Source organism: Desulfovibrio diazotrophicus (assembly GCF_902498985.2).
In the GTDB taxonomy this organism is placed as follows: domain Bacteria; phylum Desulfobacterota; class Desulfovibrionia; order Desulfovibrionales; family Desulfovibrionaceae; genus Desulfovibrio; species Desulfovibrio legallii.
Window position 1 is genome coordinate 1024724 of the sequence record NZ_OX346397.1, and the last position, 57671, is coordinate 1082394.

The window sequence follows — 57671 nt, forward strand, 5'->3', positions numbered from 1 at the left end:
ATCTGGCGCTGTACCGCGATCCGGTGGTGGCGCTGAATACCGCTTCTTGCGACTTCCGCATCCATGACCTGATGAACCATGAAAAGCCCGTGAATCTGTATCTTGTCATATCCCCTGCGGATATTGACCGGATGCGGCCCCTGCTGCGGCTCATGGTGGATATGATTGTGCGCCGTATCTGCGCCAAAATGGAGTTTGCGGACGGCTCCAGCAAGGCCGGGTACAAACACCGCCTTTTGCTTCTGCTGGACGAGTTCACGTCCTTGGGCAAGCTCCCCATCATGGAAAAAGCTTTGGCCTATATCGCTGGCTATGGCGGCAAAGTCTACATCATCGTTCAGGACATTACCCAACTCAATGCCGTGTACGGCAAGGATAACGCGCTCATGGCAAACTGCCATGTCCGCATTGCCTATGCGCCGAACACCATTGAAACGGCCAAAACCCTTTCCGACATGACGGGCAAAACCACTGTCGTGGAAGAAAAGGTTTCTCTTTCCGGCTCCAGAACCGGACACATGAAAAACGCCTCGGTCAATGTCACGGAAACAGCTCGGCCCCTGCTCACGCCTGACGAGTGCATGAGGCTCCCCGGGCCGGGAAAGAATTCTCAAGGCAAGGTGATAAAGCCCGGCGATATGCTGATTTTTACAGCCGGGCAATCTCCTATCTACGGTCGGCAAATTCTCTATTTCTTCGATCCGGTTTTCTCGGCCCGTGCAAAAATTCCGGTTCCCGGCCTGACTCCCCAATTTCAAAGCGGCATAACGGATTCCATTTACGAACCGCGCCCTGCGGCGTGGTACTCGGCAACGCCAGCTCCCGCCGCAACTCCAACTCCCGAAAAGAAAGAGGTTTCCAGTGAACAATACTTCGTTGCGTAAGGGGGCGCGTCTGGCGCTGCTCTCATTGATTTTTCTTACTTTGGCCCTTGCTCTGGTCTTTGGGGCGGGCCTCCGATTCAACCCTACACCGTCTTTGCCTAAAGGCGTCTACCGCGTCTTTCCCAAAGATTCATGGTCCGGCCCTCCGGCAAAAGGCGATCTGGTTAGCTTTTGTCTGGCTGGCGAGTTTGCGGAATTGGCTTTGGAAAGAGGCTATCTGGAACCTGGTTCTTGCCCCTCCGGGCTGCGTCCATTGCTCAAACGTGTGGCCGCTTTGCCGGGAGATCCTGTTGACCCGTATTCACGCCCGATTTGCGCCGTGGATAGCCACGGACGGCCCATGTTTCCGGCCCTGGCTCCTGGCGTCATTCCCCCCGGTATGGCCTTGGTATTAGCCGATCATCCCGGCAGTTTCGACAGCCGCTATTTCGGATTTGTTCCACTCGATTCCCTCCAGCGGGTTGAGGCGGTGTGGATATGGAACTAAGCGCCATTCCCCAACTCCCCCAAATCCAAGATACTTGTGGCTATCCGTTGCAAGAACATCTGATCGTGTTCCACCAGCACCATGCTCGGCTGATAGTCCAGAATCAACTTTTCGATCTGGATGCGGGAAATAACATCAATGTAATTCAAAGGTTCATCCCAGATATACAGGTGCGCTTCTTCACACAGACTCGCGGCGAGAAGGACTTTTTTCTTTTGCCCGGCGCTGAAATCGCCCATATCCGTATCAAACTGCTTGCGTTCAAAGCCGAAGCGGTGCAGCACGGCCCGGAGCAGGCATTCCTCAATGCCCCGCTCACGGGAAAAATCCTTCAGGCTTCCAGCCAGAAACGATGCATCCTGCGGCACATAGGAAATGCTCAGGGCTTTCGGCAGGTGAAAATAGCCCTGAACTTCCCCTGGCTGGAAGGGATGGCCCGAAAGGAGCTTCAGCAGGGAAGATTTTCCACTACCGTTTTTACCGCACAAGGCCAGTCGTTCACCGTTCATGACGCTGAAAGTAATATCGCACAGCACCATCGCGTCGTCATAGCCAATGGAAAGGCCGTTGCACTCGACCAGCCGCCTACTGTGAAACGCCTGTGGCCGCATGGAAAGCGGAGCATCGTTTTCAAGGTTACGCAACAACTGCGATTTCTCCTCCATTGCCTTGTTACGTCTGGCCTCCACGGACTTGGCCCGCTGCATCATTTTCGCCGCTTTATGGCCTATGAAGCCGCGATCCACAGGTCCGTCGCCAAACTTACCCTTTTCCGCAGTCCGCGACCATTCGGCACTACGCCGGGCGCTTTGTTCCAAACGCACGATATCCTTTTTCAACCTGTCGTTGTCTGCCAATTCCCGTTGCTCCCGGTGCTCACGATTCACCTGCCAGGAACTGAAGTTGCCGCGCTGCAATTCAATGTTAGCCCGGTTGATGGACAGCACATGATCAACGCAACTGTCGAGCAGGCTGCGATCATGGGAGACCAGAATAAAACCTCTCTTGGCCCGCAAATACCTGCCTACAACCTGCCTGGCCTGAACATCCAGATGGTTGGTGGGTTCATCAATGAGCAGAAAGTTGTTTCCCCGCAAAAACAAGGTTGCCAACAGCAGCTTTGTGCCTTCTCCGCCGCTCAATGTGTTGAACGGGCGCTCAAACGCCTCCTGGGAAAGTTCCAACAGCGAGGCCTCCCGTTCCAACCGCCATTCCTCCAGATCCGTGCAGATGCTCCGCGCGACGGCATATCCGTTCTGGTCCGTGTTTCGTATGCGAAAAGGAAAATAGTCCATGGCAACCGGCGTACTGATAACGCCGCTGAACGGATACTCGCCGAGCAGCAGCTTGAGAAAGGTGGTCTTGCCGCGTCCGTTGCGGCCAATAAGCCCCAGCTTCCAGTTGGTGTCGAGTTGCAAAGAAACATTGTCAAAGATGCTTTGCCCGCCGTCATGGGCAAAACTCAGATTGGCAATATTGATCAAAGCCATACAAGTAGCCTCCCGCTCATCCGGCTCCCCTTTCTGTTGGGAGCGCATAAAAAAGACTGCCGGAAATTCCCTTTCCGCAGTCTCTGCATGCACGCACCCGACACCACAAAGGATGACGAACGTCCGGCTCAGAACCAGGCAAAGCGAAATTCCCGCACACCTGAAAACGCGCAAGGCGTAGCAACCTTGTCGTCTTCACGGCGCAAAACACTAGTCAGGTTTTTAGCGGGAAATTTCCATGTACCCCTGTCCTGTTGAGGTTCCTGAAATGTATGACCTGCCATTTTTTTAAGGCGGAAGTCTTCGTACGTCAAGATGCGGCCTTTTACAAAAGCAACCCTCAACCTTCAAAGGAAATTACCATGCAAAACAAAGAATATTTACGCGCCGCAGCAACGGCCATAGCCCGACAAATTGAAGAAAATCCGGTTGTTCTTGGTGTGCCGCTCGATCCCGATGTTGCGGACTACCTTGGCGCGTTTGTGGAAGAGGCCATTACTCTGGCCGACATCGTGGAAGACGGCCTTTTAACCGTCAATAACTCCGGTGAGGTGGTTTATGTCGGATAGCACCAAAAAGGACAGGCAAAAGCCCCAAAATAAGAAGCGTCCGCCCTTTCATGAAGAGTTTGCCAACAAAATTATTGAGCGCCTTCAAGAAGGCACGGCCCCGTGGCAAATTCCCTGGACTCCGGGGAATACGCCTCTGGCTCCCCACAATCCCGCCTCCGGCACGGTGTACCGGGGCATGAACCGGGTGCATCTGGCGCTTTCCGGCTATGACGATCCGCGCTGGATGACTCTCAAACAGGCCAATGATCAGGGCTACAGCATTTTGCCCGGCAGCAAGGCCACGCCCGTGGTCTATTTCCAGTTCACGGATGAAAAAAACAAGCTGGATAAAGAAGGCAAGCCCGTCCTCGATGCGGACGGCAAGCCGGAAAAAGAAAAAGTGGAACTGGACAAGCCCATTGTCCGTTTCGCCCACGTCTTCAACGCGGAACAGGTTGACGGTATTCCGCCGCTTCAACTTACGGATAAAGCCTATGAGTGGGAACCCATAGAAAAGGCCGAAAACATCCTTGCCGCCTCCGGCGCGGACATACGGCACGATCAGAGTAATCGGGCTTTCTACCGCCGCATGGAAGACGCCATTCATCTGCCGCCCAAGGAAAATTTTGACGCGCCAGATAAATATTACGCCACGGCTTTGCATGAGTTGGGGCATTGGACGGGTGATGAAAACCGCCTCAACCGCGAGTTTGGCCCCTTTGGTTCGGAAAAGTATGCGCGGGAAGAACTCCGGGCGGAAATCGCCTCATGGATGCTCGGACAGGAAATCGGTATCGGCCACGATCCCGGCCAACATGCCGCCTATGTGCAATCGTGGATTCAAGTTCTGAAAGAAGACCCTTACGAGATTGTGCGGGCTTGCCGTGACGCGGAAAAAATCAAGGAATACGTCTTTGACCTGGAACGGAAAAAGGAACTCCGGCAGGAAGGCCCGGAACACGTTGTGCAGCCGGAAAAGGAAAATCAGCGCGGGAAAGTCCTTGAAAGAGAAGAGGGAATTGCCGCTATGGGCGTTCCCGCTACCCCGGCCAAGGAAAAAACTTTCCTCGCCGTTCCGTACAAAGAAAAGGAACGGGCAAAGAAGTTCGGCGCGAAGTGGGATAAAGATAACAAGTTCTGGTATGCGCCGGAAGGAACCGACCTCACACCGCTGGCCGCGTGGATGCCTGAAAAAGCCCCCGCGCCGGAACCGTCCATGCCGCCGCAAGAGGAATTTGCCAACGCCCTGGAACAAGCCGGGCTGGATTTACGGGGCAAAGCTCCGATCATGGACGGGCAGATACACCGTGTTCCGCTCATTGGCAGGAGCGGCAGCGACCTTGACGGCGCATATTGCGGCTTTCTCGATGAACGTCCTGCCGGTTGGATGCAGAATTTCAGTGCCGGCGAAAAAACGACCTGGGTTGCCACGGGCCATACCCTGACCAAAGAGCAGTTGGAAGCCCAACGCGCCGAGATTGCCCGGAAACGGGAAGAACGGCAGCGGCTAATTCTGGAGCAGCAACATAAAACAGCGCGGGATGCTCATACGGAATGGATCGCCCATGATTGGGCCTCTCCCGATAATCCCTATTTACTAGCCAAGGGTGTTCAACCTTTCGGGGTGCGCGAAGAGATAGACGGCACTCTGCTTGTTCCCGTCATGACAGTGGACAAGGAATTGCGCGGGCTGCAAACCATTTCCCCGGAGGGTGAAAAGCGCTTCATGTATGGGATGGAGAAAAACGGCAATTTCCATTTGATTGCCGACCCCGGCAAAGGCTCTTCCAAAGATTTAGCCCAAGGCGAAATCATCCTAACCGAAGGCTACGCCACGGGCGCAACGCTGCATATGGCAACGGAAAAGCCCGTAGCCGTGGCCTTTGACGCGGGCAATCTGGAGCCTGTAGCCAAAAAGCTGCGGGAGAAATTCCCCAACGCCGCGATCACCATCTGCGCGGACAATGACCACAAACACACCCGCCGCACACCGGAAGGCACTGAACTCTGGAACAAGGGCGTGGAGCTGGCTCAGAGAGCCGCCCAAGAGGTCGGTGGCAAAGTTGTGGCTCCGATCTTCACGGATGAAGAACGAGCCAAGGGGCTGACGGATTTCAACGATCTACACCAGTCCCGTGGACTGGCCGAGGTCAAAAGGCAGGTAGGTCTGGGGCTGGAACGGGAGAAGGCTCCAACGCATGGGAAAAGCCTGGGTCGCGAAAGGGAGTTGTCTTTGTAAATGCAGTGTGCTGCCGACCTCTAGTCGATATGCGTATTATCATGGCGGCATTGGACAGACTCTGCGTGATCATTTAGATGTGCATGTACGGGGATGTTTCCGGCCTCTGGACGCTCTGAAGCTGGCGGAACAACCTGCACCACACCACGACAGGAGAAATGAAAAGTGAAAGCCCTGCTGCTCATAGATATTCAAAACGACTACTTCCCAAACGGGAAGATGGAACTAGTCGGCAGTGAGTCCGCCGGACTTATGGCGGGTAAGCTGCTTGCCGCTTGTAGAGACAAAAAACTCCCGGTGTTTCATATTCAGCATATTTCCACCCGGCCCGGCGCGGTATTTTTTCTGCCGGACACGACAGGCGTGGAAATTCATCCCTGCGTGAAACCGCTTGCCAACGAAGCCGTGATCAAAAAAAATTATCCGAATTCCTTTCGGGAAACGACTCTGTTGCGGGACTTACAGGCCGCGTCGGTCACAGAACTCATCATGGCCGGTATGATGACCCATATGTGCGTTGACACCACTGTACGGGCAGCCTGCGATCTTGGATTTGCCTGCACGCTGTCCCATGACGCCTGCGCCACGCGAGATTTGTCTTTCAACAGCAAAACCGTATCCGCCCTGGATGTGCAGACAGCCTACATGTCAGCTCTGAACGGCTTCTTTGCCAACGTCTTGGATACAGCAAGCATTTGCGCGGGGTTGTAATTGGAAAATCGCCCAGTATGAATCCATGCGCTTTATGTAGTCCAAAAAATTGAATCTCTGCGGGACTCGCGCCCCAATCTCGCGCCGCATGACGGCCCTTTTAAGGAAACGTCATGTGCGCGAAACTGCTTATTCTCGAATCCCCCGGCAAAGTAAAAAAGGTACAGGAAATCCTCGGCCCCGGCTGGAAGGTCGCCGCCTCTGTCGGTCATGTGCGCGATCTGCCCGTCAAGGAAATGGGCGTGGCTGCACCGGATTTCAAACCGCAGTATATTCCCACGGATAGAGGTAAAGATGTTTTGTCCCGGCTGGCCGGGCTGGTGAAGAACACGGAAGAAGTCTTTCTTGCCACTGACCCTGACCGCGAAGGCGAAGCAATAGCGTGGCATCTGCAAGATTCCCTAAAACTCAAAAACGCCAAACGCGTCACCTATGCGGAAATCACGGAATCGGCCATACGCGCCGCGCTCTCCAATCCGCGTTCCATTAATATGGCCTTGGTGGCCGCACAAGAAGGACGGCGGGTGCTGGATCGCTTCTGCGGCTACATGGTTTCCGGCCCTCTTTCCAACGCTACCAGCGAAAAGCTCTCCGCTGGCCGGGTACAAAGCCCGGCTGTGCGTCTGGTGGTGGAACGGGAAAAGGAAATCAAAGATTTTTCCAGCACAACGCATTACGGCGCGGAACTGACCTTTGAAAATGTGGATAACATTACGGACGGCTGGAAGGCCGCGCTTCTGGTCAAGCCCTGGTTGCCCGGTTCCGTTGAGGGGCAAGAATACCTTTTAGACAAGGCTCTGGCGGAAAAAGCGGCTGCCCTGCGCTCCCTGGAAATTCAGGATTGCAAGGAATCCAAAAGCCGCGCCGCGCCTCCAGTTCCCTTCACCACCTCAACGATGCAGCAAGCCGCCAGTTCGTCACTCAAATTTGCTCCAAAACAGGCAATGCAACTGGCGCAACGGCTTTATGAGCAAGGCGCGATTACCTACATGAGAACGGACAGCCCCAATCTCTCACAAGAGGCGATCCAAGCGATCCGGGCGTATTGCGAAGCAAAGGGCTGGCCCCTGGTGGAAACGCCCCGCAAATGGAAATCCAAAGAGGGGGCGCAAGAAGCACATGAGGCCATTAGACCGACACATATTGAAGTTGAGGAAGCCGGGGAAACGGCGGAAGAAAAAGCCCTGTATCGTCTTATCCGGCTGCGCTCCCTGGCTTGCCAGTTGGAAGATGCGGTTTATGCGGTACGGACGCTCCAACTTGGCGCGGACGTGGACGGGAAACAGGCTCTATTTGAGGCAAAGGGCCGTACTCTGCTTTCGCAAGGCTGGAAGGTTCTGGCCGATCAGGAAGATGGCCCATGTGCAGAGGACGAAGGAAGCGAGGAAAGCGAGACAGAGCCTTCCAATCCCGTCCCGGCCATGAAGCCCGGCACAAAAGCCACGGCGCTGACGGGAACGGTCACAACAAAAAAGACCAAGCCCGCCGCCAGATTCACGGAAGCCAGCCTTATCCGCGAACTGGAAAAACGCGGCATTGGCCGTCCGTCCACCTACGCGGCGATTCTGGATACCATCATAAGCCGGGGCTATGTCAAAACCGAAAAGCGCTTCCTTGTTCCTACGTCCCTTGGCGAAAAAATCGTTTCCGGCCTCTGCGGGCATTTTTCCTTCATTGAGTACGACTTCACCCGTACAATGGAGCAATCCCTTGATGATATTGCGGAAGAGAAAGCGGAATACCGGGCAGTCATAGGCTCGGCCCACGATCAGCTTTCCAGGGAAGTGCAGGAGTTTGCCAAGGCCACGGGCAAGGTCTGCGAAAAATGCGGCAAGCCTATGGTGCATCGGGTGAAAAAGCCCGGCAAAGATGGCAAGGGTGGCTATGATTTTTGGGGTTGCACAGGTTGGCCGGAGTGTCAGGGGAATCGCGCATAGAAAAAATCGCCAAATTACTTGACCATGAGCATCGTTCTTGTTAATCAGCACAAAATTTTCCTGGAGAAGACGAGTTGAAGAAAGTTTTCTAAGTAATTAGCCGCCCAATGCCTTTCTCCCGTAATGGGGACAAGTCGCTGTATCGTGTAATGTGATTGGTGCGGTTCTTTTTTTACTTCGGAAACTTTTTCATTTCGTGACTTTTTTGAAAAGCCGCGTGGAAGCAATTCCATGCGGCTTTTCTTATTACAGGAAAATTTCATGCTTCAAAAATCTGCCTTTGCCGATAATCTTTGGCATAAAAAAGCCATTCTTTTTTTAGTCAGTCAAAACCTTTCGCTTTTTGGTTCTTCAACTGTAGGGTTTGCCTTGGTCTGGCATATCACATTGCAGACCACGTCCGGACTTTGGATGACAGTTGCAACTATAGCCTGCAATGTTCCCCAAGTCTTGCTTTTGCTGTGGGGCGGCGTCTGGGCTGACCGGTATAACCGACGTATATTGATCATCTTGTCGGATGGATTTGTCGCTCTGGTGACGTTGGGGCTGGCCGTCCTATTCCTATACGGAATAGAGAACCTGTGGCTCCTGATAGGTGCGCTGGCTTTTCGGTCTTTGGGCAGCGGGATACAGGCTCCGGCTTCTGCCGCGATTTATCCGCAAATTGTACCCTCAACACATCTTAGCCGCATCCAAGGCATCAATCAGACGATAAATGCCGGTCTCATGCTCATTTCTCCGGCAGTTGGCGGGCTTCTCCTTGGAACGGTAAGCTTGGCTTGGGTGATGCTGATTGATGTTGTTACGGCAATCTTGGCGATTATGGTCATGTGGCAAATAAAAGTGCCAACACCAGCAAAGTCCACAAGAGATTTTTCCACCATCAGCGAAATGCGTTATGGCCTTTCATACACCATCCATCATCCGCAACTCAGGCTTCTCATACTAAGTTACGGCGCTTTCTTCTTCCTCGTCACTCCCGCTGCTGTTTTGAGCCCTTTGATGATTGCCCGTACTTTTGGCGAAGAAGTATGGAGGCTGACGGCCAATGAAATCGCATGGTCTGGAATGTCCATCTTCGGCGGGTTGTTTATTACTTGGCGTGGGGAATTTTCCAATAAGCCTAAAGCCATAGCCCTTTGCGTCTCACTTTTGGGAATTTTCTTCGGCCTGATGGGGGTAACAGAAAGTTTTCTGATCTTCCTCGCTCTGATTGGTGCCGCTGGCTTTTTCATGCCGATATTTACCACCACAGTCACAGTCTTCATTCAAAAAGAAACCGATCCAGAAGTCCTTGGACGAGTGTTCTCAATTCTTCAAATTATCGCTTCAAGCGGTATGCCAGCAGCAATTCTCATCTTCGGGCCATTGGCAGAAATTATCTCTGTAGAGAATCTTTTGAAAACCACTGGTTTTTTGATGGCTTGTACAGGCTTTTTGTACGGCATGGCAGTCAAAAAACAATCGTTATTATCAGGAAATAAAAGATAATTAGAAATTTTTAAACTGTTCATAACCGCTCAAGCTGCTGCGCACAGTTTGGCATCTAACATCAACATACCACATCGTGTATGAGATTGGTGCCTTTGTGCGTGGCCTATTGGGGAAACGGATGGCCGTTTTTCGCTTGTGGCGTCAACAGTCCGCTTTTTTGCCAAAAGCGGATTTTTGCTGTGATGGCATCGCTGTGGTGTGCGGAAAACTCCAAAAGAGGTTTGGCATGTATGAGAACAATGAAGAGTACAGACTGGAAAACTTTGAAAAGCTGACTCAAGAACTGCTCGATATCCTCTTCCCTGTTTGTGAAGTCCATAGACGCGGACACACGGATGAGTATGCCAAAGCGCTCCCCTTGGCTGCTATGGCTGTGCAGGAATCCATTCGGACATTTCTGGCTCTGCTCAAGCGTACATAGTCTATTCTTGAATCTTTAACCTTGTGCCCACGCTCGTGGGCACGTTAATCGGCATTCAGGATAGCAACAGCTATCAAACAAATTATTGCCACTCAGCTATACTGTCATTCTATGACAGTAACGCGGCAAAATAATAAACTATTCGGTGAAGTTTTGAGAGCGCAGCGGCTTGAAAAACAACTGACCCAAGAACAACTGAGTGAAAGGGTGGACGTAATCAGGCCCTTCATCAGCGCCCTTGAAAATGGCACAAGGCAACCGAGCCTTGCCATGATCCTTCGTCTTGCCAAAGCCCTGGACATAACCCCCGGACAATTACTTGATCCCGTTGCGGAGAAAATGGAGCAAAAGTAGCTATCGTTCCATATGCTGCTGTTTCCGGGCTTGCTCTTTCTCCAGCTTTTTTTCCAGCCGCACAATTTTGTTCCCCTCCATATGCAGACTTGCCCCCCATTTTTTCTGCGCGTAGCGGACGGCCACATGCCGGGCGGCTGCATTGTTGCCCGAAAAGAATAATTCTTTTCCGCTGTCCAAAACCCTGCCGCCGCCGGGCAACGTAAAAACGACTGTTCCCTTGCGGTCTACTGTTGCCGAAAAACCGCGTATCTGTGATGTTTCCCCCGCAGTACCTTCCTCTGCTGCAAGCTGCTCCATACGCAAAACCGCCAAAAGCTGCTTTTTTGCCTTGCCGCTCACGTTTTCATTTTCCAGGGCGGCTACTTCCCTGGCCGCGTACTCGGCCCGGACTTCCGCACGGTTCAACGCAAACTGGTCTTTGCCGTGCTGTGACCAGTCTTTTGCCACGGCTGCTTGTGGCTCCTTATCCGGTTCCGCAGTTTCCAGCGCAGAACGCAAAATGGCTAAAGCCGTTTCATTACCCTGACCCGCCTTATATTGCAGAAAGCCATTCCATGATGTGAAAGGAACTTCTCCGCGTATGGCATCACGGGGAGATTGAAACGGCAGTTTGGCCCTGGCTGTTTCCTCGGCCTCATGTTTTCGGGCCAGTTGCACCAGATTGCGGCGATTCTTTTTTGCTATGTTCAGACATTCCAATTCCTTGCGCTTGGCTGCCCATTTTCCCTTGATTGCCGCAAGCGCCGCATCTTCCCGATCCTTGACGGTAGCCAAACTGGTTTTCCGCTTTTCAATGCCTTGCTGGTATTCCGCATACAAGGCTCCGCGTTCCGGTGAACGGTGCAAGGGGGCATGGCAATACCGGCTTTGTTCCGATATTTTCTCCAAGCCCTGCGCTGGAAGATACGGCCCCAATTTTTTTGTCAGTTTTTTTAGTGATAGCCCTCTGTCTATCGCGCTGGCCTTCACAGTATGCCGCTGGTTATGGCGATCAGCTATGACGAGGCCATTGCCGTGGGGTTTTATCTCCATGCCGTAGAGGGCAAGCCCTTCATGGAGCGTTTGCCAGTCCGCTGCCGCTTCCAGAACATGCAAAACTTTGTCCCTGTGGGCCTTGGCATACGATTCAAAGGATTGTTGGCCTGTATGCGCTTCAATAAGGGCGGCTTTTTCGCCCAAAGACCGCTGTTTGTCTTTGGTTCGGCCATTATCAATCACAAGGCTGTATTTCTGCTCCAGCTCCCGGCATACAGTGTCTCTTTTCCAAAAATCGCGGAACGGCTCATGCCGGGTGTGCCGTTCCGGGTGAATCATGTTGTAGGCTATGTGCATGTGCAGATTGGCTGTGTTTTTGTGGACGCCGCAATGCCGCTGGTGCTCGGTGTACCCCAAGACGGCGGCAAAGCGTTCCTCTATGGCCTTGAACGCCTCCGGCGTTAGTTTCGCCTCGTCCTCCGGGCGGAAGCTGATAACAAGGTGGTAGGTCTTGCTCTGCTTGGTGCGAGTGTTCATAGCCTGAACGTCTACAGCTTCGGCAATGCCATTCTGGTAGTCTTCATCCCCAAGGCATCCGGCGCACCAGTGCATAAGGCTTTTTTCGCCTCCCTGTCTGGCATGGTTCCCGGCATCGGCTATGTAATCGGCAAGACGAGCGTAATTGTCGTTTTTCGGGCTGATGCCCACTTTCTTGCTGATCATTTTATGACCGCTATGGCTTGTTGGAGTTCACGCTGCCGGGCGTCCAGTTCATGTAAAAGGCGGTGAACCGTCTGCCTGTCCGCTCCGTTTGCCAATGCCTGTTTCACCAGCCCTCCAAGTCTGCCCAGGTCGCCTTTCAATCGGCGCAATTCAATCCTTGCCTCCTGATGCTCCAGACTTGGGACGGAAAACCCAAGGCACACCCTTTTGCTGAACGTGGAAAGGGACAGCCCCGCTTTGCTGGCCGATGCCCTGATCTGCGCGTGTTCCTCTGGTGTCAAATAGGTTCTGAGTATCAGTTTTTTGCTCGGCACGGGGAACCTCCGTTGTAACCTTGGAGGCTCTTTGGCCCGCGTAGTGACGATAAACGAGCCACGCATACTGTCTGCCGCGCTCCGTGTCGGGGGAATGGTATTTGCCTACGGCTTTCCAGTTCAGGCCGTGGCGGGCTATTTCTTCCGCCAGTATCCATTTGCCCCAACGCTCATTTGTGGCCGGATCGAGAAGTGAAAACGGGTCGAGAGCTAATCGCTCCATCCACCAAGAATTGATCTGCATCCTGCCAACGTCAAACGACTGGCCCGCTGCAATCGCCTTCCGAATAAGCCGCTCGGCTTCTTCCCGCGTGGCCGGGTAGTATGATTTCCTGGCAATATTGACCGCCAGCGGGTTCAGCCCGGATTCCTGCCGGGCTATGGCTTCCACCAGGGGCGCGGGTGGCCCTGGCTCCGCTGCGAGTACGGGCGTATGCAGACAAAGCAAAACGGTCAGTGCGAATGTCTTTTTCATGGAGCAACCGCCTCTCGTCTTTGCGTTGAGCGGAACCGCGAATAAGCAGCCCCGCAGGGCAGGACAGGAATGGAGCCGCCGAAGGTGGGTACACGTCCTCTGTCCTGTCCTCTAAATCAGAGACACAGTAGCACACGGGGGAATATTTTTGGAGAGGCTTGGAGAAGTTATACGAACATTTCCAAATGGTTCCGTTTGGATACGGCAATGTGCCTTTGTATATGAGTAGTTCCATTCACGATACAAACGTATCCGCTTGCAGCATGAACCTATTTAAACGTATACTACTGATTACAAAAATCTTTCCACAAAGATAGACGCACAGGGATTTCAACGAAAATAGGCAATCTCAAGAGGTTTTGATAAAACCATATGAGTGAAGGTAACAAGTAGGGAATAGCAAAGTGTGATCGATAACGCTTCTGCTAACCTCTCTCCGGGCGTAAGACGCCTTGACGGAGGATGTGATAGTCCCCCACACGTGGAGGGCGTGCAAAACTTGGTGGACTCAATTCAAAGAAATTAGGAGGGCATCCATGTCTGTGGTTGGGAAGAATAGAAACCCACTTAGCTATAAAAATAAAGATCGACGTCAATCTAATTTTATGTATAAAGATTTTTCAAAAAGTTCTTCAATAAATTCAAATTTTTCTGAATGTAATTTTAGGTTTGTATCTTTTCGAGGAGCAAAATTTAAGTATTGTGAATTTGATAGAGCCTTATTTGATGGGAGTGAGTTTATAGGTACAAATTTACGAGGAAGCCATTTTTCAAATGCTATATTTAAAGATGTGATATTCAATGGAGCTGTTTTAGATAAATCAAATTTCACAGAAGCAAAATTTTCAAATACAATTTTTTATAATACATCTATAAATACAGCAAAAGGGATTTCAAAAAATACAGATGGAATAATAGTTTTTGAAAAAGCAATTAGTGAAGATCAATTCTCAAAAGAATTAATCACTATTATCCAAGACTTGCGGAAGAATGATTATATCCGCAGGTCTAGAACTTTGCACTTGAAGGAAGGCAAGGTCAACACTCTCTATCTGATGTTGCTCTTACACGACTTTGAAGAACAGCCTCTTATTGAAGGGCTCAGGATGCTGCCAAACCTTATATCCAAACCATTTTATACGCTAAGCTATATAAAAAATATCTTGCGAAAACTCGCTGACCAAAGTAAATAGGCAATCCCTGCGCCCACTACTGGGAAATCCAAAGCTAATTAAGTATGTCTACGGACGGAACGGGGGTTAAAAATACTTGTAAAATTAGTGGAGGTGTTGCCTATGGTAGCAGATTCTTTGTGTGTTCTCTCTTTCTGCGCGTTTGTGCTTTGTAAAGGGGCTCCAATCATTTCTCAGTGGGCAGTGGGCGTAGATTCATCCACGGGTTCTTATCGGTATTGTCCTTGATAAAGCAAAGGTAACTCGTTCTAAACTAGATGTCAGTTGCCGCATTAGAACTAAGTGTATTTACCTTGTTTACTATGTCAGTAAACAGTTCCGCAAAAAAATCCAAAACTTGACTGTCAATTCCAGATTCATTTCCTAGGGATACTGTGTAGTTATCCCCGTCTGCAAAATCTAAAATTCTATAAATACTATCGGCACTGATGACCCTTTCTTCTGGCTTTATAATATGCTTATCTTCATCGTTTACTGTAATTACTATTTCTCTAGCGTTAGTCATTGTTAGTTTAATAGTTTTGTCCATACACTTTTAACCTCTTTTCAATAGTTTCTTTTCCTCCATCCATATTATCTGCGATAAGTTTCAATATATTAATGTTATCATCCTCATACTCCAAGCATCCGTTGTTTACAGACAATTTTCCATTATCATTCTCAATAAATATCACATTGTCCACATCAAGATTGACAACCAACAAAGGATTATGAGTGACAAAGACAATTTGTTTTTCGTCTCTTATCGCATTAAAATAGCCCAATAGTTTCTTGCTAATATTATTATTTGAAATATTGTCTTCTGGCTGATCGACAATTAGAATATTCCATGCTTGCCCATCTTGAGTAAAAAACTTGTAATACGACAACGACATTTCACCAAGCGTATTTCCAATTTGCTGATCGCCACTGTCCATAATCCGATCATGGGTTTTTGTTGATTCATTGATGAATTTTTGAAAATTTTCTTTCCATTTCCTATCTATATCTTGAATTGATGTACATCCGTATAGCGCAGCTACAAAGTCTTCATATTTTGAAATTTCCGTCAACTTGTCTATGGAATCATAGGCAGTGACAAACATATTTGAAAAAAAGCTCTTAACCATTGAAACATCGTTATACACGGCCTCCCTGGTAAAATAAAACCCATGCTTTGGATTTTTGGAAGCTCCATGAACCACGCTTGGAATTTTAGGCCAAGGAATGTACCCGTTGGTGGCTTTTATTGCAGTAATTACAGCCTCAACAACCGACTGTCTTTTGTCGCTGTGTTCTTTTGCCTCTCTTGCTTGAGCGGATGAATTAGCCTTTACTTTCCTTAAATAGTCATCAATACAACCTCTTATGATATTTTTGATAGTTATTTCATTATTTAATTTTCGCCAATTGATATCTATTTCGTTGTGAATCAATTCAAAATCGCCGAGAATTGACTCGATTTTGCTCTTGTATGCTTCAAAATAGCTATCTTCGAGCAATGATTTGATTTCAATAATGAGTGAATTTAATTTATTCCGTGGTATTTCGTGAGGGTTTTTATCGCTATCGTCTTTTTTATTTCCCATTATATCGACATAATAATTTGCAGAAGACACCTTCTCCTGAAATTCAATTATATATTTTTCCAAATTGCTTAAATTATTTTGCTTACTAATAGATAAAAGAATACCGCTTTTGAGTTTGTCTGAAAACTCTGTATAGCTACTTACAAACTGAGTATGATCAACAGGTTTGAAATTGCTTTCATCTCCCTCTGTGAATAGGGTTCCAGAGTTAAATTTTTTAATTATTTGTCCTTGCTCTACATATCTCACACCATGAAGCAAAGAACTTGAATTAGTAACGCTTAATGCATTTTCTTGAACAATATTTTTTACATATTTTTCTGAAATCTTCCCGTTAAGCAACTTGAGTATTGTTGTTTTACCTGCTCCATTTTCTCCAATAATTGCATTAATTCCGTTTACAAGTGGTATAGTTTTGTTATTGACCATAAATCCAGAAACGAAATTGACATTTTTGTTGTCACAGCAATTAAATCTCGTCTCAGGAGAAGTCACAGCCATTAACAACCCTTTGAAAGTAGGAAGAATTTTTGCCCTAGAGTGATGAAATTCTTTGTTCTGATTCTTTTTGTCATGATAAGGGTAACAAGACCAATCATGACAGTCGCTTCCAGAGAATAGCGGTACGGGAAGTGAAATCTCTTTCAGATTGTTTAACAATATCCCTTCAACTTTTGGCTTCTGAAACTCTAATGCATCAATATATCCCAATCTGATTATCTGTTCTACATCGTCAGTAGAGTCACTTAATGAATTATGCTTTCCATTATGATTATGTATGCTTTTTCGCTGAGACGCGATCAATATAGTGCTTAGGCCGATATTTTTTAAAATTTTTTCAAAAACATCTTTCGAATACACGTCATCAGGCTTTTCTAGTAGATCGTCTTTTATTGCTTTTTCAATCTTAAGAAATTTTTCATATTCATTATTCGCATCAAATATTGCAATTATATGACATTTATCCATTTGTTCATCAATCTTAACGTCGAACTCAATTCCTGCCAAAATTGATTTTACATTTGAATATGCATTATTTGGAGTGTTTAAAGTTCTACAGATTTCAATATATAAATCGGAGTCAAATCTATTGTGGTCTGTTATTGAGAATAATGCGACATTATTCTGATGAAGATTAGACAGTAGGATGCCAATATTTTCTTTCGTTGAATTATCTACAATCCCAGCGCTTTCTTTATATTCACTTGCTTTTGAGTGAATATGGAGATCAATTTTTATTATTGAGTTTAATACATCACTCATTCTGTAACCACTCCAATAAAATCAAAGCTCTATTTGTTTCTATCAAACGCTAATCTGGCCACGGGTGTGATACCGGTTGAGGCGATTAGGATTCTCCTTCACTCCAATCACGCAGTTTTTGCTGTAACTCTTCTTTTGAAGGCAAATATAGTTGATACTGTGAGGCATAAATATTGGCATCTTCTGGCAATGTTAGTTCCACCAAGGCGTCATTTTTGAGCTTGCAAAGAAGAATCCCCACAGTCGGGTTTTCCTCTGGTAATTTCACATGGCGGTCAAAGTAGTTCACATACATTTGCATCTGGCCCAAATCCTGATGGGTCAGCTTCCCGATCTTCAAGTCTATCAGCACATAACAGCGTAATAGTCGGTTGAAAAAGACTAGATCGACATAAAAGTGGTCTGCGCCGAAGGAAAAGCGTTTTTGCCGGGCTTCAAACAGGAAGCCCTTGCCAAGCTCCAGCAAAAAGGCTTCAAGCCGATCAATGATGGCGCTTTCCAGGTCGTGTTCAGAGTAGTGAGCTTTTTCCTCTAGGCCAAGGAACTCCAGCACCAGCGGGTCTTTGATCAACTGGCGCGGGGCCTGCGGCAAATCGCCTTCGCTTGCTAAACGCTCTACACCTTCCTTGTCCCGGCTAAGAGCAAGCCTCTCATACAGGCAGGAGTCCACCTGACGTTTCAGGGTGCGCAAATTCCAGCTATGGCGGGCAGCTTCGATTTCATAGAACATCCGCTCTTCCTGGTTGGCAATCCCCATAAGAAAAACGTAATGTGACCAGCTAATTAGGGGTAGTCCTGGCAATTGTGCAGACGCTGTCTGCACAATCTTCTCGCTCTTTTCCTGAGTGAATTGTGCAGACAGCGTCTGCGCAATTTGCGGGAATGACACGAGTTCGGCTGGCAGGGCCTTCACCCGTGGAGAATACATGAGGTAAAATTGGCGCATCAATGCCAAGTTTCTCTTGGAAAATCCACGTCCAAATTCAGAAGTCATTGACTGAGCCAAATGCTCCATTGTCTGCTTACCGTAGGCAGCCCGCTTATCGCCTCCCTGCTCATGCTCGACAATACGTTGCCCGATAGTAAAATTCATGGCGACTTGAATAGTGTCAACGCTTTGGGTGGCAAGGGTGCGGGCAGCAATTACGATTTCCCGTACTTGCTGAACAAGATTGGTTGTCTCTGAGGTCGTTATGATAGATTGTTTTGGCATTGTGGAAATATACGCTATTCCAGTTGGGTTGCAAAGTTGCCCGTAGGGAAAAATCGTGTTTCATTCACTGGCCGCGCCGGAGGCGCGTGTCTTTCCTCTTTTCGGTCATGGGACTCATGGCGGCCAAAGCGAAAAATAATCCGTATAAATTGGCTTCCATCCTTTTCCTTTCTTAATTTTTTTGTCTCTTGGGTTTTATGAGCGACAACTAACGCCCAACTACGCGACACCTATCTTTCTTCGGTAGCAGGGACTTTGCGTACATATGCAAATCCAGGTCACAAAATTCGATTTTTCAGGGATGGAAGAAGCCGGAACAGGCTCAACACTTAGGAAAATCCCATGAGGCCAGACGCGCAAATTTTGCTATGCGTGTCTGCCGGGGCTGTAGTCGGCTGGCAAACCGAGTTCCGCGTTTGTTCGCCTTCGGCACTCGTCTGGCGTGAGATCAGCAATCATGTACTTCGCACACGTCATGTTCCAGCGCCGTGTCTCTTCTTCGCGTTTTTCTTGGTTTGCGCGTGAGCGTTGCGGCTTGAATGTGAATGAATTGCGAAGCCCTTTTGTCATTCGGCGCATGAGGTCTGACAGCTTGCGTTGGGCTTTCATGGCTCTGCGCTGCAATTTGGCGGTAGCTCTGGCTCTTTCTCGCTGGAGCATCGGCCCAAGGCCAAGAAATTCAAAAAAGAGGTTGGTGACAACGCGGATCGCCCGTAGGCCAACATAGTCGCCCTGATCGTTGATTGCGCGGGGTTGCTGCACCTTCATAAAGCCCGCTTCTTTGAGCAAAGCAATAGCCCGTTCACAACGGCGTTGGCCGATACCGGAATCACGGACTATGGTTCGCATATCAATGTCTATAAATCCGGCATCAAGAGTGGGTGTACCAAGGCAGAGAGAGGCAAGGTCAAGGTGAGATAGAATTGTCTCAATGACAATCTGGCAAGCCTCCCGCCGCTCGGAACGGGTTTTCCTGTGTGGGTGTGATTGCAAAGGCTTGCACTTTCCAGGGTGGAAGTACCAAGCCTTTGCCCGCTCTGCGGCAAGGGAGAGGATGCGCGGCAAGCCGCCCTTGCCTTTACGGATAGGGCGGGCTGGCGTCAGTGTGGGGCAACGTGGATCATGCCCGCAACGATTTCCCGGCATGTGCTACTCGCCGGGGAAAAATTGAAAACAACGGCTCAAAAAGCCGCCAACAAAAATCCAGATAAGAATGGGGAGCGGTTCAAATCCCGATTGGGGAGTTGAATCAGCGACCAGACGGTTTTGTGGTCGTATTTGCCGCACCCCGCAAATGGCAAAACAAATGAGAAATTCCCGCTCGGTTACGGCGATCAGAAAGAGGCAAAATAGCCCGTTTGATAGGGGAAGGAAAACGAGGGCTGTGTACCTAAACTGTGTACCACGCTGTGTACCGCTGTGTATTTCTTGTACCGTTATGCATGTGTAACCCCTTGAAATTGTACGGTGACGTGGGGTTGTGTAACGGCTTTCACGCCGTCGACAGGGGTTCAAATCCCCTTGGGGACGCCAAATGATTCCAAGAGGTTATAACAAAAACCTCACCAGATACCCACAGGGGGTTAGGCCCGGGGGTTAGTTTTGAAAAAAGGCTGCATGAAAATGCGGCCTTTTTTTGTTTTCAAAAACGAAGTCTGAAGCATATTCTTCTACTCCGTACCAGTCGTGCTCTCTACTCCGTACCTGTTGCGATAAGTTTTTCGGAAGTTCGCCCTTGCTTGCGGCGAATCACAATTGCCTTTGCCTCCCCCACCTGCTTCTCTTCCTTTTTGTCTGCAAAGGCTTCCTTTTTTGATAAAGGCGAAGAAGGAGCAGGAAAGAGCGTGTGACGATTGGCAGGGCCACGGCTTGCCAGTACGCTCAGAGCATCCGAAACTTCCGAGAATGCTCCAAGGCTGTGCAGGTATCTGTCCGTGGTTGTCTGCTTTTCGTGTCGCAGGGCGTGCTGGATGGCAAAGAGGCTTTTGCCCTCCTGTGCCAAGATGGTGGCGGCCAGATGCCGGATGGCGTGAAACCCGAATGGTTTCACCTTGGCCTTGGCGCAAAGCCTTTTCATTACGTGGGCTGCCGTTTTGTATGGTTGCCCGATGTACGGCTCCACCGGGCAGGTGAATACATGGTTCCCCTTGCCCTGGCGGTATTGCCACAGCCAGAGCATGGTGGCCCGCACTTCTTCATTCATGGGCATTTCGTCACGTTTTACCGTGCCTGTGCGGGTTTTGCGTGTGGTCAGCACCACTGTGCCACGCTCAAAGTCCACATCCTGCCAAGTCAACTTGAGAAGTTCGCCCTTACGGGCCGCAAGGTTGAGAAAGCAGGTCAGCATGGCCTTCTCGCGTTCCGGGGCCGCCTCATAGACCTTCCAGAAATCCTCTTCCGGCGGAATGTACCGGGGAACACGGATTTCAGCATACCGCTGGCAGGCCAGAAAAGGATCCGGCATATCCAGCGGAAAATGGTCGAGGTAGGCTGCGCCCCACTTCCAGGCGGTAGTCAAGATTTTTCGATCTTTGTTGGAGCAGTTGGGGCCGCGTTGGTCATGCTGCCAGGCAAGGTACTTGCGGGCCTTTTTTCTGTCGAAGGATTCAACTGAATCATCTGGCGACAGTCCCTTGGTCTGTTCAAGGTAGCGGATGAACCGCCGAAAGCCGTCACGCTTCTCTTTGAAGGTTGCCAGAGTATTGCGCCGCTGACATTCCTCAAGGTAGGCCGTTCCCCATTCAAGAACCGTCACCCTTTGGGGCTTGGAGGCCAAAGGGATCATTTCTTCGGGTGCTGCTGCGGCTGCTTCCTCCAGTTCCTTTCTGGTGGTCACTTCCCAGGCTATGGCATTTTTTTCGTCGGCCTTGCTGCTGCCGAACCATTTTACTGCTGCCATCCTGCCCTGAAACCAGACTTGCCCTTTCCAACGCTTGGGGGAGCCTTTTTTCTTGCTCGTGAAGGTTGCCATTGAATATCTCCACTATGCGATTTTCAAGGAACCTTAGAGCGTGCCCAATCCGCACACCCCCGAACACTGTATAATACCGTCTGACCGTTCGCACATCAAGGCGGAAGATCGCAGCAACTTCACTTGCTGTAAGAATACGGCCCAGCTGGCCTGGAGATGGGGGCAATTGGCTTTTCATCAGGATTCCTGTATTTTCCTTTTGAAAACCATATGCCACGTCAGGCAACAAAAATGAGACTGCAAGAATTTCCCTCCTACTGCGGACGACAGTTTTACAGGGAAGTAGTGTCCGGCCCTGCTCGTGCCCATGCAGTCGGAAAATCAGACGATATCAGATCGAGGCATAATTGATGGACTGTGAGAAACACTCATGTGGGAAATCGAAGATATAAAAGAAGCCTGTAACCGGATTGAACGGAATACGGTTTATGGGGCTTTTGAATGCTGCCAGCAGTTTTTTTCATCCATCATGAGTAATGAAGACATTCTCAGATTGCGTGGACTGTCTGAAAAAAGGTGTCTCACCTGGGATGCCCTTTACGAAGCCTGGATTGCTGCCTTTTTTGACAGGATCCCTTCTGCTGATGAAAATACCCTGGCAAAAATTCTGGGAACTCGAACCAAGAAGGAAGCATTGGCGATTGAATACTTTGATGAAAGTAACAGTTTACCCCTATATCATGAACTTGAAAACCGAAGTTTCAGGGAAATACTGCCGTACATCAATACTCACTACAAGCTGAGTCTGAAGCGATTAAAAGAAAAATACGAATACAACCCTCGATTTGAAGAAACTGTCACTTCCGCATTTAAAGCGAAGATGAAAAAACTGGAGAAAAAAAGATCAGCCACCCCGCCTGACAGTGAAATCTTACGTCAGACATTACAGGAAGACATTTTTGCAAAAATCAGGTCCTGGGCAGCGCTTATAGAATATGTCACCCTGCTGGTTCCTAATGATACAGGTAGCATACATGACACAGACGATCTTTATGACGCACTGATGGCTTTGCAGAATCTGCGTCATAGGGAAAAGAACAAATTTCCAGTTTCCCGGATCACAACCTGCTCCTTATGCTGGCGCGTTGTAGATCTTTTCATGGCAAAAAAGAAAAATAGCGCACGATGCCATGTTCACCTTTATGAAAAGGTTGCCGGGACGCCAGCACGAAAAAAGGCATATGAGCGAGCTCTGAAAATTACCTCAAGGCTCCGCCTTGCCCATTCTTCACGAAGCCGCCTGCTGGCTGCCCTGATCAGGTTTTTCCCCTATGAAGAAAAACTTATCCAAGTCCGTCTGAATCTCTGGAACTGGTGGGAGCATGAACCGCCACAAAGCATTTGCCCTGCCACCGGAACACAAGACTTTCCTGATGAATTCTGGCTGGCGTTGCCTCATGTAGCTGAATTTTTGCGTCAGCAGGCATGCCCTCTGGATTCCATAAATGCCATTGTTGAAACCATGATGCCCCTTGATTCCGGCGCTGATGCTCAAACGGTAGCCGATTACAATCAATGGATTGCAGCATGGACAAAAGACATCCGTTATTTCCTGCCGGTCTTCGCCCATGCGGAAACGTGGCTTGCAATCTATAAGGAACTGTATCCGTCCCTCCCAGTCGATATGTAAGCGGGAAATTCTTTCAGTCTCATTTCATTCCGGTTTTTTTGTACACGATGATCATTGGAGGTCATCGTGTTTTTTTATGCCCACAAATTTTCTTTGCTGATGAAGATTCCCGAAGGGCGCACTTATGCAAACACGCTTCGCGGTTTGCGCGCGCGAGGGCTGTGCCCCTCGACCCCAAAATGCAAAATGCACCAGGGCTGCCGGGGATAGGCTGTGGCGATTTATCATCTCCATATGCAGACCATCAGTCGCGCTGACGGCAGAAGTGCGGTAGCCGCCGCTGCCTACAGGGCCGCTTCTCGTCTGACGGCTGCCGATGGCCGTGTGTTCGACTTTCGACGCAAGCAAGGAGTGGTGGCGCGAGAAATTTTTGTACCTGAAGGTTGTCCCGCCATCGGCAGGCAAGATTTGTGGTTGCTGGCAGAGCGTACAGAAAAACGCAAAAACTCCACCCTGGCCCGCGAAATGGATATGGCCATTCCTGTGGAGCTGAGCAAGGTGGAGCGGTTCAAGCTTGCGGCCCAATTTTGCCGCTGGCTTGCGCAGGAATATCAGGTGGCAGTGGATTGCTGCATGCACAGGAAGGACAGAAATGATCAAGAGGAGAATCCACACATACATGTCATGTTCACGACTCGCCGCTATTCGCAGGAGGGGACGTTGGGCGCAAAAACCCGTGAGCTTGATGACCTGAAAACGCGAAAAACGCACCTCCTGCATATTCGTGAAAGATGGGCGAATTTCTGCAATGAGTATCTCCAATTTTATGGAAAAATAATAGATCATCGCTCCTTTAAAGATCAGGGAATTGATGCATTGCCGCAAATTCATGTGGGTTCTGCGGCAACAACAATGGCTCGCCGTGGGCTGGAAACAGAGCGTGGCGCACTTAACCGGGATATTCAGAATACTAATTCTGAAATTCTACAACTGCAACAGGAGATTGAAAATGCCAAATGCTTGGGAAATGGAAGTGGCAGAGAATGTACAGAGGGAACTCAAAAATATGGAGCCAAAGATAGCGAGCTATCTGAGAAAATTGGTGCAGGAGGAGGCCAACAACGATTGGGGGCAGGCTCTAGTACTTATGGATTTGGTTCACAAGGAACTGTTGGAGGTCAAAGCCCAACTCCAGAAGATGGGCAAAGGAGAAATCCCACCATCCCACTCCATACAGACTCTGGTGGCACGTCTGGAGGCTCTGGAGGAAGGCCATGCCCAGTTGAAGACGGACGTCCGGCTTATGATGCCCACGCAAACCGAACAGAGCGGGTAGCAGCCTTGGAGGTGCTGGCACACAGCTGCGTCAGCACCTCCAAGGAAATTCAAAGTGATATCCATGCTCTGGTTGAAGTTGTAAACTTGCGCTGTCTTGAAAGCAGTATTCGCCAACGCCGATTGCAGCGCCTTAAAGAACCCAGCATGGAAGTCATTGTGGAATGCGGGCGTGTTATCAAAGAAATTCTTCATACCGTGGATAGGGTTAACGCGCAGGCCATCCATAAGACGCTGCTATTCTCCGCACCACAGCCTTCATCGCGCCTCGTTACCCTCACCGAAAAGGCTAAGGACATCATTGCTGTCGGCCAGAGTATTCAAAAAGAAATTCTGGCGGCTGTTGATCACAGAAACGTTCAATATATCCAGGAGTATCTGGATAGAAGACGCCTCAGAGAATTCAAAGCGTCCTGTCTTGACATTAGTGTTGAATGCGACCGCACAATCCGAGAAATTTTCGAGGCCACAGACAGGTTGGATGCCCGCTTCATAGAGCAATGGCTTGCCCGGCACAGCGCACCAAACTTTATTGATGAGCAAGAAATATCCTTGCTTAAGCCGCCATACTGCCCCTATGTGGTCAGAATAAATCTGGAAAATGATGACCCCCCCCAATGGATGGAGTCCAATGGCGTGATTCGGACAAATCTTGATACCCCGGAAACATCTGGGCCGGACCTCGCAGAGGGGGCTCCCGACAGCCCAGATGATACGGAAATAAACAATGCGCCTACATAGCACTGCATATACTATAGGAGATTATCATGAACCCCAATAACCAGATGGCTCCCGAAAATATCACCTCCAACATTCTTCCGAGAAAAACTCTCGCTGAAAAAATGGCCAACCTGCAACTCCAAAAGCAGAAGCTGGCTCAAAAAACAGCAGCCTTGAATAAAGAGGCCCGCAAAGAACGTGATGGGCAGCTTATTGCCTGGGGCATCATGGTTGAGACCCAATACCGGAACGGCTCTTCAGAACAGCGTGAACGATTTATCACTGCCGCTCATGAACTGCTCAAGGACAGGAACCTGAGCCGTGCCCTTGCAGGTTTTGCTCGGTTGGATAATGAAATAGCAAATATGGTGAAAGTTTATCAGCCTGATAACAATACCAAATAATTACAATCAAGGTTTATTCACAAACGGTGCGGCAACGATTGGAGTCGTATAGCAATCCATCTAATTTCAAGATGAGCTCAACTCTGTTCGGTACTGCGACAACCATTTCGTTTGCCTGTTTTAGTGACACAGGTTGTATGGGCTGATATCCAATTCCTCCTGCGGTATTTTTCAAGACTCATAATATGCGTAAAACCTCTCAGAGAACAAGCCAGCATATCGTAGATATAGAAGTGGGTTCACTTCTTTGGACCAGTCAGCGGCAAAACTAAGGTGGACAGTTTCATTGGTTATGCCGCCCATCTAGGGCTAATCAGAGGTGGCACTCCCTCTGGTTTGTACTGCTGATATATCTCCATCGGCTTTCGGCCGTCAAAGGTCTTATGCGGACGCCGGTTATTGTAGAAGCCAAACCACCATGCCAGGACCCGGCAGAGCTCGCTCCCTGTCTCTATCTCTCGCAAATACAGGCATTCATATTTCAGAGAACGCCAGAGACGTTCGATCATCACGTTATCCATCCAGCGGCCTCGGCCATCCATTGAGATGCGTGCTCCGGCCTCCCTGAGCGTCTTCGTAAACTCGTAGCTCGTAAACTGAGAACCCTGATCCGTATTGAAGATTTCTGGTACGCCGTAGCGATTCATTGCATCTTCCAGGGCGGCCACACAGAAATCAGCATCCATTGTATTCGACACGCGCCAGGCGAGCACCGCTCGGCTATACCAGTCCATAATCGCCACAAGGTACAAGAAACCGCGCCGCATCGGAATGTATGTGATGTCGGCACACCACACCTGGTTTGGCCTTGTGATCGCCTTGCCCCGCAGCAGGTACGGATACGTCTTGTGCTGCGGATGCGGTTGGCTTGTCTTCGGCTTCTGGTAAACGGCCATCAGACCCATTTTGCGCATAAGCCGTCGCACGCGATTACGCCCAATTAGATGGCCTTCATCACGCAGAACGTTGCGCATTTGCCGGGAACCGAAGAACGGCAACTCCAGAAACAATTCATCTATGCGCTTCATGAGCACCAAATTGTACGCGGACTCACCGATCGGTTGGTAGTAGTATGTTGAGCGTTGCAGTTTGAGGATTTCGCACTGCCGCCGAACACTGAGCACTGGGTGCCCCAAGTCGACGATTTTACGCCTTCGCTCGCAGCTCAAATTTTGGCGAAGGCTTGCTGTAAAAAATCCTTCTCCACAGTAAGTTGGCCAATCTTGGCATGAAGCTCCTTGATACGGGCTTCATCATTCTGCTGAGCCTTCTGGGACTTGCCCGCAAAGCCAGCTGCAATCTGCTCCTTGGCCTGCTGTTTCCACTGAGAAATCTGATTTGGATGCACGCCATGCTTGCTGGCAAGCTCGGACAAGCTTTGCTCCCCAGACAGGGCATCAAGGGCGACGCGGGTCTTGAATTCGGCGGTGAACTTCCTTCTCGATTTGGACATAAAAAGCCTCCTTTGACTTCTTACGTCCACCTTAGCTCACGGTCCAGTTTTCCGAACCCACTTCTTATATAATCTAATGATATTAATGATAATATAAAAATATCATTACACTTATATATAATTTCTGCAATGATGCATCATACCATTGATGCTTAATTAAATTTGTCTTAAATTGCAGAGGTGACTTCACACATCATTAAGCTCGCGCAGATGCCGCAAATCGGCAACCACTAGGCCAAAATAGAAATCAGATCATTGCTGTCCGGCTAAGGGGTAACAAAAAAGTCCAAAATCTCAGCAGTATGTGGTATAAGAAGTTACCACAACAACTTGCCACACAAGGAGATTTTGGACTTGAGCCATCATACTACACTCTTCTCTCAACTGCTATCCCTGATACCGGGACATGTTTTTGAAAAACTCGAACGCAAGCACAAAACTGGCCGCTCTTCACGCCAATTTGGATTCAAGGAGCAATTCACCGTCATGGCCTTTATCCAACTCGCTGCAAGGCGCTCTTTACGCGATGGGCTTCGCGCCTTGGAGGCGGCCAAGAGACGGCTGTATCACCTCGGCTTGAAATCAGTAGCGCGTTCCACGGTTGCCGATGCCAACAATTCAAGGCCTGTGGAATTTTTCAAAGACCTGTTCACTGAAATGTATGGCCTGTGCCATCTTCGTGCGCCTCGTCACAAATTCCGCTTCAAGTGCAAGCTGTACAGCATGGACGCCACCACCATCAGCCTATGCCTGTCCATCTTTCCCTGGGCGTCGTTCCGGCGGAACAAGGCTGGCGTGAAAGTAAATACCGTGCTTGACCACGATGGCTACATTCCCGCTTTTCTCGATATCAACAATGCCAAAACCCACGAAAGCCGCATGGCCAAAAGTCTTTCATTGCCAAAGGGTTCCATCGTCACCTTCGATAAAGGCTATATCTGCTATTCCTGGTTTCGCATGTTGACCGCGAAGGGCATTTTCTTCGTAACCCGACTGAAGAGCAATGCTGCCTATAAGCTCGTTGATCGCCGCGCCGTAGACCGGAAAACCGGGGTCACGTCCGATCACATCATTGACGTGAGCAGCCGGGGAAAAACCACTCGTCTACGCAGAATCGGCTATCGCGATGCGAAAACCGGCAAACGGTACGAATTTTTGACCAACCATTTCCGCCTGTCCGCCAAGACAATTGCTGATATCTATAAAGAACGCTGGCAAATTGAAATATTCTTCCGCGAAGTCAAACAAAATCTGCATATTAAAAGCTTTGTCGGGCGCTCGGAGAATGCGGTGCACATCCAGATTTATACGGCCCTGACCGTGTATTTACTCCTGGCCTATCAGAAATTCCTGAGCAAGCTTGGGCTGTCGGTGCAACAACTCTTCGAGCTCATTTGCTTGAATCTGTTCGGCAAGGATTCTCTGGAAGAACTTCTGAATCCGCGAAGACGAAAAACTATAAACACCTATAGTTATAGCCTGTTAGCTATGGGTGCTTAACCGGACAACATTGAAATCAGATATACCCCTCTGACGGCACTCAACATTTTGCAATGAATGGGGAAACTCACCCGGCGAGATAATCCGTAGAGTCTTGGGAGTTTCATTGTCATTGTTGCCTTCAAGCCAGCCCGAAAGCAAAGCCATTGCTTTTTTGCGCCAACTAATCATTGTAATTGGGGTGATAGATTCAGCTTTGCCATAGCGTTGCGAATCTGCATGCCGGAGTAAATCTGTTGGTGATGTCAAACTCGACAGCAAAATTATCGTTTAGTTGCTGTGCAACGTGCACTGTTATCTAAACCTAAATTAGTCCTTGCAATACATTGTGAATGATAGTTGTAGCTATAATTTTTTAGCCACTCGCCTCTGTGGATATTTATAACAATAAGGCGGCCTTTTAGCCGCCTTATTGTTATAAATATAATCGTATCAAATTTAGAATACCGTAGGGTTGGCAACAACCAGTACCCAGCAGATTATGCCAACGACAATACCATACAGCAGGAAAGGCCAGAATGTGCGGCGAAGCACTTCTCCTTCGCGTCCGGAGAGTCCCACTACAGCGCAGGCGGCAACGATATTATGTACGCAAATCATGTTGCCCATGGCGCCGCCCACAGCTTGGGCAGCCACGATAATCTGGCGCGGAAGTTCTAATGTCCCGGCCATATTCCACTGAAATTCTGCGAACATAAGATCGGAAACGGTGTTAGAACCCGTAATAAAGGCCCCCAAGCCGCCTACAAAGGCAGCCAACATAGGCCACACGGCCCCGGCGAACGCTCCCACAGCCTCGGCCAAGGCCAGGGGCATGGAGGGAAGTTCAACTGGATTGGTTGCCGAACCACGGAAAATAGACACCATAGCCACAGCAAAAACCAAAGCAATGGTGGGTGCCTTCATTTTTCGGATGCTTTCTTTCCAGGCACGGGAAACGGCTTGACCAGGCATTTTGTGCAGTAAAATTGTTAGCAAGGAAACTACAATAAAGAATGTACCGGGCAAGTAGAGGTAATCAATACTCGCATTGACGCCATTGAATCCCAGAATATTTGTAAAGCTGATTTTTTGGTTAGTTAACCATCCTTTTAGACCAAGCGAGGGGACGCGCGAGATAACAAGCAGTACACAAATTATCACATAGGGGAGCCACGCGCTGAATTGGCTCATATTGGCGTGAAATTCAGTCTTTGTGCTGGCAGGCACGGTGCCTGTCCAAGCTTTGTCCCATTGGCTGGAAGGAGCGAAGTCCCACGAATCTTTGGGAACACAGAAGCCTTTCTTGGTACCCCAGACCACCACGCCAAGGCCGAGCAGTCCTCCCAGAAGTGAGGGGAATTCGGGTCCCAACAGCCACGCGCAAACAAGGTAGGGTTCTTCCGGGTTTTCCGTGGGTAACCCCTGTCAGGAACTGGCCGGGTAGAGGTTTAGACCGCCACAGAAGAAGTAGATGGCTGTCTTGAAATGCTCCCGGTTCCTATAACCGCAAGCCTTCCTCTTGATGGCCATGATCTTGCTGTTGAGGCCCTCGGCCACGCCGTTGGTGATCCTGTGGCGGCAGAAGGTCAGGATGTTCTCAAGATGTCTCTGAATCAGTCCGCCCACTTTGCGCATTGGGGCAAGATCTGACCTGTTCACCCAGACCAGCCATCGCTTCACAAAACGTCTGGCCCATCCCGTGCTCAGGTACTTCCAGACGTCGTTCAGGCTTTCCTTCATGGCCCAGGCCTTGGCCACCTTGAGGTTCGCTGTCTTCAAGGCCTCCAGGGCTGGCCGGTGTTTGTCCGGCAGATTCTCCTCCCGGTATAGCCAGAGGAATTTCGTGCCCTTGAGTCGATGGTCATCCTGACTTGTGAGTTCGCGGTGCTCTTGCTTGCGTACCCGGTCCACAGCCTCGCCTACGTGTTTCATGACGTGGAACCGATCGTGAACGATTTTCCCCGCCGCGTCCGGCACATGTTTGAGCGTAGCTTTAAAATAGGGCTCCCACATGTCCATGGCCACGGCCTTGATCCGCTCCAACTGCGCCTTGGTGAACTGAAGGTAGTACCCCTCAAGGCTTTCGGCCTTACGCTCGTCGGCCACATACTCCACCGTGCTGCCGATCAGATCACAAACCACGGTCACATAGTCGTGCCCCTTGCGGAATGCCTTCTCGTCAACGCCAAGATACCGCGAGGGATTCGATTGCTTGCGCTCCCGGCCCCGGCGCACCGCCCTTTCCATGACACCCCATGCTTCGTCCCAGGTGATGCGCAGGATGCGCCGCGCTCCTGTTACGGTGGCGCACTCGGTCAGCACGTCGATGATCAATCGCTCCATCAATATGGTGAAACGTGCCTTGGACTCGGCCCAAGGCACGTTGACCTGAAGGACGCCATGCTCGGGGCAGTCCACTCGGGGAATCCGAGCATGCAGGAACGTCTTGAACTGGCACGTGTCCAGATGGCGCCAGACACGAGGCTCGGCATGGTCGCGGCAAGCCAGCTCTCGACCACAAGTAGGGCAAAACCAGCGAACACCAGGACCATGCTCCACGCGGATGTCTACCCGACCTTCCGCCGTGTCCAGTTCAACAGCCTCAACAAACCAGGGCTCGGTCAGCCCGAGAATCCGAAAATATAGGTCCGTATCCTTCATTGGTGCCCTCCGGGAAGGACATTAGCAGATCAGCTACCCACGGAAAACCCGGAAGAGCCTTTCTTCGTAACCCGACTGAAGAGCAATGCTGCCTATAAGCTCGTTGATCGCCGCGCCGTAGACCGGAAAACCGGGGTCACGTCCGATCACATCATTGACGTGAGCAGCCGGGGAAAAACCACTCGTCTACGCAGAATCGGCTATCGCGATGCGAAAACCGGCAAACGGTACGAATTTTTGACCAACCATTTCCGCCTGTCCGCCAAGACAATTGCTGATATCTATAAAGAACGCTGGCAAATTGAAATATTCTTCCGCGAAGTCAAACAAAATCTGCATATTAAAAGCTTTGTCGGGCGCTCGGAGAATGCGGTGCACATCCAGATTTATACGGCCCTGACCGTGTATTTACTCCTGGCCTATCAGAAATTCCTGAGCAAGCTTGGGCTGTCGGTGCAACAACTCTTCGAGCTCATTTGCTTGAATCTGTTCGGCAAGGATTCTCTGGAAGAACTTCTGAATCCACGAAGACGAAAAACTATAAACACCTATAGTTATAGCCTGTTAGCTATGGGTGCTTAACCGGACAACATTGGCCAATGGCCACAACAACGCCTTGCAGCGAGAGAGCGGCAAGATATAGGATATCCAGCTTCCAGCCGATCACACCACTAATGGCACAGACAAGCCACGCCAGTGGCATGGCCCGGGTGGCGGGCCAGCGCAGGCCGACCATCAAAATCAGGGCAATAAGAATTGGTATGACGGCCAACAACGCCAATACTCCAATAGACATGGCAACTCCTTTATCAGCCTGCACGCCTACGCATCCAGGCATGGCTCATAGTGTGCATTAACCTTCCACAAACCCTATGAAATAGGGACAGAGCAGAACTGAAGAGTACTGTTCCAATCACAAAGTATTTCGCGCAAGTTCGCGGCTTACAGTTGAGACGCTACGGCCTATCGCTTTGGCTATGGCCCTCAGTGACGTTCCACTTTTCACTGCCTGGCAGATGTAGTACCGTTCTTCCCTGGCAAGGTGTGCATAGCCCATACGCCCCTCAATCTTTGGTTGGATGGAGAGGCTAAAGTGCTATACCACCTTGCCTTTTCATTCAACCTTGAGGGTGTTGCACTTGCAAGTTGAATCCGCCAAGAATAGAATTCACGGCGTTATCCTGTCGTTGTCGAGGGTAAAAAGAATATCAGTTGTTGTTCAATTCTGCCAGAATCTTGTCTTTACCATGCCGTACATGGGCGCGCATGGCCTCGGCGGCGGCGAGAGCGTCCCTTTCTTCAATGCGCTGCAAGATATCCAGATGATCCTTGTCCGACCAGTCGGCCTCTTCCGCAGAGATGATGGGGCGCAACAGGCGCTCCACAACGCCGTCCAGTTCCGCCAGCAGTTGCAGCAGCAGGGGCGAATGCGCCGCCGTGCGCAAGATGCTGTGAAATTCGCTGTTCAGGGCCACCAGTTGCGGAATGTCTCCCGCCGCATTGGCGGCGCGGAACTGTTGCAGATTGGCGCTGAGCGAGTCCCTCTGCGCCTGTGTGCTCCGGCTTGCGGCCAGACTGGCGGCGTAGGCTTCCAGCATACTGCGGATATTGATGGCGTCTTCCACTTCCGTGGTGTTCAATGGCCGCAGGGCATAGCCCCCGGCTCGCCGTTTTTCCAGCAGGCCCTCCTGCGCCAGACGGTGCAGGGCCTCCCGCAACGGCGTGCGGCTGATGCCGAGTTCGCTGGCAATGCGATCCTCCACCAGCCGCTCTCCCACAACAAAGCGACCGTCAAGCAACATCTGACGCAACAGCACCGTGGCTTCCTGCCCCAGCGAATGTTTGACAATGCGTGCCATGGAACCTCCCGTGGTGTTGGCGTATATTGAGGCCTGCCCTGCTCCGCGTCAAGCAAAACGCGGCATTGACCCCGACGCGGCATTCTCCTATTCTCCGGGCACTATATTTACATCAGGATATCCCCATGAGCGAGCATATTCCCACTCCCGTCACTGCCGGCGCACCCGATGCCGCCGCCCCCGAAACCACCGGCGGACTGGATTTCATCCGCACCCGCATTCTGGCCGACCGGGCAGCCGGACGCTTTGACTCCCGCGTGCATACGCGCTTTCCCCCGGAACCCAACGGCTACCTGCACCTTGGGCACGCCAAGTCCATCTGCCTGAATTATGGTCTGGCCAAAGAATTCGACGGCAAGTTCAACCTGCGCTTCGACGACACCAACCCCGTGAAGGAAGACACCGAATATGTGGACTCCATCCGCGAGGACGTGCGCTGGCTGGGCGGCGACTGGCAAGACCGGGAGTGCTATTCCTCCGACTACTTTGAACAGCTCTACCTGTTTGCCGAACAGCTTATCCAGAACGGCAAGGCCTATGTGGACAGCTCCAGCGCGGAAGACATCCGCGCCATGCGCGGCACGCTCAAAGAACCGGGCACGGAAAGTCCCTACCGCAACCGCAGCGTCGCGGAAAACCTTGACCTCTTCCGCCGCATGCGCGCGGGCGAATTCCCCGACGGCGCTCATGTGCTGCGCGCCAAAATCAACATGGCCTCGCCCAATATGGTCATGCGCGACCCCACGCTCTACCGCATCCGCCACGCCCACCATCACCGCACCGGCGACGCGTGGTGCATCTATCCCATGTACGATTTTACGCACTGCATCTCGGATTCGCTGGAGCACATCACCCACTCCATCTGCACGCTGGAATTTGAAAACAACCGCGAACTCTACGACTGGACGCTGGACGCCTTGGGCATATACCATCCCCAGCAGATAGAATTCGCCCGACTGAACCTCACCCACACGGTGCTCTCCAAACGCAAGCTCATCCAATTGGTCAAGGAAGGGCATGTGCGAGGCTGGGACGACCCCCGCATGCCCACCATCAGCGGCCTGCGCCGCCGGGGCGTCCCCCCGGAAGCCCTGCGCGACTTCTGCGCCCGCATCGGCGTGGCCAGAGCGGACTCCACCGTGGAATACAGCCTCCTGGAATTCTGCATCCGCGAATACCTCAACGCCCACACCCGGCGCGTCATGGCGGTGCTCGACCCCGTAAAGGTGGTCATCGAAAACTATCCTGAAGGGCAGACGGAACAATTTACCATGCCCTATCACCCCGAAGACGCCGCTTGGGGCTCCCGCACCGTGCCCTTCTCCCGCGAACTGTACATCGAACGGGACGACTTCCGGCTGGAGCCGCCCAAAAAATACCACCGTCTGGCCGTGGGCGCAGAAGTGCGCCTGCGCTACGCCTATTACATCACCTGCCGAGAAGCCGTCACCGATGCCCAAGGACGGGTGACGGAACTGCGCTGCACCTATGATCCCGAATCCCGCGGCGGCTCAAGCCCCGACGGACGCAAGGTCAAGGGCACCATCCACTGGGTTGCCGCGGCCCACGCCCTGCCCGCGGAAGTTCGTCTGTACGAGCACCTCTTCACGGCGGAAAACCCCAACGCCGTGGACGAAGGCCAGACCTTCCTTGACCACCTGAACCCCGACTCCCTGCGCACGGTATGCGCCCAGTGCGAGCCCTCCCTGCGGGACGTGCAGCCGGGCACTACGGTGCAGTTTGAACGGCTGGGCTACTTCTGCGCGGACCCGGACGGCACGGAGGGAGCTCCCGTCTTCAACCGCACGGCGACCCTCAAGGATACGTGGGCCAAGATGGAAAAACGCGGCTAGACAGTATCGTCACGAGCGCCTTTTCGGGTATCTCTGCGTCGAAATTCGTCTTTTATTCCGGTCATGCACAGAAGAGTGCACTCCCTCCATAAAAGACTCTTTCTCATTGATATACCACGAAAATTCATCTCGTGACGACACTATCTAGAGGCTGCCTTTAAATTGATTCTTTTGCCTTCCGGCGGCGTCAAGCTCCTCATTTTAGAGACAACCCAGAGTATATTTCTTTTAAATTATAAACTATTAACGTGGAATTGCTCTAATTCCCCTTCCTCCACGCCCACGCGACGCTGTTTGACGCAGGGCAATGCCGGGACGATGTTCCCGCCATTGCCCTGCTCTCGTATGGCGTCCGCGCCCGGCGCTCAGAATATTGCGCCTCCTTTCACATACACCAATCGCCACCGGATTTTGGAGCGATTTTCTCGCAAACGACGCGCTCCACTTGCCGTAAAAGCATAGTTTTCAGCATTGCGGCCGTCGCCCTCTCCCCGCCTTATCCCCCACTCCAAATCCGAGACGACATATTTCAATCTTGCAAATATAGAGACTTAGCGCTCCGTACATGTGGAAATTTTACTGTGCAATATTGTATAGTTACATTTTTCACATGCGTGGCATGCTTGTTGCTGTACGGACAGTAACGTCATGTACACGGAGTGTAGTTATGTTCATTCTTCTCGCGTTGATCGCCATTCTTGTGGGCGCGCTCATCGGCACGGTGGGCGTTGGCGGTATTCTGCTCATTCCTGCCCTCAACGGACTTGCCGACCTCCCCATTCAGGTGAGCATGGGCACGGCCCTGTTCAGCTTCATTTTTACCGGCGTGCTGGGCACATGGCTCTACCAGCGTCACGGGAGCATCAACTGGGGCATCACCATCCCGGTCTGCGCCGGAGCGCTGCTGTCGGGTTATGCCGGGGCCTTGTGCAACGGCTACGCCTCTCCGCGCCTGCTGAGCATTCTGCTGGGCATGGTCATCGTCTTCGCGGGGATATACGCCCTGCTGCCCGCCCGCCAGAACATCGCCGCCCAAGGCGATAAGCGCAGTCTCCCGCTGCTGCTGGGCATAGGCGCGCTGGTGGGCTTCGGCTCAGGGCTTACCGGCGTGGGCGGGCCTGTGCTTTCGGTGCCGCTCATGGTCATTCTGGGCTTCGCCCCGCTGACGGCCATCGCCACAAGTCAGGTCATTCAGATAACCGCGGCCCTTTCCGGCACGCTGGGCAATGTTTCCAACGGAGCCATCGACTTCTCGGTGGCGGCATGGGTGACGGTACTGGAGCTTGGAGGCGTTATTCTCGGCGCGCGTCTGGCCCATACAGTCTCCACCGCGACCCTGAAAAAGACGGTCTCTGTGGTATGTATCCTTGTCGGCGGTTTTGTGCTGGCAAGGGCGATAATGCAATCCTAATCTTGCAAGGAGTACTCTCATGTCCATTACGCTCAACGAACGCCCCATATTCATGATCGGCGCGGAACGCTCCGGCACCACCCTGGTCATGGCCCTCCTCGGCTGCCACTCGCGCATCGCCGTGCCGGAAGTGGTGTGGTACTATCCCCGCTTCTACCCCTACCTGCACACCTACGGCGACCTTGGCAAGGACGAAAATTTCCGTACACTGGCCAGCGAGATGGTCTTTGGCCTCAAAACCCCCTTCTGGGGCATGAAGGTCAACCCGCGCACCATTCTGGACGAAGTCATCGAACTGGCCCCGGAACGCAGTTTCGCCGGGCTCTACGCAGCCATGCATCTGCGGTTCGCCCAGTACAGCAACAAGCCGCGCTGGGGAGAAAAAACACCGCATAACCTCTACTTTGTGGACGCCATGCACCGCGACTTCCCCAATGCCCAGTTTATCTACATCACCCGCGACGGGCGCGACTCCTGCGTGGATTACATGGAATCCTCGTTTGGCCCCACCAACATCTACTGCGCCGCCCACTCGTGGAAGCGCTGCTGGAATGCCGTCAAGGACTGGCGCAAGCCGCTCTCCGACAAGGGCCTGTGGCTGGACGTGTGCTACGAAGAACTCGTGCGCAAGCCTGAGCAGGTCATGCGCGGCGTGTGCGACTTCCTTGGCGAAGACTTTGAAGAAGGCATGTTCGACTTCTACAAGACCGACATGGCCAAGGCCCGCGGCGCGTCCCGCGACCACGCGCCTCTGGGCCACGCCATCAGCGACAAGTATGTCGGCATCTACAAAGACCTGCTGAGCCAGCGCGACCAGCGCATCTTTGCCGCCGTGGCGGGCAAGGAACTGGAAGAGGCCGGCTATAAGAACGACGTGACCCCGGAAATGCCTTCCGAAAAAATGATCAGCAAATATGTGGAATTCGACGGCCGCATCCGCGCGGCCACGCTGGACGGCTTTGAAGGCCACATCGTGTTCGAAAGCTACAACGATTGGCTCCTTGACCAGCGCGAAGAACGCCGCAAAAAGGGCATCTGGAGCGAAGCCGACAATCCCCACACCTTCCCGCAGGGCGACCCGGACGAAGAAATGATCATGGGTCTGCGCGCTTGGGGCACATGGAAGAAGCACTTCTCCATCAAACGGCAATATGTGGGCGACGTAGTACTGTAGACTGACTTTCCGGCGGCGGGGACAATCCGACGGCCCCGCCGCAGGGATGCCTTGTGCATGCCCTCCCGCAATTCCCGCCTGCCCGCGACCCTCCGCTGGCAGCGCAAAGGAGCAATACCATGACTGACTCCAGTTCCCACGCAGCAACTTACGGCCCCAAGGAGTGGCTGTATATCCTGTTGGGGCCCGGCCTCCTGCTTATGGCTTTGGCGGCGCCGTTCTTCGGGCCTTTTAACGCCAGATTCGGTTTCGGCATTCTGCTTTGGATGGTATGGTGGTGGATTTCGGCGGTTGTGGATATCAAATTAACCTGTCTTGTTCCCATTTTTGTGGCCTGCGTCTATCAATACATGCCGCTGGAAAAGGTGCTGAGCGCCTATGTGCACAAAGAAGCCGCCCTCATCTTTGGCGCTACGGCCCTCACCGCCGCCTGGGTGCGCTGGGGATTCGCCCGTCGGCTGGCGCTCAACTTTCTCATGCGCTTCAGCAACAATGTGCGGGCGCAAACTGCAGGCTGGTTTGTGCTGTGCGGCGTGACGAGCTTTGTGGTGGGCAATACCACCGTAGCCGCCATGTTCGCGCCCGTGGCCGTGGCCTCGCTCATGTACGCCGGGTTTACCAGCAATGAAGAACGCTGGAACTCCAAGGCCGCCTCCAATATCCTCATTGCCGTGGCCTGGGGCGCGTCTGTGGGCGGCATGGCCACGCCGCTGGGAGGAGGACAGTCCGTGGTGACCTACGGTCTGCTCAACAAGTATCTGGGGCACGACATCTTTTTCCTCGATTGGACGCTGCGCATGCTGCCCCTGTCGCTGTGCGTCATCGCCGGGGTGGCCGTGCTCATGTACTTCATGAAAACCGACATGCAGCACTTCAGCGGCAGCCGCGAATTTTATCAGAAGGAGCTGGAAAAGCTCGGCCCCATGACGTTTGAAGAAAAAATCGCGCTGGCCGGTTTTGTGCTGGCCATCGGTCTGGCCCTCTTGCAGCCCCTGTACGCCCCCTACACCAAGGGCCCGGCCTGGACATGGCTGCGCCCCACCCAGATGTTCTGCATCATCCCCCTGCTGCTCTTCTTCTGGCCTTCCAGGGCGGTTAAAGGCGAGAATATCCTCTCGGCGGACACCCTGCGCAAGTACTTCCCCGTGACCATCCTCTTCATGTGGCCGGCTTCGGTGGCCCTGAGCCGCATCATCTCCCAAACGGGCGCGGGCAAGGTGTTCGGGCAGTGGATCAGCCCCTTCCTCGGCGTCAGCGACACGCTGTCCATCGCCGCGTGGAGCGTTTTCGGCAACATGCTCTCGCAAGTGACCAGCGACACGGCGGCGGCCGGCGTCATGGTGCCGCTGGCCATTGAATCCATGCGCAACTGGCATGGGCTGGAATTCGGCGCGGTGCCCTGGGTCTGGGTTTCCGGCGCGGCCATCAGTTGGAGCTACGCCGTGGCCTCCGCCACGGGCGCGCAAGGCATCGTGGCCGGCTACGGCGCCAACTTGCGCACCATGTTTGTCTGGGGTCTTGTGGCGGCGGTGGTTTCGGTGGCCATCACCATCCTCTACTTCTGGCTAACCGTCGTCGTCTTTGGTATGGGATTCTACACCCTCCCGCCTGTATAAACCTGCATACGGCGCGGGGCCACTGCGGGCGGCAGGCCCCGCGCCGGAGGCTTACTCTTGAATCTGCACACTGTCCCTCACCCTCCCTACCGTTTCGCCTTTGTTTCCAACTCCAGCGCCATTGCCACGGCGGTGCAGGAATATGCCGCAACGCTGGGCATGGGCATGGAGATTCGCCTTGCCACCATGGAAAAGGCCGTCCCCGTGGCCCGCTCCCTGCTGGAAGAAGGCATTGAGGTCATTTTGGGCGGCGGAGCCACAGGCAAACTCCTGCGGCAGCAACTGCACAGGCCGGTGGTCACCATTGCCCGCAGCCATCTGGATGTGCTGCGGGCGCTGCTGCACGCGCGGCGACACGCGACCCGCATTGCGCTGACCTGCTACGACGCCCCGCCTGCCGGGTGGGAAATGCTGGAAAACCTCCTGAATATACAGATCACCACGGTTTCCTTCACCACCACGGAAACCTTGCGCACAGGCATCGGCAATGCCGTGGCCAACGGCGTGGAATGCGTCGTGGGCGGCGGCATCTGCGCGGAAATAGCCCGCAACCTGGGATGCGAGGGGATTGTCGTCTCGCCGGGCGCGGACGTGATGCAGCGAGCGCTGGAAGAAGCCGTCAACATCGCCGCCTCCCAACGTCTGGAGCGCGAACAGGCCGCATGGCTGCGGGGCATTCTGGATTCGCTGCACGAAGGCATTGTGGGCGTCGACGCGCTGGGAAAGGTCATCACCTGCAACCCCAAAGCCACGCAACTGCTGCAGGCGGACGCCCGCCAAACCACGCCCACCGTCACCACGGCGCTGCGCCGTCTGGGCATCCCCGACGCGCTGTACCGGCTGGAACGGCGACAGGACACCGTGCGTCAGGTGGGAAAGCACGAATTTATCGTCAACTCGCGCCCCATTCTGGTCAATGACGAGGTGCGCGGGGCCGTGGCGGCCTTCCGCCCCGCTGAAGACATACGCACCATCGACGGAAAACTGCGCGCCCACCTGCGCGACAAGGGCTTCGCCACCCGACACGATCTTGATTCGCTGGCGGGAGACAGCCCCGCCATGCGCCAACTGCGCGCCAAAGCCCGCCGCTTCGCCACAACTGAAGCTTCCGTGCTCATTCAGGGAGAAACCGGCACGGGCAAGGAATTGCTGGCCCACGGCATCCACGCCGCCAGTCCGCGCTGCCGCCAGCCCTTTGTGGCCATCAACTGCGCGGCCCTGTCGGAAAGCCTGCTGGAAAGCGAGCTGTTCGGCCATGATGAAGGGGCGTTTACCGGCGCACGCCGCGGCGGCAAAGACGGGCTTTTTGCTCTGGCCAACGAAGGAAGCATTTTTCTGGATGAGATCGGCGACATTTCCCCGGCCTTGCAGGCCCTCCTGCTACGGGTGCTGGAATCTGGAGAAATCATGCGCGTAGGCGGAGATAGGGTCATCCCGGTCAATGTGCGCGTCATCAGCTCTTCATGGAAGAGTCTGGTGACTGAAGTACGGGCCGGACGTTTCCGCGCCGATCTCTATTACCGCCTGACCACCCTGAGCCTGCACCTGCCGCCCTTGCGCCAGCGCATCGGCGATATCCCGGCGATTGTCCACGCCCTGCTGGCCCGACGGGGATTGCCCAACTGTTTTTCCCCGCGTGGTCTGGCCATGCTGGGGGAATACGCCTGGCCGGGCAATATCCGCGAACTGGAAGCGCTGGTGCGCCGCTATACCCTGCTGTTGGAAGGCTCCAGCCCCGACGACCAGCTCTTGCAAGAACTGCTGGAAGAGCTGCGCCTCACACAGGCCGCCCCTTGCCCTGACGCCGTGCCGGAATCGGCCGCCCAAGGGAGCGCGCCCCCCGCGCACGCGACCCCCTGCTCCGCGCCCTCGCTCAGGGAACAACTGGAGCGCTGCGAATGCGATATTCTGAAGCAAGCCTTGGCCAACGCCAACCACAACCGCGCTCTGGCCGCACGCGCCTTGGGCATCAGTCCCAACACCCTGTGGCGCAAACTCAAAACCTGTAAAGCCTGACTTTCAATCTAGAGCATTTCACGTGTAATCTGCTCTAGAAAGGGCCGAAAGGGCAGGAGGAAATATCCGAAAGGGCCTTGCCGCACAGCGGACAAGGCCCTGTTATTAATTACGAATTCGTCTTACACGGACGCGCCGGAAGGCAAAACAACCGCCCCCAAACAAAGGGATGTCTCTACAACGCCTTGCGCACCGCCTCCAGCACCGCGTCATAATCCGGCTCGTGCGTCACTTCGGGCACCAGTTGGACATAGCGCAGAACGCCGTCAGCGCCCACCACAAAGACGGCGCGGGCCAACAGCCGCAATTCCTTGATCAGCACGCCGTAATTGGTCCCAAAGCTGACGTCCCGATGATCAGACAGGCTGCTCACGGCAGCCACCCCGGCAGCGCCGCACCAGCGGGCCTGCGCAAAGGGCAGGTCGCAACTCACTGCCGCGATCCGCACCTTGTCGGACAGGGCGGCGGCTTCCTTGTTGAAGCGGCGGACTTCCATGTCGCAAACCGGCGTATCCAGCGAAGGCACCGTCACCAGCACCGCAACCTTGCCCGCAAAATCCTTGACGGTGCGCGGGCTCAAATCATTGGCCAGCACAGTGAAATCCGGGGCCTTTTGCCCGACAACGGGGAGTTCCCCCACCAGAGTCAACGGATTACCCATAAATGTGACGCTGTTCATATGCGCCCGTCAAAATGATTATGGGGCTTGGCTATTCTTTCGTTGGATTGGTTTGTTTTTTTGTAGGAGTTCAGGGAGGTTTTATTCCGGCCGGGCGAGAAATGGGAGCATTGCTGGCTCTACATGATTTTCGTTATCTTCTGCTGATCGTGGGCGTAGCCATGGGAGCCCTCGCCGTTTGTGCCGAGCCGGCCGTGTGGGTGCTGAATGCCCAGGTGGAAGAAGTTTCAGGCGGGCATATCAAAAAGAGCGTGATGTTGATATCTCTGTCTCTTGGCGTGGCGACCGCCGTGGGGCTTGCCATGGTTCGGGTTATCACGGGGTTGAGCATCTGGTGGTTCCTGATCCCTGGGTATGTACTGGCTCTGGGGCTTATGCGCTTTTGTCCTCGAATGTTCACGGCTATTGCCTTTGATTCCGGTGGGGTGGCATCCGGGCCGATGGCCTCCACCTTTATTCTTGCCTTCACGCTTGGAGCGTCGCATAGCTTGGGCGGCAATCCTATTGCCGATGCTTTTGGCGTCATTGCCATGATAGCCATGACGCCGCTGATAGCCATCCAACTCCTTGGGATTTTTTTTGATCGCCGGGAACGTGCAGTGAAGCTACGCCATAAGTAATAAATACGACCTCGACATGCCAAAACAGTATTAACTCATCAAAAAGGTGTGTAAGAGGTTAAAGTGCAAAAGATGGATGTTCAGTTATGACTTCAATGGCAACAACATACACTCCGGGCAAGCTTTTGGTGAGCATTGTAAACAGAAACCAGGGCGAAGCCATTGTAGCTGTTACAAAAAAAGCCGGAGCGCGTGGCGGTACGATTTTGATGGCCAAGGGCACGGCCGATAATGCCATTTTACGCATGCTTTATCTTGCGCAGACGGAAAAAGACTTGGTGCTTACGCTTGTTCAGGATGATGCTATCCCTACGGTCGTTACCGCCTTGCGTGAAGATGCGTATTTGAAAAAAAAGGCTTCCGGTGTGGGTTTTGTTATTCAAGTACCTGGAATTTTGCGGCATACTCTTTCAACTGTTTGTGAACTTCCATTTTTTCCCATAGAAGATGTAGAAGAGGTATCCGGCATGAGTGCACAAGCGACCCATGAGATGATTTGCGTCATTGTCAACGTCGGCTATGCTGAAGACGTTATGAGTGCGGCGCGCAAAGCTGGGGCCAAAGGGGGAACCGTTCTCAACGCACGTGGAACAGGGCGGGAAGAGGATGTAAAATTTTTTGGTATTTCGATTGTTCCAGAAAAAGAAACGCTTCTTGTCATTGTGGAAAAAAAGCAGGCGAGAACCATTTTGGATGCCATACGCCAGACTTCATGCCTCAATGAACCTGGCATCGGCATAGCATTCTGCATTGATGTCGAGCAGTTTTTTCTTCTAGGGCCGCTGGCTGAAAAAGCACAGCAATCCTCCTGACACCACATAGAAAACAGTGTGTTACTCAGCAAGACTGTAGGACTCAATACCGGAGAAACGCAAAACAATTAGATTGCTAGTCCGTTGACTGACTTGGGGGTTAGGAAGGGGTTAGTTCGAGGGGGATGCGGATGTCTTTTGATGTATCTGGATGCACTCTAACATTGCTAACTTATTGAACTCACAATTTTAGAGCCTGTCCTTTCACGCCGTCGACAGGGGTTCAAATCCCCTTGGGGACGCCAATGAAAATCAAGCACTTACATGAAAATGTAAGTGCTTTTTTCGTTGTGGGGCAAATTGGCTCTACACCAAAGACGGGGGCAAGCGGCTCTACACCAAAGACAGAGACAAGTTCTTTCTCCGGACCGCTATGCCCTCTTCTTTTGGGTAGCCCCTCTTCCTCCCTGCAGCTTCCACTCGTAGTCTTTGTTTTTACCTCTTGACATTGGTCAATTAGTGTTGAACATTTAACAAATGAAATCGACAGATGCTGCTCAACTTTTTGAGGCGTTATCCTCTGATGTGCGCCTGGACATATTCCGTCTGCTTGTGAAGCATGCGCCGGAAGGACTTGTAGCGGGAGAAATAGCAAAAAATCTCAATCTGCCTTCTACAAACTTGTCATTCCACCTCAAAGCCATTGTCCACACCGGGCTGGTCAGGATGGAAAAGGAAGGCCGCTTTTCGCGCTATCGGGCAAATATCCCTTTGATGCTTGAGGTAATAGCGTATTTAACTGCGGAATGCTGTTCGTCTCATCCTGAGCAGTGCCAGAGTTTCAGAGCGGTGTGTGCAGTTCCCCCTGGTTTTTTGCCGCCCCCTCCCCATACTGCAAACACGTAAGCCGAGGCCCTATTTTTTTGCCCATTTACATCAACTATACAACTTCATTTGGACAATTGGAGGGTACATGAAAAAGACAAAAGAGCTAACTCCGTTTGACCTCCGCGAGACAGTCCGCGCCGGATATGCTGAAATCGCCTTGGGAAAACGCGCTTGCTGTTGCGGGAGTCCGCGCAGCAGTCAGGCCGACCCTGCCCGCCTTGCTGAGGCTATAGGTTATGATTCAAAAAGTCTCACTAACCTGCCGGAAGGCGCAAATATGGGGCTTTCCTGCGGCAACCCCCTTGCCATTGCGACTTTGAAGGAAGGCCAGACCGTGCTTGATCTTGGCAGCGGCGGTGGCTTTGACGTGTTCCAGGCGGGCGAAAAAGTGAAAACTTCCGGCCGAGTTATAGGCGTGGATATGACGCCGGAAATGCTTGGTAAGGCCCGCAAGAACATCGGGCACTACCGGCAGCATACCGGCCTGGACAATGTGGAATTCCGCCTTGGCGAGATTGAGCATCTGCCAGTGGCCGACAACAGCATTGACGTGGTGCTTTCCAACTGCGTCATGAATCTTTCCCCGGACAAGCCCCAGGTCTGGCGTGAGATATCCCGCGTACTTAAGCCGGGCGGTACAATCTCCATTTCGGACTTGGCCCTGTTAAAGCCCCTCCCCGACAATATCCGGGAAATGGCCTCGGCGCTGGTGGGCTGCGTGGCCGGGGCCATTCTGGTGGACGAAACCAGGGCCATACTGGAAAAGACAGGCTTCACTTGCATCGCCCTGACCCCGAAGCCGGATTACGTGCGGAACATGCTGGACTGGAACGACCCTCTGTACAGGCAAATTGCTGAAACCCTGCCCAAGGGCGAGGAACTGACGGATTACGTTGTCAGTTTATCCATTGAAGCTCAAAAACAGGTAAACATATAGAAGTTATCACGATTATTCGGACAGCCAAAGATGTTGTGGCTGCAAGAGTAACAGCCCGTCAATCCTCATTTAGCAGGGAAGAGAGGCGAAACAACACAAAAAATTAAGGGCTTATGTGCTTATTTGGCACATAAGCCCTTGATTTTATGGAGCCGCCTGTCAGATTTGAACTGACGATCTGCTGATTACGAATCAGCCGCTCTACCAGCTGAGCCAAGGCGGCGTAGGAAAAACTGTATTTCGCACCAATGTAGCAATAGGGTGGCAGAAACGAAAAACTGGGGCTGTGACCTATTGGATAACTTGGTGATTTTTCTCTTTTTCTATCTCTCCATTTCTTCAGAGCCTGTCTGATTACGCATCAGCTGCTCTACCCAATGAGCTAGACCGGCAACCGGTTACATCTGCCAAAAAAGGCGTTGTCTGTCAAGAGGATTGCACCTCTAGGGCGCAAAGCCCGCACAAACCTTACGGGCTGCGCCTGCGGCTCAGGCGCGCTGCAGCACCAGGGGGATGGCGTGCACTTCGCGGCGCAGTTCCTCGGTATGGCCCAGCTTCCAGCTGGTGGTTTCAGGCTGCCAGTGCAGTCGCTCCGCCACCTGCTTTACCACGTCGGCCACATTGAGAATGGGGTGGCGCTGAAAAACCTGGGGCAGGCCATAGGTCAGATTACAGGCTAGGCAGCGGCCAGGGCGCTGGCGCAGTTCAAAAGCCAGATGTGCCTTGTCCGGCGTGACTTCGCGGCACACCAGCACGATATCATAGGCGCCCTCTTCCGCGCCGCCGAACAAGGCGTCAAAAAAAGCGTCCGCGCGCTCGGCCGGAAAAATTTCGTCCAAAATTTTTTGTTCTAAAGACTGCATACCCATCAAATACTCCACCCTTGCACGGCGAAGGCCGCCACGGATCCCCGCCTGTTGTTCTGCCGCCGGAAACACCCCTGCAGTCGCCAAGGCTGCCCACACCGCAAAAACAGCGAACTTCGGGAATGCACATTCGCAAAGCTCACTGTAAGGCCACCGCAGCCCCTAACCATAACGGGCCGCGTTTACACCCTGCGGCAGACGCCTGCCCACACAGCGGTCAGAACAAATTCACACAAAATTGCCCTAACCGGCGTTGCCTTTTGCCAAAAATCTGCCTCGTCCCGCAGATCGGAGAAGGTCCGAGCGCACATATTCCCATGACCAGAGCCTTGCAACGTTGGAATGCCCTGGCGATTGCGTGAGCAGACGCCCGCCGTGGAGGCGCAAGCGCAACGTATGTGCGCGCTTAAGCGCAGGAACAAGCGTGCCGTACCCTTTTGAGAATATATTATATCCTCAAAGGTAATCTGCTCCGGGGGACGCGCGTCCACGACACTGCCGGGATACTTCAGGCGCACGGCAGGCTACTACCGCCCCGAACATCCACAGGCCGCACCAACAAACGTTCATCCCGCCAGGAGTCCGTCCACCAGCCCCGCCTCCAAATGAATATCCGCACGCGGCAGCTTTGCCAGCGAGAAATCCGCCAGCAGATCCTGTGGCCGCAAGGCCGCGCCCGAAGGATTGCACCCTGCCAGCCGTCCCAGAAGGCCCACCACCAGGCGGGCGTCCACGCCGCGCTCTCGCAATGTGCGTAGGGCAAGACTGTGGTGACGCTTGGCCAGGCGCTCGCCTGCAGCGTCCAGCAAAAGCGGTACGTGCGCGTAGGCAGGGACGGGCAGCCGCAGCAGACGCAGCAAAACGATCTGGCGTGGCGTAGAAGGCAAAATATCCCGCCCGCGCACCACCTGCGTCACGCCCATGAGGCCATCGTCCAGGGCCGCAGCCAACTGGTAGGCCACCACGCCATCGCTGCGCCGCAGGGCAAAATCGCCGCCGCAGTCCGCCAGGGTAAAGCACTGCGGCCCTTGTACGGCGTCCACAAAACTGATGGACTCTGGGGGGCAGCGCAAACGCAGGGCGGCGTGTCGCCCTTGGGCCAGCAGGGCCTGCCGCTGCGCCGCGCTCAGACGTCGGCACGTGCCGGGGTACGGCGCGCCGCGATCGTCCACGTGGGGGGCTGCCGCCAGTTGCCGCAGTTCCCTGCGGCTGCAAAAACAGGGATAGGTCAGCCCTTGCGCCTCCAGACGGGCCAGGGCCGCGGCATAGAGATCGGTGCGCAGGCTCTGTACGTAGGGCGCGTGGGGGCCGCCCAGATCCGGGCCAGCGTCCCAATCCAACCCCAACCAGCGCAGATCTTCCAGAGCGGCAGCGGCCAGCTCCGGCCGGGAACGCTGGGGGTCAATATCCTCCAGCCGCAGCAGCAGCCGCCCGCCCTGAGCCCGCGCGGCCAGCCAGGCCAGAAGAAAAGCCCAGGCGTTGCCCAGGTGGAGCAAGCCCGTAGGGCTGGGGGCCAGCCTGCCGCAGCAGCGGATCATGACAAAAAGTTATTTTTTGTTCCAGGGCATGGCTGCCAGCAAAAGGGCCAGCCCGCAAAAGCCGGTTACCCCGGCAAAGACCAGTCCCGCGCCCACAAAAGCCGAAAGCCAGCGCAGGCCCGGCCAGGCCAGCCCGCCCACAAGGCCCAGCAGTACCAATGAACCCGCCCCGATCTGAATCTGACGAAACATGGGCAGGGTTTTGGCGTCGCGTTCCACGGGCAGCCCCTTCTTTACCCAGTTGTTGATCCCGCCCTCCAGTTGAAAAGCGGGCCCGCCGGCCAGTTGCTGGAGCAGCTCACTCTCATTTCTGGTGCGCCTGCCGGAATTGCAGGTGAAAATAATGGGCTGTTCCGCACTGGCCGGGCGCAGGTCAACCCACCGGATGATGGAAAGGGGCGCGGCCTCGGCGCCGGGGAAGCGCAGTGTGGTCAGTTCGTCGGGTTCACGCACGTCCACCAGACGGGCCGTGCCTTCCTGCAGTTTTTTATATGCTTCTTCGGGAGAAATACTGCTGAGCATGGAGAGCCCTACGAATTGCCGCCCCGTTTTTTGACGGCGGTTTTAGAGGTTTTGCCGGCATCGCTCTTGGACGCCACCTTGCGCACGGCGCTGGATTTTTTTTCTGTGGCGGAGGCTTTGGAGGCTTCTTTGACGACTCGGCCCCCGCGTGCAGACGCTTCCTTTTTGGCGGATTTTGCGGATTTGGCGGTCGTTTTGCCGGTGGACTGCGCAACAGTTTTGCCGCGCTTTTCGGCGCGGACGTCTGCGGACTTGGCGGATTTGGAAACTTTGGAGGAAGATTTGGCAGACTTGGCGGAAGATTTTTCGACGCGCTGTTTGCTGGTCCGCTCATTGCTGGCTACCTGCACAACTTTACCCTGCTTGCGGCTGGACTTAGCGCTGACTTTTGACTTGCCTTTGGCTTTTCTGGCGGTGGAAAGGTCGCGCACGGCCCGTTCTTCGGTGAAATCGTTAAGACGACTTTCGGCCTGCGCCACCAGGTTTTCACCGGCCTCAATTTTTACGCGCCGCGCGCCCAAAAAGGTGCCGCTGAAGTAGGGGTCGTCCAAAGAAGTGATCCGCACGGTGGAGCGCCGCCGCGGGCTGTGGATGAATTTTCCGTCCCCCACATAGATCCCCGTGTGATAGCCCCGACGCGGATGGCGGAAGGCCACGATATCGCCGGCGCGCATGTCTTCCACTCTGGTGATGCGCTTGCCTACCACGGATTGTTCCCGTGCGGTGCGCGGCAGGCTTACGCCTACACTCTTGTAGGCCCAGCAGACAAAACCGGAGCAGTCAAATCCGCCAGGGGAACTGCCGCCGCTCACATAGGGCGTGCCCAGGGCCGAGCGAGCCTTGCTGATGAGCTGCTGGCTGGCCTCCTGCTGTTTATTGTCGAAAGCCGCCTCGTAGGACCGGCGGAACCGTTCCACCCGCAGGGTTTCGTCTTGGGGGCTGTTCTGCTGCTGCCTAGCCGCACAACCAAAGGCCAGGACGCAGGCTGTGAGCAGCACGCCCAGCTTCAGGCACTTACCCATCCGCGCTCCGTACAGGGTTTACGCCGCGCCGCAGGGGCGGACGAATGTATCAAATTGACGGGCGCTCCTCTATGCGAGGAGCGGTCAGGCCCGGATATCCAGCAGCGTGCCCAGCATGGCGTCAGCGGTCCGCACTGCCTGCGCGTTGGCCGCATAGGCGTGCTGGGCAGAGATCATTTCCACAGCGCCGACGGCCAGATCTGTGCCGCTGGGAACAAGGCCGGCGCTTGCGGTGACGTCATACACAGCCTGAGCGGGGTCCGGGGCTTCCGCAGGGGGCAGCACGGCGTTCAAACGGACGCCGAAACCTTCCGGGCCTGTGGCGTATGCAGCATGCCGGGGCCTGAAACCGCCGGTGGAAACATTGGCCACATTGTGCGCCGTGACCGCCAGCCCTTGCGATTGAGCCTTTAAAGCGCCCGCGGCCAAGGTCATACTGTTGCTGCTGATCATCTGGGCACCTGTTCCAGTCTAGCACAAGAGACAGTGGATAGGGAAGAGATTTTTTAGACTTTATTTTTAATAATATACATTATTAATAGTTCCCCGTGCAAATGCAACCCGCCCGCCGTCGCAGGGTGTCGTGGCCAGCCCCGTGCAGGCCTCCTGCGGCGCTGCAAAACCAGACGCCGTTCCTCTCCGCAGCGGGACCATCAGGCCGGTGTAGAACTTCGCCGTGCGGGCAAAGCCGTGGGCGCACACTGTGCGCCTTGCCGGGCTGCAGCCCGGCCGCGGTCATACATCCTACACTTCCGGACGCGCTTCCTCCGCATTTCGGGCGGGTGCGACGGTCAGATCCCGCTCAATGCGGGCAAAGGCATTGTGGTTGTGGATGGACTCCATGCTCTCCACCTCCACGCTGAACCGCTCCACCTGCCCGTGCTCCAACAGACGCTGGGCCACGTTGCGCACCACGTCCTCCACAAAGGTGGGGTGGGCAAAAGCGTTTTCGGTCACAAACTTTTCGTCTTCGCGCTTGAGCAGAGTGTAGACCGCCGACGAAGCCGAGGCCTCGGCAATGTCGATAAAATCCTCCAACCAGGAAAAGGCCTTCATGCGCAGGCGCATGCGCACCATGGCCCGCTGACTGTGCGCGCCCTCGCGGCTGATGGCCTTGGAACAGGGGCAGACGGTCATGACGGGCACGTCCGCCTCCAGTAAAAAGGACTGGCCGGAATCGTCCAGCTCACCCGTGAGACGGCAGGCATAGGCCACGGTGGCCGGGCTGCCCGAAACCGGGGCTTTTTTGGCAATAAAATAAGGAAAGCTGAAGCAGGCAAAGGCCCGGCGCGCGCCCAGGCGTTCCTTGATGGTCAGGAGCAGCCGCCGCACGGAACGGTAGCTGATCTCGTCGTTCCAGGCTTCCAGCGCCTCCACAAAGCGGCTCATGTGGGTACCTTTAAAGGACGAGGGCAGGTCCACGCCCAGATCAACCTTGGCTACGGTCTGCTGACTGCCCCGGCTGCGGTCGCGCACCAACAGGGGCAAATGCAGGTCGCGCACGCCCACCCGATCAATATTCAGCGCCACCTGGGGGGCGTGACTTTGCACATCTTCCATCATGCCAGATCCTGTCCTGTGGTCGTGCCCGTAAATACGCCGTGCTTTACACCGCGGCAGGAGATGAGCTTATCGGCCAGGGCCTGCATGCGTCGGGGTTCGCCTTTGAGTACCAGTACTTCCAGGCAGTTATAGTGGTCCAGATGCACATGCAGGGTCGTGATGATCAGCTCGTGTTCGTCGTGCTGGATCTGCATGAGCTTGCGGGCCAGATCGTTTTTATGGTGATCGTAAACCAGGGTCAGAGTGCCGGCGCCGTAGGCGTCTTTGTTCCAGCTTTCTTCCACCAGGGCCTTGCGGATCAGGTCGCGGATGGCCTCCGAGCGGTTGGGGTAGCTTTTGCGCCGACAGAGTTCGTCAAAAGGTTCCAGCAGGTCCTCGTCCAAAGACACGCCAAAGCGGGCCAGATTTCCCATATGCAGATTCCTGTGACGGCCTTGCGGCGGGGCCGCCGTTTGCCGGTGAGGCCGTCCCTGGCGTCAGGCCGGGGTGCGGCGGATTTCCCAGACCCGCACGGTGACGGGCACGGGCTGGGCGTAGATCGGTTCCACAACACAGCTGAAGACCTGCCGCCCCTGCCAGCCGCCATTGTGCAAGGCGCACAAAAAGGCCTCATACACCGTGCGGCCCGGCTCCGCCACCCAGGCCGCGCCGTCCGGGGCCAGGGCGCGGTCCAGAAAATGCAGCACCGGGGCCACGAACCGCTTTTCGTACATAATGTCGCCGCCCCAGACGCGCGCCATGCAGCCTGCGGCCACGGCAGGCCGCCGCCAGTCCATGACCATCCAGAAGGGCTGGGGCACCCCGTTGGTTGCGGCGTTTTTGCGGGCAAAGCGCAGGGCTTCTTCTTCATAATCCACGGCCGTGACCCGCGCGCCCAGTCCCTGCCCCACCATAGCAGTAAGCCCCAGGCCGCAGCCCAGATCCAGGCAGGGACGACCGACGATCTCTTCCTGCCGCAGGGCCAGCCAGTCGGCCAGAGCTACGCTGGCGGGCCAGAGCTCCGTCCAGTAGGGCAGGCGCTCGTCGGCAAAGTCGTCGGCATCGGCGGTCATGGCCTCCCACAGGGCCTCCAGGTCCGCCGCCCGCTCCAGCCGCCACAACCGCCCCGCGGCGCGCACGCTGATCTGCGGGCAGTAGGCGGCAAGTCCGCTGCCGGCCTCGGCGACAGGCAAGTGCGCGGAAGTTTTTGACAACATCTTCACCGTGGCACCATAACGCATTGCCGCCGGGCTGTACAGGGCAACCGCGGCCGGCCGCCCGCGCGACGCAGGCGACGCGCCACAGTTGACGCCTGACGGCGTGGCATGTATTATCCCCCAGTTTTAGCAAACGGCGTCGGCCCTGCCGGGGCCGCCCTTTCCATCCCCAAAATCCGCAGGAAGATCCAATGCCCAAGCGTACGGATTTGCACAAAATTCTCGTCATCGGCGCGGGGCCCATCATCATCGGTCAGGGCTGCGAGTTTGACTACTCCGGTTCCCAGGCCGTCAAGGCCCTCAAGGAAGAGGGCTACGAGGTGGTGCTGGTCAACTCCAATCCGGCCACCATCATGACCGATCCGCATCTGGCCGACGCCACCTATGTGGAGCCCATCGAGCATGAAACCCTGGCCACCATCATCCGCAAAGAGCGTCCCGACGCCCTGCTGCCCACCCTTGGCGGACAAACGGCTTTGAACGCCGCTCTTGGACTGGCCAAGAGCGGCGTTTTGGCGGAATGCGGCGTAGAGCTCATCGGCGCGCGGGCCGAGGTCATTGAAAAGGCCGAAAGCCGTGAACTCTTCCGCGAGGCCATGGAGCGCATCGGCCTGCAGGTGCCCGCCAGCGGCATTGCCCGCAGCATGGACGACGTGCGCCGCCTGGGCAATGTGCTGCCCTTCCCGCTGATCGTGCGCCCGGCCTTCACCCTGGGCGGCACGGGCGGCGGCGTGGCCTACAATCTGGAGGATCTGGAGGAAGTGGCCGCCAACGGCCTGACCGCCAGCCCCACCTCCGAGGTCATGATCGAACAGAGCGTGCTGGGCTGGAAAGAAATCGAAATGGAAGTCATGCGCGACGCCAAGGACAACTGCGTCATCATCTGTTCCATTGAAAACTTCGACCCCATGGGCGTGCACACGGGCGACTCCATCACCGTGGCCCCCATCCAGACCCTTTCGGACGCGGAATACCAGAATATCCGCGACGCCTCCATCGCCATCATGCGCGAAATCGGCGTGGAAACGGGCGGCAGCAACGTGCAGTTCGGCATCAACCCGGCCAACGGCGACCTGGTGGTTATTGAGATGAACCCGCGCGTGTCGCGCTCTTCGGCTCTGGCCTCCAAGGCCACGGGCTTCCCCATCGCCAAAATTGCGGCCAAGCTGGCCGTGGGCTATACTCTGGACGAGCTGCGCAACGACATTACCCGCGAAACTGTGGCCAGCTTCGAGCCCGCCATTGACTACTGCGTGGTCAAAGTGCCGCGCTTCACTTTTGAAAAGTTCCCCGGCGCCCAGGACGAGCTGACCACCTCCATGAAGAGCGTGGGCGAGGCCATGAGCATTGGGCGCACCTTCAAGGAAGCGCTGCAGAAGGGCCTGCGCTCCATGGAAATCGGCGCCACAGGCCTGGGCTTTAACTTCCGTGCCGCCCTGCCCGACCGGGAAACCATTCTGGAAGCCCTGCACCGGCCCAATTCCAAACGCATCTTTGCCCTGCGCCAGGCCCTGATCGCGGGCCTGAGTGAAGAGGAAATCACCGCCGCATCTTCCTTTGACCCCTGGTTTGTGCGGCAGGTCAAGGCAATTGTGGATATGGAGGCCCGCATCAGCGACTTCGGCCTGGCCAACGACATGACCGCCACCAACCCCCATCTGCGCCTTATCCTGCGCGAAGCCAAGGAATACGGTTTCTCCGACCGGCAGCTGGCGGAAATGTGGAAGCGGCCCGAAAGCGACATCCGCCGCCTGCGCAAAGAAATGGACATCGTGCCCACCTACTATCTGGTGGATACCTGCGCGGCGGAATTTGAGGCCTATACCCCCTATTTCTACTCCACCTACGAGCACGGCGACGAACTGGTGGTGGAAGACCGGCGCAAGGTGCTCATCCTGGGCGGCGGCCCCAACCGCATTGGCCAGGGCATAGAGTTCGACTACTGCTGCTGCCACGCTTCCTTCGCGCTGCGGGACGCGGGCGTCATGGCCATGATGGTCAACTCCAACCCCGAAACCGTGTCCACGGACTACGACACCTCCGACCGCCTCTACTTTGAACCCTTGACGTTTGAAGACGTCATGAACATTGTGGAAAAAGAAAAGCCAGAAGGGGTCATCGTGCAGTTTGGCGGACAGACCCCCCTCAACCTGGCCGTGCCCCTCATGCGCGCGGGCGTGCCCATTCTGGGCACCAGCCCGGACGCCATAGACCGGGCTGAAGACCGCGAACGCTTCCAGGCCCTGATCCAGAAGCTCAATCTGCTGCAGCCGCCCAACGGCACGGCCATGAGTCTTGAAGAAGCCAAAGAGGCGGCCGAACGCATCAGCTATCCCGTGGTGGTGCGGCCCAGCTATGTGCTGGGCGGGCGCGCCATGGCCGTGGTCTACGACGCCACGGAACTGACCGAATACTTCCACGCCCAAGTGCCCCAAAAGCCGGAGCACCCCATCCTTATCGACAAGTTCCTGGAGCATGCCGTGGAGGTGGACGTGGACGCCCTCTCCGACGGTAAGGACGTGTACGTTGCCGGCATCATGGAACATATTGAGGAAGCCGGCATCCACTCCGGCGACTCGGCCTGCGTGCTGCCTTCCTATTCCCTCTCCTACGACCACGTGGCCAACATCGCGGCTCAGACCGAAGCCCTGGCCAGAGAACTGCGCGTGGTGGGGCTCATGAACATCCAGTTCGCCATCAAGGGCGATGACATCTACATTCTGGAAGTGAACCCCCGCGCCTCGCGCACGGCCCCCTTCGTTTCCAAGGCCACGGGCGTGCCCTTGCCCTACCTGGCCACCCAGGTCATGCTGGGCAAAACCCTGGAGGAACTGGACCCCTGGAGCCTGCGCAAGGGCGGCTTTGTCTGCGTGAAGGAAGCCGTGCTGCCCTTCCAGCGCTTCCCTGGGGTGGACGTCATTCTGGGACCGGAAATGCACTCCACGGGCGAGGTCATGGGCATGGGCCCCAGCTTCGGCGAGGCCTTCCTCAAAAGCCAGCTGGGTGCGGGGCAGGCGCTGCCCCAGGGCGGGCGCATCTTCCTTTCCGTCAACGACAGAGACAAACCCTACCTGCCCGAGGTGGCCCAGAAGTTTGCCGAACTGGGCTTTCAGCTTCTGGCCACGCGCGGCACCGCCGCCGTGCTGCGCCAACGCGGCCTAGACGTGGAAGAAGTGCTCAAAGTCTATGAAGGTCGGCCCAATATCGTGGACCTGCTCATCAATCACGAGGTGGCCCTGGTCATCAACACGGCCTCTGGCAAGCACACGGCCAAAGATTCCAAGGCCATCCGGCACGCGGCCCTCATGTTCAAGGTCCCCTACTGCACCACCATCGCCGCCGCCAGGGCCACGGCCACGGCCATCGGCTCCCGCCGCGACGAGGTGCATGTGGAAAGTCTGCAGGAATACTACGCGCGGGAAGCGCGGGGGTAGCTATGAAAGCATTGCTGGTGCTGGAAGACGGTTTTACGTTGGAAGGCAAGTCCTTTACCGGAGAGTTCGAAACCGGCGGCGAAGTCATCTTCACCACGGGCATGACCGGCTATCAGGAGGTCCTCACCGACCCCTCCTACTACGGGCAGATGGTCTGCATGACCTACCCGCTTGTGGGCAACTACGGCATCTGCCGTGAAGATATGGAATCCGCGCGGGTGCACTGCGCCGCCTTTCTGGTCAAGGAATGCTGCAAGCAGCCTTCCAGCTGGCGGTCCCACATGAGCCTGCCCGCCTTTCTGCAGCGCTATGAAACCCCCGGCATGGAAGGGCTGGATACCCGCGCTCTGACCCGCCACCTGCGCCTGCACGGGGCCATGCGCGGCATTATCTCTACCAAAGAGCAGGACCGCCGCGTGCTGCAAGAGCGCGCCCGCGCCCTGCCCACCATGCAGGGCCGCAACCTGGTGCCCTTTGTGGCCGCCCAAAAGCCCTACGCCTGGATCGACAACGCCCCCCAGGAAGTCGCCCTGGACGAAAACGGCGCCTACGCCTGGCGCGGCACGGGCCTGCCCCTGCTGGTCTATGACTACGGCATCAAGTGGAACATCCTGCGCTGCCTCTGCGCGGCGGGTTTCGAACCCCTGGCCGTACCGCCCAATTTCAGCGCCGCGCGGGCCAAAGCCAGCGGAGCTCAGGGCGTGTTTCTCTCCAACGGCCCCGGCGACCCGGCCACCCTTACCGACGCCATTGCCCTGGTGCGCGAACTCATTGACATGTTCCCGGTCACGGGCATCTGCCTGGGGCACCAGCTCATCGGCCATGCCCTGGGCGGCACCACACACAAACTCAAGTTCGGCCACCACGGCTGCAACCACCCCGTCAAAGACCTGACCACCGGGCGCATTGAAATCTCCTCGCAGAACCACGGCTTCCATGTGGTGCTGGACGACGCGCCCGACGTGGAGGCCACGCATATCAACCTCAATGACAATACCCTGGAAGGTCTGCGTCATACCCGGCTGCCCGTCATGAGCGTGCAGTTTCACCCTGAAGCCGCGGCCGGCCCCCACGACGGGCGCTACCTTTTTGCCCGGTTTAAGGATATGATCGCCACGGCAGTCAACAGCTGAGGCCCTGCCGCCGCGGGACTTGATTCTCCGTGACGCTTGCGGCTATGGTGAAGTGGATGCGACGGCTTGTCCGCCATGACCCCAACCCCAAAGGAGCTTCGTGTGAAAAAGACACTGTTGAGTCTGACCCTGGCCTTGGCCCTGGCGACGCCCTGCGTCCCGTCCCTGGCTGCTGAAGGGCCGCACACCACGCGCGACAACCCCGTAGAGCAATTCACCGGGACTGTCTGGCAGCGCACCGAAGAATCTGAAAAAGCCTCCTTCCTCTTCGGGGTGGAAACTGCTATTACCGTGGAATACTTCGTCAATGCAAAACTGACCGAAAAAGCCGCCAAGGCGGGCAAACGCCCGGTCTACACCCTCTCCCCTTTTGAAAAGGGCTGGATGAAAGCCTTCAAGGGCATGAGCCGTGCCGAGGTGGCGGCCGAAGTGGACAAGTGGTACGCCGCCAATCCGCAGCACCTTGACCGCCCGGTCATGGACGTGATCTGGTACGAACTCATCGCGCCGCGTCTGGCCGCGCAATAAGCAGGCTGCGCAAGGCGCAAGGAGACAGTTATGAAAAAATTCCTGATGATTGGCCTTCTGGCCGCGCTGGTAGCCAGCGGTCTGGGCTGCACCAACATGAGCAAAACCCAGCAGGGCGTAGCCAGCGGCGCAGCCCTGGGCGCTTTGGGCGGCGCGGGCGTGGCCGCCATAGCCGGCGGCTCGGCCGGTTGGGGCGCGCTTACCGGCGCAGGCGTGGGCGCGCTGGCCGGCGGCATCATCGGCCACGAGCAAAGCAAGAACAAAAGCTGGTAAAACTTTGTCAACTACGGGCGGGGCTGCCCCGCCCATACAGGGCCGCCCGCAAGCGGGGCGGCCTTTTTTGTTCCCGGCACAGCGCTTTGGCCGTGCCCGATTTTATCGGCGCAGCCCGCCCTTGCGGGCACACCTGCTGCAACAGTCGGCAAATATTACGGCATTGCGCGCGCAGCCCAACGCCGCCCACCCTTGCGGCAGGCGTGCGTTCGGGCGTCCCCACGGGCGTTTTACGGGTGGGGGGCGCTTGCCCAACAATCTTTTTTGGCCCATGATTATGGAAAGCAATCCCCCCAACCTGGAGGCAGACATGAAGGATATTCGCAAGGTCGTCATCCCCGTGGCCGGATGGGGCACGCGCTCCCTGCCCGCTACCAAGAATATTCCCAAAGAAATGCTGCCCATCTATAACAAGCCCGTCATCCAGTATGTGGTGGAGGAGGCTCAGCGGGCAGCCATTGAAGACGTCATCTTTGTGACCAACCGGGATAAAAGCGTCATCGAGGACCATTTCGACTACAACCTGCAGCTGGAAGCCGTGCTGCAGCGGGCCGGCAAGCTGGACAAGCTGGCCGAAGTGCGCCGCGTGGCGGAAATGGTCAACATCATGTCCGTGCGCCAGAAAAAACAGCTGGGCCTGGGCCATGCCGTACTCTGCGCGCGTGAGCTGGTGCGGGACGACCCCTTTGCCATCATGGTGGGCGACGACCTCATGTTCGGCGGCGTGCCGGGCATCGGTCAGCTCAAAGAAGTGGCCCTGGCGGAAAACATGCCCGTCATTGGCGTCATGGAAGTGCCGTGGGAAAAAGTCAGCCGCTACGGCATCATTGACGGCGAAGAAGTGACCCCAGGCGTCTACCGCATCAAAAGCATGGTGGAAAAGCCCCGGCGCGAGGACGC

50 protein-coding genes, 1 tRNA gene and 3 pseudogenes (2 of these 54 running past the window's edge) are annotated in these 57671 nt (G+C 54.4%); 29 read left to right on the plus strand and 25 right to left on the minus strand.

Annotated features, from left to right (window positions below; genetic code table 11):
- Both J7I12_RS04430 and traF read left to right on the plus strand, forming a co-directional pair.
- Nucleotides 1-884, plus strand: the end of a protein-coding gene (locus J7I12_RS04430; protein ID WP_208360997.1) for a type IV secretory system conjugative DNA transfer family protein. Its footprint begins 1153 nt before the window's first position; 884 of the gene's 2037 nt are visible here — the last part of the coding sequence; its start codon lies off the left edge, out of view; the stop codon is at nt 882-884.
- Nucleotides 862-1371 (plus strand): conjugative transfer signal peptidase TraF, encoded by a 510-nt coding sequence (traF, locus tag J7I12_RS04435; protein ID WP_236031569.1) that lies wholly within the window; start codon nt 862-864, stop codon nt 1369-1371. The genes J7I12_RS04430 and traF overlap by 23 nt, the downstream gene beginning before the upstream one ends.
- Here the strand turns inward: traF and abc-f are convergent.
- The gene (abc-f, locus tag J7I12_RS04440) at nt 1368-2861 is read right to left on the minus strand and encodes a ribosomal protection-like ABC-F family protein (protein ID WP_208360998.1); all 1494 of its coding nucleotides are present in this window, start codon (nt 2859-2861) and stop codon (nt 1368-1370) included. The genes traF and abc-f overlap by 4 nt on opposite strands.
- Before the next feature lie 362 nt (nt 2862-3223).
- Between abc-f and J7I12_RS04445 the strand changes: the two genes are divergently transcribed.
- From J7I12_RS04445 to J7I12_RS04475, 7 genes are all read left to right on the plus strand, one after another.
- Entirely contained in the window at nt 3224-3430 is a 207-nt protein-coding gene (locus tag J7I12_RS04445) for a hypothetical protein (RefSeq protein WP_208360999.1), read from the plus strand.
- Complete coding sequence (locus J7I12_RS04450; RefSeq protein ID WP_208361000.1) at nt 3420-5651, plus strand: zincin-like metallopeptidase domain-containing protein; 2232 nt, start codon at nt 3420-3422, stop codon at nt 5649-5651. Before J7I12_RS04445 ends, J7I12_RS04450 begins: the two co-directional genes overlap by 11 nt.
- A gap of 165 nt (nt 5652-5816) precedes the next feature.
- Entirely contained in the window at nt 5817-6362 is a 546-nt protein-coding gene (locus J7I12_RS04455; RefSeq protein ID WP_208361002.1) for a cysteine hydrolase family protein, read from the plus strand.
- Between the two features lie 113 nt (nt 6363-6475).
- Nucleotides 6476-8299 (plus strand): type I DNA topoisomerase, encoded by a 1824-nt coding sequence (topA, locus tag J7I12_RS04460; protein ID WP_208361004.1) that lies wholly within the window; start codon nt 6476-6478, stop codon nt 8297-8299.
- Nucleotides 8300-8560: 261 nt separating this feature from the next.
- Entirely contained in the window at nt 8561-9790 is a 1230-nt protein-coding gene (locus J7I12_RS04465; RefSeq protein WP_208361006.1) for an MFS transporter, read from the plus strand.
- Between the two features lie 121 nt (nt 9791-9911).
- Nucleotides 9912-10214, plus strand: coding sequence for a hypothetical protein (locus J7I12_RS04470; RefSeq protein ID WP_209818988.1), 303 nt, complete (start codon nt 9912-9914; stop codon nt 10212-10214).
- A 111-nt stretch (nt 10215-10325) separates the two neighbouring features.
- Nucleotides 10326-10568: a helix-turn-helix domain-containing protein gene (locus J7I12_RS04475; protein ID WP_208361010.1), complete on the plus strand. Its 243-nt coding sequence runs from the start codon at nt 10326-10328 to the stop codon at nt 10566-10568.
- On the opposite strand, the gene traI is transcribed toward J7I12_RS04475, so the two are convergent.
- Genes traI through J7I12_RS04490 form a run of 3 tightly spaced genes read right to left on the minus strand, consistent with a single transcriptional unit; the run spans nt 10569 to nt 13058 of the window.
- Nucleotides 10569-12269, minus strand: coding sequence for a TraI/MobA(P) family conjugative relaxase (gene traI / locus J7I12_RS04480; RefSeq protein WP_208361012.1), 1701 nt, complete (start codon nt 12267-12269; stop codon nt 10569-10571).
- Complete coding sequence (locus J7I12_RS04485; protein ID WP_425340167.1) at nt 12266-12526, minus strand: plasmid mobilization protein; 261 nt, start codon at nt 12524-12526, stop codon at nt 12266-12268. The genes traI and J7I12_RS04485 overlap by 4 nt, the downstream gene beginning before the upstream one ends.
- Nucleotides 12420-13058 (minus strand): lytic transglycosylase domain-containing protein, encoded by a 639-nt coding sequence (locus J7I12_RS04490; protein ID WP_236031571.1) that lies wholly within the window; start codon nt 13056-13058, stop codon nt 12420-12422. Before J7I12_RS04490 ends, J7I12_RS04485 begins: the two co-directional genes overlap by 107 nt.
- A gap of 536 nt (nt 13059-13594) precedes the next feature.
- On the opposite strand from J7I12_RS04490, the gene J7I12_RS04495 reads away from it, so the two are divergent.
- Complete coding sequence (locus J7I12_RS04495; protein WP_208361014.1) at nt 13595-14251, plus strand: pentapeptide repeat-containing protein; 657 nt, start codon at nt 13595-13597, stop codon at nt 14249-14251.
- 253 nt (nt 14252-14504) lie between these two features.
- Here the strand turns inward: J7I12_RS04495 and J7I12_RS04500 are convergent, their stop codons facing one another.
- The 5 genes from J7I12_RS04500 to J7I12_RS04520 all read right to left on the minus strand — a co-directional run bounded on the left by J7I12_RS04500 (nt 14505) and on the right by J7I12_RS04520 (nt 21080).
- Entirely contained in the window at nt 14505-14780 is a 276-nt protein-coding gene (locus J7I12_RS04500; RefSeq protein WP_208361015.1) for a hypothetical protein, read from the minus strand.
- Nucleotides 14764-17082 carry an ATP-binding cassette domain-containing protein gene (locus tag J7I12_RS04505; protein WP_208361017.1) on the minus strand — a complete coding sequence of 773 codons (2319 nt, stop codon included), beginning with the start codon at nt 17080-17082 and terminating at the stop codon, nt 14764-14766. Before J7I12_RS04505 ends, J7I12_RS04500 begins: the two co-directional genes overlap by 17 nt.
- An 85-nt stretch (nt 17083-17167) precedes the next feature.
- Nucleotides 17168-18295: a PDDEXK nuclease domain-containing protein gene (locus J7I12_RS04510; protein ID WP_208361020.1), complete on the minus strand. Its 1128-nt coding sequence runs from the start codon at nt 18293-18295 to the stop codon at nt 17168-17170.
- Between the two features lie 366 nt (nt 18296-18661).
- Nucleotides 18662-19441: an F-box protein gene (locus J7I12_RS04515; protein WP_208361022.1), complete on the minus strand. Its 780-nt coding sequence runs from the start codon at nt 19439-19441 to the stop codon at nt 18662-18664.
- A gap of 547 nt (nt 19442-19988) precedes the next feature.
- Nucleotides 19989-21080 carry a tyrosine-type recombinase/integrase gene (locus tag J7I12_RS04520; RefSeq protein ID WP_498794058.1) on the minus strand — a complete coding sequence of 364 codons (1092 nt, stop codon included), beginning with the start codon at nt 21078-21080 and terminating at the stop codon, nt 19989-19991.
- A 556-nt stretch (nt 21081-21636) separates the two neighbouring features.
- On the opposite strand from J7I12_RS04520, the gene J7I12_RS04525 reads away from it, so the two are divergent.
- The 3 genes from J7I12_RS04525 to J7I12_RS04535 all read left to right on the plus strand — a co-directional run bounded on the left by J7I12_RS04525 (nt 21637) and on the right by J7I12_RS04535 (nt 25295).
- On the plus strand, nt 21637-22896 hold the full coding sequence (locus tag J7I12_RS04525; protein ID WP_208361025.1) for a hypothetical protein: 1260 nt from the start codon (nt 21637-21639) through the stop codon (nt 22894-22896).
- Nucleotides 22897-23109: 213 nt separating this feature from the next.
- Complete coding sequence (locus tag J7I12_RS04530) at nt 23110-24912, plus strand: MobA/MobL family protein (protein ID WP_498794060.1); 1803 nt, start codon at nt 23110-23112, stop codon at nt 24910-24912.
- 26 nt (nt 24913-24938) lie between these two features.
- On the plus strand, nt 24939-25295 hold the full coding sequence (locus tag J7I12_RS04535; RefSeq protein ID WP_072312170.1) for a hypothetical protein: 357 nt from the start codon (nt 24939-24941) through the stop codon (nt 25293-25295).
- A 290-nt stretch (nt 25296-25585) separates the two neighbouring features.
- Here J7I12_RS04535 and J7I12_RS04540 read toward each other — a convergent pair.
- Nucleotides 25586-26748 (minus strand): IS3 family transposase gene (locus J7I12_RS04540; protein ID WP_208361029.1). Its coding sequence is split into 2 segments (ribosomal slippage): nt 25586-26470 and nt 26473-26748, totalling 1161 coding nucleotides; the frame shifts between segments, so codons are not numbered across the junction.
- Between the two features lie 354 nt (nt 26749-27102).
- Between J7I12_RS04540 and J7I12_RS04545 the strand changes: the two genes are divergently transcribed.
- The gene (locus J7I12_RS04545; RefSeq protein ID WP_096152647.1) at nt 27103-28248 is read left to right on the plus strand and encodes an IS4 family transposase; all 1146 of its coding nucleotides are present in this window, start codon (nt 27103-27105) and stop codon (nt 28246-28248) included.
- A gap of 438 nt (nt 28249-28686) precedes the next feature.
- Here J7I12_RS04545 and J7I12_RS04550 read toward each other — a convergent pair.
- Nucleotides 28687-29625: pseudogene (locus J7I12_RS04550) on the minus strand (L-lactate permease); the annotation flags it as partial.
- Between the two features lie 30 nt (nt 29626-29655).
- Entirely contained in the window at nt 29656-30891 is a 1236-nt protein-coding gene (locus J7I12_RS04555; RefSeq protein ID WP_096152604.1) for an ISL3 family transposase, read from the minus strand.
- Between the two features lie 75 nt (nt 30892-30966).
- On the opposite strand from J7I12_RS04555, the gene J7I12_RS04560 reads away from it, so the two are divergent.
- On the plus strand, nt 30967-31473 hold the full coding sequence (locus J7I12_RS04560; protein ID WP_498794156.1) for a transposase: 507 nt from the start codon (nt 30967-30969) through the stop codon (nt 31471-31473).
- Between the two features lie 13 nt (nt 31474-31486).
- On the opposite strand, the pseudogene J7I12_RS04565 reads toward J7I12_RS04560, so the two are convergent.
- The 3 genes and pseudogenes from J7I12_RS04565 to J7I12_RS04575 form a co-directional block, all read right to left on the minus strand.
- Nucleotides 31487-31687, minus strand: a pseudogene (locus J7I12_RS04565) (L-lactate permease); the annotation flags it as partial.
- Between the two features lie 123 nt (nt 31688-31810).
- Nucleotides 31811-31948, minus strand: a pseudogene (locus J7I12_RS04570) (helix-turn-helix domain-containing protein); the annotation flags it as partial.
- 151 nt (nt 31949-32099) lie between these two features.
- Entirely contained in the window at nt 32100-32750 is a 651-nt protein-coding gene (locus J7I12_RS04575) for a GntR family transcriptional regulator (protein WP_072312464.1), read from the minus strand.
- Nucleotides 32751-32875: 125 nt separating this feature from the next.
- On the opposite strand from J7I12_RS04575, the gene J7I12_RS04580 reads away from it, so the two are divergent.
- The 5 genes from J7I12_RS04580 (at nt 32876) to J7I12_RS04600 (ending at nt 40820) form a co-directional block, all read left to right on the plus strand.
- Complete coding sequence (locus J7I12_RS04580) at nt 32876-34603, plus strand: glutamine--tRNA ligase/YqeY domain fusion protein (protein WP_072312463.1); 1728 nt, start codon at nt 32876-32878, stop codon at nt 34601-34603.
- Nucleotides 34604-35270: 667 nt separating this feature from the next.
- Nucleotides 35271-36014, plus strand: coding sequence for a sulfite exporter TauE/SafE family protein (locus J7I12_RS04585; protein WP_072312462.1), 744 nt, complete (start codon nt 35271-35273; stop codon nt 36012-36014).
- 19 nt (nt 36015-36033) lie between these two features.
- The gene (locus tag J7I12_RS04590) at nt 36034-37188 is read left to right on the plus strand and encodes a sulfotransferase family protein (protein WP_072312461.1); all 1155 of its coding nucleotides are present in this window, start codon (nt 36034-36036) and stop codon (nt 37186-37188) included.
- A 119-nt stretch (nt 37189-37307) separates the two neighbouring features.
- Nucleotides 37308-38804: an SLC13 family permease gene (locus tag J7I12_RS04595; protein ID WP_072312460.1), complete on the plus strand. Its 1497-nt coding sequence runs from the start codon at nt 37308-37310 to the stop codon at nt 38802-38804.
- Between the two features lie 57 nt (nt 38805-38861).
- Nucleotides 38862-40820 carry a sigma 54-interacting transcriptional regulator gene (locus J7I12_RS04600; protein WP_232088722.1) on the plus strand — a complete coding sequence of 653 codons (1959 nt, stop codon included), beginning with the start codon at nt 38862-38864 and terminating at the stop codon, nt 40818-40820.
- Nucleotides 40821-40995: 175 nt separating this feature from the next.
- Here the strand turns inward: J7I12_RS04600 and tpx are convergent, their stop codons facing one another.
- Nucleotides 40996-41499 (minus strand): thiol peroxidase, encoded by a 504-nt coding sequence (tpx, locus tag J7I12_RS04605; protein ID WP_072312459.1) that lies wholly within the window; start codon nt 41497-41499, stop codon nt 40996-40998.
- Between the two features lie 14 nt (nt 41500-41513).
- Here tpx and J7I12_RS04610 point away from each other — a divergent pair, with 14 nt between their 5' ends.
- From J7I12_RS04610 to arsM, 4 genes are all read left to right on the plus strand, one after another.
- Nucleotides 41514-42119 (plus strand): DUF1538 domain-containing protein, encoded by a 606-nt coding sequence (locus J7I12_RS04610; protein WP_232088723.1) that lies wholly within the window; start codon nt 41514-41516, stop codon nt 42117-42119.
- Between the two features lie 86 nt (nt 42120-42205).
- Complete coding sequence (locus tag J7I12_RS04615; protein ID WP_072312458.1) at nt 42206-42931, plus strand: P-II family nitrogen regulator; 726 nt, start codon at nt 42206-42208, stop codon at nt 42929-42931.
- Nucleotides 42932-43408: 477 nt separating this feature from the next.
- The gene (locus J7I12_RS04620; protein ID WP_288907480.1) at nt 43409-43777 is read left to right on the plus strand and encodes an ArsR/SmtB family transcription factor; all 369 of its coding nucleotides are present in this window, start codon (nt 43409-43411) and stop codon (nt 43775-43777) included.
- A gap of 67 nt (nt 43778-43844) precedes the next feature.
- Entirely contained in the window at nt 43845-44696 is an 852-nt protein-coding gene (arsM, locus tag J7I12_RS04625; protein ID WP_118229760.1) for an arsenite methyltransferase, read from the plus strand.
- Between the two features lie 147 nt (nt 44697-44843).
- Here the strand turns inward: arsM and J7I12_RS04630 are convergent.
- The 9 genes from J7I12_RS04630 to J7I12_RS04670 form a co-directional block, all read right to left on the minus strand.
- Nucleotides 44844-44919 (minus strand) — tRNA-Thr (locus tag J7I12_RS04630).
- A 265-nt stretch (nt 44920-45184) separates the two neighbouring features.
- Nucleotides 45185-45559 (minus strand): hypothetical protein, encoded by a 375-nt coding sequence (locus tag J7I12_RS04635; RefSeq protein WP_118229867.1) that lies wholly within the window; start codon nt 45557-45559, stop codon nt 45185-45187.
- A gap of 569 nt (nt 45560-46128) precedes the next feature.
- Complete coding sequence (gene gluQRS / locus J7I12_RS04640) at nt 46129-47100, minus strand: tRNA glutamyl-Q(34) synthetase GluQRS (protein ID WP_118229761.1); 972 nt, start codon at nt 47098-47100, stop codon at nt 46129-46131.
- A 9-nt stretch (nt 47101-47109) separates the two neighbouring features.
- On the minus strand, nt 47110-47622 hold the full coding sequence (locus J7I12_RS04645) for a rhodanese family protein (protein WP_288907479.1): 513 nt from the start codon (nt 47620-47622) through the stop codon (nt 47110-47112).
- Between the two features lie 8 nt (nt 47623-47630).
- On the minus strand, nt 47631-48644 hold the full coding sequence (locus tag J7I12_RS04650; protein ID WP_288907478.1) for a C40 family peptidase: 1014 nt from the start codon (nt 48642-48644) through the stop codon (nt 47631-47633).
- 84 nt (nt 48645-48728) lie between these two features.
- Complete coding sequence (locus tag J7I12_RS04655; RefSeq protein ID WP_288907477.1) at nt 48729-49097, minus strand: flagellar basal body rod C-terminal domain-containing protein; 369 nt, start codon at nt 49095-49097, stop codon at nt 48729-48731.
- Nucleotides 49098-49388: 291 nt separating this feature from the next.
- Nucleotides 49389-50204 carry a GTP cyclohydrolase FolE2 gene (gene folE2 / locus J7I12_RS04660; RefSeq protein WP_118229868.1) on the minus strand — a complete coding sequence of 272 codons (816 nt, stop codon included), beginning with the start codon at nt 50202-50204 and terminating at the stop codon, nt 49389-49391.
- The gene (gene nikR, locus J7I12_RS04665; RefSeq protein WP_118229765.1) at nt 50204-50620 is read right to left on the minus strand and encodes a nickel-responsive transcriptional regulator NikR; all 417 of its coding nucleotides are present in this window, start codon (nt 50618-50620) and stop codon (nt 50204-50206) included. Before nikR ends, folE2 begins: the two co-directional genes overlap by 1 nt.
- Nucleotides 50621-50683: 63 nt before the next feature.
- Nucleotides 50684-51403 carry a class I SAM-dependent methyltransferase gene (locus J7I12_RS04670; RefSeq protein ID WP_498794064.1) on the minus strand — a complete coding sequence of 240 codons (720 nt, stop codon included), beginning with the start codon at nt 51401-51403 and terminating at the stop codon, nt 50684-50686.
- A 191-nt stretch (nt 51404-51594) separates the two neighbouring features.
- Between J7I12_RS04670 and carB the strand changes: the two genes are divergently transcribed.
- From carB to galU, 5 genes are all read left to right on the plus strand, one after another.
- A complete protein-coding gene (carB, locus tag J7I12_RS04675) occupies nt 51595-54837 on the plus strand; it encodes a carbamoyl-phosphate synthase large subunit (protein WP_487125810.1) in 3243 nt (1080 codons plus the stop codon).
- A gap of 2 nt (nt 54838-54839) precedes the next feature.
- Entirely contained in the window at nt 54840-55970 is a 1131-nt protein-coding gene (gene carA / locus J7I12_RS04680) for a glutamine-hydrolyzing carbamoyl-phosphate synthase small subunit (protein ID WP_118229768.1), read from the plus strand.
- 102 nt (nt 55971-56072) lie between these two features.
- A complete protein-coding gene (locus tag J7I12_RS04685) occupies nt 56073-56498 on the plus strand; it encodes a hypothetical protein (RefSeq protein ID WP_118229769.1) in 426 nt (141 codons plus the stop codon).
- Nucleotides 56499-56528: 30 nt separating this feature from the next.
- Nucleotides 56529-56771 (plus strand): YMGG-like glycine zipper-containing protein, encoded by a 243-nt coding sequence (locus J7I12_RS04690; protein ID WP_118229770.1) that lies wholly within the window; start codon nt 56529-56531, stop codon nt 56769-56771.
- A 310-nt stretch (nt 56772-57081) separates the two neighbouring features.
- On the plus strand, nt 57082-57671 hold the 5' portion of the coding sequence (gene galU / locus J7I12_RS04695; protein WP_118229869.1) for a UTP--glucose-1-phosphate uridylyltransferase GalU. The gene runs 283 nt beyond the window's last position; 590 of the gene's 873 nt are visible here — the first part of the coding sequence; its start codon is at nt 57082-57084; its stop codon lies off the right edge, out of view.

Coding starts and splice junctions, on each gene's coding strand:
- J7I12_RS04555 (WP_096152604.1), bottom strand. CDS start 30,891: ATGAAGGATACGGACCTATATTTTCGGATTCTCGGGCTGACCGAGCCC.
- J7I12_RS04595 (WP_072312460.1), top strand. CDS start 37,308: ATGACTGACTCCAGTTCCCACGCAGCAACTTACGGCCCCAAGGAGTGG.
- J7I12_RS04470 (WP_209818988.1), top strand. CDS start 9,912: ATGGCCGTTTTTCGCTTGTGGCGTCAACAGTCCGCTTTTTTGCCAAAA.
- J7I12_RS04465 (WP_208361006.1), top strand. CDS start 8,561: ATGCTTCAAAAATCTGCCTTTGCCGATAATCTTTGGCATAAAAAAGCC.
- nikR (WP_118229765.1), bottom strand. CDS start 50,620: ATGGGAAATCTGGCCCGCTTTGGCGTGTCTTTGGACGAGGACCTGCTG.
- J7I12_RS04490 (WP_236031571.1), bottom strand. CDS start 13,058: ATGAAAAAGACATTCGCACTGACCGTTTTGCTTTGTCTGCATACGCCC.
- J7I12_RS04635 (WP_118229867.1), bottom strand. CDS start 45,559: ATGCAGTCTTTAGAACAAAAAATTTTGGACGAAATTTTTCCGGCCGAG.
- traI (WP_208361012.1), bottom strand. CDS start 12,269: ATGATCAGCAAGAAAGTGGGCATCAGCCCGAAAAACGACAATTACGCT.
- carB (WP_487125810.1), top strand. CDS start 51,595: ATGCCCAAGCGTACGGATTTGCACAAAATTCTCGTCATCGGCGCGGGG.
- J7I12_RS04620 (WP_288907480.1), top strand. CDS start 43,409: ATGAAATCGACAGATGCTGCTCAACTTTTTGAGGCGTTATCCTCTGAT.
- J7I12_RS04535 (WP_072312170.1), top strand. CDS start 24,939: ATGAACCCCAATAACCAGATGGCTCCCGAAAATATCACCTCCAACATT.
- tpx (WP_072312459.1), bottom strand. CDS start 41,499: ATGAACAGCGTCACATTTATGGGTAATCCGTTGACTCTGGTGGGGGAA.
- J7I12_RS04610 (WP_232088723.1), top strand. CDS start 41,514: ATGATTATGGGGCTTGGCTATTCTTTCGTTGGATTGGTTTGTTTTTTT.
- J7I12_RS04475 (WP_208361010.1), top strand. CDS start 10,326: ATGACAGTAACGCGGCAAAATAATAAACTATTCGGTGAAGTTTTGAGA.
- J7I12_RS04615 (WP_072312458.1), top strand. CDS start 42,206: ATGACTTCAATGGCAACAACATACACTCCGGGCAAGCTTTTGGTGAGC.
- carA (WP_118229768.1), top strand. CDS start 54,840: ATGAAAGCATTGCTGGTGCTGGAAGACGGTTTTACGTTGGAAGGCAAG.
- J7I12_RS04690 (WP_118229770.1), top strand. CDS start 56,529: ATGAAAAAATTCCTGATGATTGGCCTTCTGGCCGCGCTGGTAGCCAGC.
- J7I12_RS04505 (WP_208361017.1), bottom strand. CDS start 17,082: ATGAGTGATGTATTAAACTCAATAATAAAAATTGATCTCCATATTCAC.
- topA (WP_208361004.1), top strand. CDS start 6,476: ATGTGCGCGAAACTGCTTATTCTCGAATCCCCCGGCAAAGTAAAAAAG.
- J7I12_RS04525 (WP_208361025.1), top strand. CDS start 21,637: ATGTGGGAAATCGAAGATATAAAAGAAGCCTGTAACCGGATTGAACGG.
- J7I12_RS04585 (WP_072312462.1), top strand. CDS start 35,271: ATGTTCATTCTTCTCGCGTTGATCGCCATTCTTGTGGGCGCGCTCATC.
- J7I12_RS04645 (WP_288907479.1), bottom strand. CDS start 47,622: ATGCTCAGCAGTATTTCTCCCGAAGAAGCATATAAAAAACTGCAGGAA.
- J7I12_RS04575 (WP_072312464.1), bottom strand. CDS start 32,750: ATGGCACGCATTGTCAAACATTCGCTGGGGCAGGAAGCCACGGTGCTG.
- J7I12_RS04670 (WP_498794064.1), bottom strand. CDS start 51,403: ATGTTGTCAAAAACTTCCGCGCACTTGCCTGTCGCCGAGGCCGGCAGC.
- J7I12_RS04590 (WP_072312461.1), top strand. CDS start 36,034: ATGTCCATTACGCTCAACGAACGCCCCATATTCATGATCGGCGCGGAA.
- J7I12_RS04495 (WP_208361014.1), top strand. CDS start 13,595: ATGTCTGTGGTTGGGAAGAATAGAAACCCACTTAGCTATAAAAATAAA.
- J7I12_RS04520 (WP_498794058.1), bottom strand. CDS start 21,080: ATGATCCCTTTGGCCTCCAAGCCCCAAAGGGTGACGGTTCTTGAATGG.
- J7I12_RS04655 (WP_288907477.1), bottom strand. CDS start 49,097: ATGATCAGCAGCAACAGTATGACCTTGGCCGCGGGCGCTTTAAAGGCT.
- J7I12_RS04510 (WP_208361020.1), bottom strand. CDS start 18,295: ATGCCAAAACAATCTATCATAACGACCTCAGAGACAACCAATCTTGTT.
- folE2 (WP_118229868.1), bottom strand. CDS start 50,204: ATGGAAGATGTGCAAAGTCACGCCCCCCAGGTGGCGCTGAATATTGAT.
- J7I12_RS04650 (WP_288907478.1), bottom strand. CDS start 48,644: ATGGGTAAGTGCCTGAAGCTGGGCGTGCTGCTCACAGCCTGCGTCCTG.
- J7I12_RS04450 (WP_208361000.1), top strand. CDS start 3,420: ATGTCGGATAGCACCAAAAAGGACAGGCAAAAGCCCCAAAATAAGAAG.
- arsM (WP_118229760.1), top strand. CDS start 43,845: ATGAAAAAGACAAAAGAGCTAACTCCGTTTGACCTCCGCGAGACAGTC.
- abc-f (WP_208360998.1), bottom strand. CDS start 2,861: ATGGCTTTGATCAATATTGCCAATCTGAGTTTTGCCCATGACGGCGGG.
- gluQRS (WP_118229761.1), bottom strand. CDS start 47,100: ATGATCCGCTGCTGCGGCAGGCTGGCCCCCAGCCCTACGGGCTTGCTC.
- J7I12_RS04515 (WP_208361022.1), bottom strand. CDS start 19,441: ATGCCGGGAAATCGTTGCGGGCATGATCCACGTTGCCCCACACTGACG.
- J7I12_RS04500 (WP_208361015.1), bottom strand. CDS start 14,780: ATGGACAAAACTATTAAACTAACAATGACTAACGCTAGAGAAATAGTA.
- J7I12_RS04580 (WP_072312463.1), top strand. CDS start 32,876: ATGAGCGAGCATATTCCCACTCCCGTCACTGCCGGCGCACCCGATGCC.
- J7I12_RS04445 (WP_208360999.1), top strand. CDS start 3,224: ATGCAAAACAAAGAATATTTACGCGCCGCAGCAACGGCCATAGCCCGA.